The organism is Chitinophaga varians, from assembly GCF_014529945.1.
GTDB classification, from domain to species: domain Bacteria; phylum Bacteroidota; class Bacteroidia; order Chitinophagales; family Chitinophagaceae; genus Chitinophaga; species Chitinophaga varians.
This window is the reverse complement of sequence record NZ_JACVFB010000001.1, coordinates 1557133-1614803: the sequence shown is the minus strand read 5'-3', so window position 1 is coordinate 1614803 and position 57671 is coordinate 1557133. Positions and strand designations below refer to the sequence as shown.

52 protein-coding genes (1 of these 52 running past the window's edge) are annotated in these 57671 nt (G+C 50.7%); 24 read left to right on the top strand and 28 right to left on the bottom strand.

Annotation, left to right across the window (positions count from 1 at the left end; genetic code table 11):
- Together ICL55_RS06100 and ICL55_RS06095 are read left to right on the top strand one after the other, a co-directional pair.
- Positions 1-121, top strand: partial view of a LysR family transcriptional regulator gene (locus ICL55_RS06100; RefSeq protein WP_188095144.1) — the 3' end only. The gene continues 779 nt to the left of window position 1, outside the view; 121 of the gene's 900 nt are visible here — the last part of the coding sequence; its start codon lies beyond the left edge, outside the window; it ends in the stop codon at positions 119-121.
- 61 nt (positions 122-182) lie between these two features.
- A complete protein-coding gene (locus tag ICL55_RS06095) occupies positions 183-1340 on the top strand; it encodes a threonine synthase (RefSeq protein ID WP_188095143.1) in 1158 nt (385 codons plus the stop codon).
- A gap of 31 nt (positions 1341-1371) precedes the next feature.
- Here ICL55_RS06095 and ICL55_RS06090 read toward each other — a convergent pair whose 3' ends face one another.
- A complete protein-coding gene (locus ICL55_RS06090; RefSeq protein ID WP_188095142.1) occupies positions 1372-1899 on the bottom strand; it encodes a hypothetical protein in 528 nt (175 codons plus the stop codon).
- Positions 1900-2149: 250 nt separating this feature from the next.
- Here ICL55_RS06090 and ICL55_RS06085 point away from each other — a divergent pair, with 250 nt between their 5' ends.
- Together ICL55_RS06085 and ICL55_RS06080 are read left to right on the top strand one after the other, a co-directional pair.
- Positions 2150-2671, top strand: coding sequence for a VOC family protein (locus ICL55_RS06085; protein ID WP_188095141.1), 522 nt, complete (start codon positions 2150-2152; stop codon positions 2669-2671).
- A gap of 176 nt (positions 2672-2847) precedes the next feature.
- The gene (locus tag ICL55_RS06080; RefSeq protein ID WP_188095140.1) at positions 2848-3669 is read left to right on the top strand and encodes a tetratricopeptide repeat protein; all 822 of its coding nucleotides are present in this window, start codon (positions 2848-2850) and stop codon (positions 3667-3669) included.
- Between the two features lie 3 nt (positions 3670-3672).
- Here the strand turns inward: ICL55_RS06080 and ICL55_RS06075 are convergent, their stop codons facing one another.
- Entirely contained in the window at positions 3673-4365 is a 693-nt protein-coding gene (locus tag ICL55_RS06075) for a GNAT family N-acetyltransferase (RefSeq protein WP_188095139.1), read from the bottom strand.
- A 126-nt stretch (positions 4366-4491) separates the two neighbouring features.
- A complete protein-coding gene (locus tag ICL55_RS06070; protein WP_246496153.1) occupies positions 4492-7623 on the bottom strand; it encodes a TonB-dependent receptor in 3132 nt (1043 codons plus the stop codon).
- Positions 7624-8205: 582 nt separating this feature from the next.
- On the opposite strand from ICL55_RS06070, the gene ICL55_RS06065 reads away from it, so the two are divergent.
- From ICL55_RS06065 to ICL55_RS06055, 3 genes are all read left to right on the top strand, one after another.
- Entirely contained in the window at positions 8206-9963 is a 1758-nt protein-coding gene (locus tag ICL55_RS06065; protein ID WP_188095137.1) for a hybrid sensor histidine kinase/response regulator, read from the top strand.
- 165 nt (positions 9964-10128) lie between these two features.
- Positions 10129-11457 carry a PQQ-dependent sugar dehydrogenase gene (locus tag ICL55_RS06060; RefSeq protein WP_246496152.1) on the top strand — a complete coding sequence of 443 codons (1329 nt, stop codon included), beginning with the start codon at positions 10129-10131 and terminating at the stop codon, positions 11455-11457.
- 162 nt (positions 11458-11619) lie between these two features.
- Positions 11620-12687: a transglutaminase domain-containing protein gene (locus ICL55_RS06055; protein WP_188095136.1), complete on the top strand. Its 1068-nt coding sequence runs from the start codon at positions 11620-11622 to the stop codon at positions 12685-12687.
- Here the strand turns inward: ICL55_RS06055 and ICL55_RS06050 are convergent.
- The 3 genes from ICL55_RS06050 to ICL55_RS06040 all read right to left on the bottom strand — a co-directional run bounded on the left by ICL55_RS06050 (position 12673) and on the right by ICL55_RS06040 (position 15218).
- Positions 12673-13653: a hypothetical protein gene (locus tag ICL55_RS06050; protein WP_188095135.1), complete on the bottom strand. Its 981-nt coding sequence runs from the start codon at positions 13651-13653 to the stop codon at positions 12673-12675. The genes ICL55_RS06055 and ICL55_RS06050 overlap by 15 nt on opposite strands.
- Positions 13654-13707: 54 nt before the next feature.
- Positions 13708-14283, bottom strand: a complete 576-nt coding sequence (locus ICL55_RS06045; RefSeq protein ID WP_188095134.1) for a DUF417 family protein — start codon at positions 14281-14283, stop codon at positions 13708-13710.
- Positions 14284-14357: 74 nt separating this feature from the next.
- A complete protein-coding gene (locus ICL55_RS06040; protein ID WP_188095133.1) occupies positions 14358-15218 on the bottom strand; it encodes a helix-turn-helix domain-containing protein in 861 nt (286 codons plus the stop codon).
- Positions 15219-15382: 164 nt separating this feature from the next.
- Between ICL55_RS06040 and ICL55_RS06035 the strand changes: the two genes are divergently transcribed.
- Complete coding sequence (locus tag ICL55_RS06035; RefSeq protein WP_188095132.1) at positions 15383-15832, top strand: carboxymuconolactone decarboxylase family protein; 450 nt, start codon at positions 15383-15385, stop codon at positions 15830-15832.
- 61 nt (positions 15833-15893) lie between these two features.
- Here the strand turns inward: ICL55_RS06035 and ICL55_RS06030 are convergent, their stop codons facing one another.
- The 3 genes from ICL55_RS06030 to ICL55_RS06020 form a co-directional block, all read right to left on the bottom strand.
- Positions 15894-16259, bottom strand: coding sequence for a hypothetical protein (locus ICL55_RS06030; RefSeq protein ID WP_188095131.1), 366 nt, complete (start codon positions 16257-16259; stop codon positions 15894-15896).
- A 1-nt stretch (position 16260) separates the two neighbouring features.
- The gene (locus tag ICL55_RS06025) at positions 16261-16461 is read right to left on the bottom strand and encodes a hypothetical protein (protein ID WP_188095130.1); all 201 of its coding nucleotides are present in this window, start codon (positions 16459-16461) and stop codon (positions 16261-16263) included.
- A gap of 73 nt (positions 16462-16534) precedes the next feature.
- Entirely contained in the window at positions 16535-16912 is a 378-nt protein-coding gene (locus ICL55_RS06020) for a hypothetical protein (protein WP_188095129.1), read from the bottom strand.
- Between the two features lie 167 nt (positions 16913-17079).
- Here ICL55_RS06020 and ICL55_RS06015 point away from each other — a divergent pair, with 167 nt between their 5' ends.
- On the top strand, positions 17080-18822 hold the full coding sequence (locus ICL55_RS06015; RefSeq protein ID WP_188095128.1) for a hypothetical protein: 1743 nt from the start codon (positions 17080-17082) through the stop codon (positions 18820-18822).
- Between the two features lies 1 nt (position 18823).
- Here ICL55_RS06015 and ICL55_RS06010 read toward each other — a convergent pair whose 3' ends face one another.
- Together ICL55_RS06010 and ICL55_RS06005 are read right to left on the bottom strand one after the other, a co-directional pair.
- The gene (locus tag ICL55_RS06010; protein ID WP_188095127.1) at positions 18824-19354 is read right to left on the bottom strand and encodes a hypothetical protein; all 531 of its coding nucleotides are present in this window, start codon (positions 19352-19354) and stop codon (positions 18824-18826) included.
- 23 nt (positions 19355-19377) lie between these two features.
- Positions 19378-19899 (bottom strand): hypothetical protein, encoded by a 522-nt coding sequence (locus ICL55_RS06005; protein ID WP_188095126.1) that lies wholly within the window; start codon positions 19897-19899, stop codon positions 19378-19380.
- Between the two features lie 52 nt (positions 19900-19951).
- Between ICL55_RS06005 and ICL55_RS06000 the strand changes: the two genes are divergently transcribed.
- The gene (locus tag ICL55_RS06000; RefSeq protein WP_188095125.1) at positions 19952-20662 is read left to right on the top strand and encodes a GNAT family N-acetyltransferase; all 711 of its coding nucleotides are present in this window, start codon (positions 19952-19954) and stop codon (positions 20660-20662) included.
- A 44-nt stretch (positions 20663-20706) separates the two neighbouring features.
- A complete protein-coding gene (locus tag ICL55_RS05995) occupies positions 20707-21555 on the top strand; it encodes a metallophosphoesterase family protein (RefSeq protein ID WP_188095124.1) in 849 nt (282 codons plus the stop codon).
- Here ICL55_RS05995 and ICL55_RS05990 read toward each other — a convergent pair whose 3' ends face one another.
- From ICL55_RS05990 to bla, 7 genes are all read right to left on the bottom strand, one after another.
- Positions 21556-22242 carry an outer membrane beta-barrel protein gene (locus ICL55_RS05990; RefSeq protein WP_188095123.1) on the bottom strand — a complete coding sequence of 229 codons (687 nt, stop codon included), beginning with the start codon at positions 22240-22242 and terminating at the stop codon, positions 21556-21558.
- 163 nt (positions 22243-22405) lie between these two features.
- On the bottom strand, positions 22406-22972 hold the full coding sequence (locus ICL55_RS05985; protein ID WP_188095122.1) for a dihydrofolate reductase family protein: 567 nt from the start codon (positions 22970-22972) through the stop codon (positions 22406-22408).
- Positions 22969-23475, bottom strand: a complete 507-nt coding sequence (locus ICL55_RS05980; protein ID WP_188095121.1) for an SRPBCC family protein — start codon at positions 23473-23475, stop codon at positions 22969-22971. The genes ICL55_RS05985 and ICL55_RS05980 overlap by 4 nt, the downstream gene beginning before the upstream one ends.
- Positions 23472-23807 carry an ArsR/SmtB family transcription factor gene (locus ICL55_RS05975; RefSeq protein ID WP_188095120.1) on the bottom strand — a complete coding sequence of 112 codons (336 nt, stop codon included), beginning with the start codon at positions 23805-23807 and terminating at the stop codon, positions 23472-23474. Before ICL55_RS05975 ends, ICL55_RS05980 begins: the two co-directional genes overlap by 4 nt.
- Before the next feature lie 137 nt (positions 23808-23944).
- Entirely contained in the window at positions 23945-24853 is a 909-nt protein-coding gene (locus ICL55_RS05970) for an EthD domain-containing protein (protein ID WP_188095119.1), read from the bottom strand.
- A gap of 68 nt (positions 24854-24921) precedes the next feature.
- A complete protein-coding gene (locus ICL55_RS05965) occupies positions 24922-25818 on the bottom strand; it encodes a helix-turn-helix domain-containing protein (RefSeq protein WP_188095118.1) in 897 nt (298 codons plus the stop codon).
- Positions 25815-26570: a subclass B1 metallo-beta-lactamase gene (gene bla, locus ICL55_RS05960; protein ID WP_188095117.1), complete on the bottom strand. Its 756-nt coding sequence runs from the start codon at positions 26568-26570 to the stop codon at positions 25815-25817. The genes ICL55_RS05965 and bla overlap by 4 nt, the downstream gene beginning before the upstream one ends.
- A 171-nt stretch (positions 26571-26741) precedes the next feature.
- Between bla and ICL55_RS05955 the strand changes: the two genes are divergently transcribed.
- On the top strand, positions 26742-27437 hold the full coding sequence (locus ICL55_RS05955) for an ankyrin repeat domain-containing protein (RefSeq protein WP_223151326.1): 696 nt from the start codon (positions 26742-26744) through the stop codon (positions 27435-27437).
- Between the two features lie 284 nt (positions 27438-27721).
- Here ICL55_RS05955 and ICL55_RS05950 read toward each other — a convergent pair whose 3' ends face one another.
- Together ICL55_RS05950 and ICL55_RS05945 are read right to left on the bottom strand one after the other, a co-directional pair.
- Complete coding sequence (locus tag ICL55_RS05950) at positions 27722-28234, bottom strand: class I SAM-dependent methyltransferase (protein WP_188095116.1); 513 nt, start codon at positions 28232-28234, stop codon at positions 27722-27724.
- Positions 28235-28245: 11 nt separating this feature from the next.
- Complete coding sequence (locus ICL55_RS05945) at positions 28246-29034, bottom strand: AraC family transcriptional regulator (RefSeq protein ID WP_188095115.1); 789 nt, start codon at positions 29032-29034, stop codon at positions 28246-28248.
- Between the two features lie 93 nt (positions 29035-29127).
- On the opposite strand from ICL55_RS05945, the gene ICL55_RS05940 reads away from it, so the two are divergent.
- From ICL55_RS05940 to ICL55_RS05930, 3 genes are read left to right on the top strand one after another with little or no spacing between them, the layout of a single operon-like run.
- Complete coding sequence (locus tag ICL55_RS05940) at positions 29128-30429, top strand: TolC family protein (RefSeq protein WP_223151324.1); 1302 nt, start codon at positions 29128-29130, stop codon at positions 30427-30429.
- A complete protein-coding gene (locus ICL55_RS05935; protein WP_188095113.1) occupies positions 30426-31475 on the top strand; it encodes an HlyD family secretion protein in 1050 nt (349 codons plus the stop codon). Before ICL55_RS05940 ends, ICL55_RS05935 begins: the two co-directional genes overlap by 4 nt.
- A 6-nt stretch (positions 31476-31481) precedes the next feature.
- A complete protein-coding gene (locus ICL55_RS05930; protein ID WP_188095112.1) occupies positions 31482-33071 on the top strand; it encodes an MFS transporter in 1590 nt (529 codons plus the stop codon).
- A 55-nt stretch (positions 33072-33126) separates the two neighbouring features.
- On the opposite strand, the gene ICL55_RS05925 is transcribed toward ICL55_RS05930, so the two are convergent.
- Positions 33127-34218, bottom strand: a complete 1092-nt coding sequence (locus ICL55_RS05925) for a sensor histidine kinase (RefSeq protein ID WP_188095111.1) — start codon at positions 34216-34218, stop codon at positions 33127-33129.
- Positions 34219-34339: 121 nt separating this feature from the next.
- Between ICL55_RS05925 and ICL55_RS05920 the strand changes: the two genes are divergently transcribed.
- The 6 genes from ICL55_RS05920 to ICL55_RS05895 are packed head-to-tail and all read left to right on the top strand — an operon-like array spanning position 34340 to position 44055.
- On the top strand, positions 34340-34717 hold the full coding sequence (locus ICL55_RS05920; protein WP_188095110.1) for a response regulator: 378 nt from the start codon (positions 34340-34342) through the stop codon (positions 34715-34717).
- 46 nt (positions 34718-34763) lie between these two features.
- Positions 34764-35909 carry a HEAT repeat domain-containing protein gene (locus tag ICL55_RS05915; protein ID WP_188095109.1) on the top strand — a complete coding sequence of 382 codons (1146 nt, stop codon included), beginning with the start codon at positions 34764-34766 and terminating at the stop codon, positions 35907-35909.
- A 6-nt stretch (positions 35910-35915) separates the two neighbouring features.
- A complete protein-coding gene (locus ICL55_RS05910; RefSeq protein WP_188095108.1) occupies positions 35916-37370 on the top strand; it encodes a glycosyltransferase family 2 protein in 1455 nt (484 codons plus the stop codon).
- 23 nt (positions 37371-37393) lie between these two features.
- The gene (locus ICL55_RS05905; RefSeq protein ID WP_188095107.1) at positions 37394-38890 is read left to right on the top strand and encodes a glycosyltransferase; all 1497 of its coding nucleotides are present in this window, start codon (positions 37394-37396) and stop codon (positions 38888-38890) included.
- An 18-nt stretch (positions 38891-38908) separates the two neighbouring features.
- Positions 38909-41782, top strand: coding sequence for a tetratricopeptide repeat protein (locus ICL55_RS05900; protein ID WP_188095106.1), 2874 nt, complete (start codon positions 38909-38911; stop codon positions 41780-41782).
- A gap of 20 nt (positions 41783-41802) precedes the next feature.
- Positions 41803-44055, top strand: coding sequence for a DUF4838 domain-containing protein (locus ICL55_RS05895; protein ID WP_188095105.1), 2253 nt, complete (start codon positions 41803-41805; stop codon positions 44053-44055).
- A gap of 2 nt (positions 44056-44057) precedes the next feature.
- Here ICL55_RS05895 and ICL55_RS05890 read toward each other — a convergent pair whose 3' ends face one another.
- The 3 genes from ICL55_RS05890 to ICL55_RS05880 all read right to left on the bottom strand — a co-directional run bounded on the left by ICL55_RS05890 (position 44058) and on the right by ICL55_RS05880 (position 49971).
- A complete protein-coding gene (locus ICL55_RS05890) occupies positions 44058-47927 on the bottom strand; it encodes a PAS domain-containing hybrid sensor histidine kinase/response regulator (RefSeq protein WP_188095104.1) in 3870 nt (1289 codons plus the stop codon).
- Between the two features lie 65 nt (positions 47928-47992).
- Positions 47993-49003, bottom strand: coding sequence for an NADPH-dependent aldehyde reductase Ahr (gene ahr / locus ICL55_RS05885; protein WP_188095103.1), 1011 nt, complete (start codon positions 49001-49003; stop codon positions 47993-47995).
- An 80-nt stretch (positions 49004-49083) separates the two neighbouring features.
- On the bottom strand, positions 49084-49971 hold the full coding sequence (locus ICL55_RS05880; RefSeq protein WP_188095102.1) for a helix-turn-helix domain-containing protein: 888 nt from the start codon (positions 49969-49971) through the stop codon (positions 49084-49086).
- Between the two features lie 62 nt (positions 49972-50033).
- On the opposite strand from ICL55_RS05880, the gene ICL55_RS05875 reads away from it, so the two are divergent.
- Positions 50034-51269 (top strand): amidohydrolase family protein, encoded by a 1236-nt coding sequence (locus ICL55_RS05875; RefSeq protein ID WP_188095101.1) that lies wholly within the window; start codon positions 50034-50036, stop codon positions 51267-51269.
- 46 nt (positions 51270-51315) lie between these two features.
- Here the strand turns inward: ICL55_RS05875 and ICL55_RS05870 are convergent, their stop codons facing one another.
- Positions 51316-52233, bottom strand: a complete 918-nt coding sequence (locus ICL55_RS05870) for an alpha/beta hydrolase (RefSeq protein WP_188095100.1) — start codon at positions 52231-52233, stop codon at positions 51316-51318.
- Between the two features lie 53 nt (positions 52234-52286).
- Entirely contained in the window at positions 52287-53198 is a 912-nt protein-coding gene (locus tag ICL55_RS05865) for an AraC family transcriptional regulator (protein WP_188095099.1), read from the bottom strand.
- Positions 53199-53318: 120 nt separating this feature from the next.
- Here ICL55_RS05865 and ICL55_RS05860 point away from each other — a divergent pair, with 120 nt between their 5' ends.
- Together ICL55_RS05860 and ICL55_RS05855 are read left to right on the top strand one after the other, a co-directional pair.
- Positions 53319-55028, top strand: a complete 1710-nt coding sequence (locus ICL55_RS05860) for an amidohydrolase family protein (RefSeq protein WP_188095098.1) — start codon at positions 53319-53321, stop codon at positions 55026-55028.
- 189 nt (positions 55029-55217) lie between these two features.
- Positions 55218-56228: a WG repeat-containing protein gene (locus tag ICL55_RS05855; RefSeq protein ID WP_188095097.1), complete on the top strand. Its 1011-nt coding sequence runs from the start codon at positions 55218-55220 to the stop codon at positions 56226-56228.
- Between the two features lies 1 nt (position 56229).
- Here ICL55_RS05855 and ICL55_RS05850 read toward each other — a convergent pair whose 3' ends face one another.
- Positions 56230-57129 carry a DUF6892 domain-containing protein gene (locus tag ICL55_RS05850; RefSeq protein WP_188095096.1) on the bottom strand — a complete coding sequence of 300 codons (900 nt, stop codon included), beginning with the start codon at positions 57127-57129 and terminating at the stop codon, positions 56230-56232.
- 64 nt (positions 57130-57193) lie between these two features.
- Positions 57194-57640 carry an SRPBCC family protein gene (locus ICL55_RS05845; protein ID WP_188095095.1) on the bottom strand — a complete coding sequence of 149 codons (447 nt, stop codon included), beginning with the start codon at positions 57638-57640 and terminating at the stop codon, positions 57194-57196.
- Between the last annotated feature and the right edge of the window lie 31 nt (positions 57641-57671).

The window sequence follows — 57671 nt, the reverse complement described above, 5'->3', positions numbered from 1 at the left end:
CGAGATTTCTTTCGAGGGGCTACAGATAGAGCGAAGTTTTTATTTCATCCAGCGGAAAGGAGAAACCAGTGAGCTGAATAAAAAACTGATTCGCTACGCCAGAAGCATATATAACCAATAGTTATAGGTTATAACAAAATCGACCAGCTGTTTGTTATAGGTCATGCCTACATTTACAAGGAATGACACTTACCCGAAAAAACATATCGCACCTCACTGCCTTGCAGTGCCCCCGTTGCGGAAAACAATATGACGCAACTGTATTGCAGTCATACGCCACGTGCTGCCACCAGCCCCTGACAGCCGTCTACTCCTGCGACCTGCCCGCACCTGATTTTTTAAAAGGAAGAGACCATAGTATCTGGCGGTACCGGGAGATGCTGCCGGTAGCTGATCCCCGTCATATTGTTAGTCTGGGTGAAGGCGGTACCCCGCTCACCACCCTGCATACCCTGAGTGCACGCACAGGCGTACATGTATTGTTAAAAGACGAAAGTGTGAACCCTACCGGTTCCTTCAAAGCCCGCGGCATCAGCGTAGCGGTATCCAAAGCGCAGGAACTGGGCGTAACACATTGCATCATCCCTTCTGCCGGTAACGCAGGTGGCGCCTTAAGTGCATATTGCGCCAAAGCGGGCATGAAAGCCACCGTCATTATGCCCCGGCATACGCCGGCCACCCTGCAGGAAGAATGCCGCTTATATGGCGCGGAACTAATACTCACCGACGGGCTGATAGACAGCTGCGGCCGCATGGCACGGCAGCTGGTACAGGAAACCGGCGGCTTTGATATGTCTACCTTAAAAGAACCATACCGCCTGGAAGGCAAAAAAACGATGGGATATGAAATCGCCGAGCAGCTGCACTGGCAGTTGCCCGATGTGATCATCTATCCCACCGGCGGCGGCACCGGCCTGATAGGCATGTGGAAAGCCTTTCACGAAATGCGGCAGCTGGGCTGGATCACCGGCAAGCTGCCCAGAATGATCATTATTCAATCTCAAAATTGTGCTCCCATGGTACAGTACATCGACAACGGAAACTTACCGGATGACTTCAGCGGTTATCCATCCATCGCTTATGGACTGGCTGTTCCACAGCCTTTCGCCAAAGACATGATGCAGGAAGTAATACGGCAAAGCGACGGCAAAGCACTGACCGTCACCGAAGAAGAAATGGAAGCCGGCATCTCCGAGATAGCCGAAGCAGAAGGTATCCTGCTTTCCCCGGAAGGCAGCGCCACCTATATGGGCCTGAAAAAACTGATTGAAAAGGATTGGGTACAGGAAGATGAACAGGTTTTGCTGTTCAACACCGGCTCCTGGTACAAATATCGTTGATCATGAAAGCCCCAGGGCTTTCGTGATCAACTCAGGCCTTACCTTCTTCCCATCCCTGTAGTAACTCCCGCAGGAACTTTCTGGATTTGGACACTTCGGTCTGAAAGGCCAGCTTCACCATCAGGTACCCGAATATCAGCATACCAAACGGTATCAGCAACAGCGGCTCAAATTTGCTGCCTGAACGGAAACCATCGATCATCGCGATCAGACAGCCTACAAATCCGATGATGACCCCTCCCATCCAAAAGGTCATAAATACCGCCACCACGATCGACAATGTCATCTTGATCCTTACCGCGGTATGTACTATTTCATGGCTGACATCGCCGGTAATCACCGGCAGAAAAGAGTTCCTATAGTCTATGATACGACTGATCTCAAAACCGTTATTTTTCACGACTCCTTCATAAGGCTTGCCACCGGCTGGCTTAGACCACCCGAATTTAAGTTGGAATCCTTTGCTTTTGGGTACCACATTGGCATCCAGTAACTTCTTTATTTCTTCCGGGGAAAGTTTGGTTAACAACGTGTAACGTTCTATCGGTAATAATTTCATGGAAGATGATTGTACTTAACTAATACGCTTAATAAATTTTCGGGCTAACATCTCTTCATCACTAAACCAGGCATACAATAGTTAGCGGTTCGTTGGCAGCCAGTTCATCCATCGAAAATAAAACATTCCTTCCGATGTCGCAAATACCCCTCACAAAGTCGCCTCATCCCCCCTGCGGCACCAATGGGTCATTTTATCTTTGTTCTGACATCAAACAACTCCTTTTCACTAGCTGTTAAAATAAAAAACTATGGCAAAGCGAATCACTTCACAAAGGATTTCACCGCATTTGTGGTTTGAGAACCAAGCCGAAGAAGCGGCTAAGTTCTATACCTCCATCTTTCAACATTCTTCCATCGGCAACATCTCCCATTACACCGAGGCCGGGCACGATATACACGGAATGCCAGCCGGTTCCGTGCTTACCGTGGAGTTCACGCTCGACGGACAAACCTTTATTGCGCTCAACGGCGGGCCGTATTTCAAATTCAACGAGGCTATTTCTTTCATGGTGAATTGCGAAACACAGGAAGAAATCGACTACTACTGGGAAAAGCTGCGTGCCGGCGGCGACCCCAAAGCCGACCAGTGTGGCTGGCTGAAAGACAAATTCGGTCTCTCCTGGCAGGTAGCCCCGGTGCAGCTCTCCGAAATGCTGATGGATAAAGACAAAGAGCGCCTCAGCAGGGTCATGAACGCCGTCTTTCAGATGAAAAAGCTGGACCTGAAAGCCATAGAGGCCGCTTACGGCGCAGCCGTTGGCGTTAAGTAACGTACACGGATATATGTAAAGCAGCAAGTCCTTCCGATAAGTATCTACCGGAAGGACTTTATCTATACCGGGGTAACGGTAATATGCGGTTTATGCCGGTGGTATTTCGTTTACTGCTGGCCGTTACCTGCGGAAAATTATTTAACTTCCGTTGTCCATCATCGGAAAATAACCTCATGAAATACGTACTCTGTTCCCTTTTATGCCTATTGTGGTCCCTGTCCGAAAGCAGGGCCCAGTCTGCCGCTTTCACCAAACACGAGCAGGATTCCATCCGCAGGTACTACGTCAACGCCGCCTCCCGGTATCACTATTTTGCGCCGGAATGGGGCCGATGCCTCGACAGCGGACTGGTATTATTGCCCCGCGATGCACGGTTGTGGCAACTGAAAGCCATGCCACTCTTTAAACAGCGGAAGTATGAAGCCGGCATGGTGTACCTCGACAAAGCCGTGGCGGATGATCCGGCCGAATACCTCGACTACCGCGCGTTTATTAAGTGTATCTTTCAGAAATCCTATGTGGCGGCCATCGTCGATTTCAAAGAAGCACAACGCTCCAGCGGCCATAGCGGCGTGATGGACCATCCCTATAGTTTTTATCTCGGTCTTTGTCACCTCCAGCTGAATCAATACGACAGTGCGAGGATGTACTTTCAGCAGTGTGTAGACCGCTGGCGGCAATCCGGCACGGAAGCGCCGTTACACAGCCTGTATCCTTTCTATCTGGGCATTGTGGATTATGAAGAGGGCAGATATGCCGAAGCACTCGAGCATTTCAATCACGCCCTGCTGCTTTACCAGCAGTTTTCCGATGCGGGTTATTATAAAGCCCTCTGCCTGTCGCGGTTGCAACGCAAAGAGGAAGCGCAGGCAGCGATGCAGCAGGCGGCTGAAGACCACCGGCAGGGCTATACGTTCACCGAAGACAATAAAATATACGAACCTTATCCTTATCAGGTAAGTGACTGGATGTATCCCCAAGGGCTCCAAAAGTAGTGTTTAGGATTTAGCGATTTTTCTGAACATGATTTCCCGGCGGGTAACAAAGCCCATATGCTCATAAAGCCGGATAGCCCTCTCGTTGGCGATCGATACGTGCAGCATGGATGTGATGCCCTCTTCCGCATGTTGCCGGCACAGCCGGGTTATTAGCTGTTGCGCATATCCCCTGCCGGTATAGGCCGGATCGGTCACAATGGCGCTCAGTTCCGTGAAACCTGTCATCCGCATGCGTTCACCGCCCATGGCCACGAGACGGCCTTCCTCCCGGATACCATAATACGTGCCCAGCGACGGTGTGTCCAGGTTGTAGTAACCCGGCTGCACCCGATTCACCAGATCATACATATCAGCTCTGTCAGCGACCGTCAGCAGGGAAATTTCCACGGGTGTTTTAACCGGCAGCTCCATCATTTCCCGTAATACCATCTGCGCGCAGGGCAGCTCAAACGTCACCTCCCAGTTGGCGGGCAACGGCGGTAACTCCCCTACCAGATAGAATGATTCACCTTCGTTTATCCATGACTGTAAGGCCTCCAGAGGGTTGGCTGCTGTGTGATCGCAGGCGATAAAGGAAAGAAATTCCTTACGGTACCTTTTTGCGTGGGACGCACCTTGTGCCTTGGCCGCGTGCACCGTTGTCAGCGCGCTCCAGACAGGATTATCCAGTAATTGGTCATCTGTTGTTTCCAATATTAACAGTATTGATTCCCTACGAATTTAATCATTTAATTATTTAGCCATTTTCTTATTTATAGGTTCTTGCTAAAATGCAATCCATAAATAAGAAAATGGCTAAATAACTAAATAATCAAATGTCTAGAAGCCGTATCTGATGCCCAGCTGTATCTGCCAGGGGTTGCCGGCCGGAACAATAGTACCGGCATTGACATTCACGTCGTATTTGTACGTAGCGGTAGCCGGATCGAACCCGCCCAGGTTGTACAGGTTCTGTTTACCCAGCAGTTTGCTGGCGCCCCATTCCTTGTTGAACATGTTGGCTACGTTAAAGAAGTCGCCGGACAATTCCACATATTGTGACTTCCCGAAGGTAAACTTCTTGGCTATACGAACATCCCACACACCATAGAAACCGTTTACGCCACCATTTCTTTCTGCCACGTTGCCACTGCTTTTGCGCAGGTAGTCTTTGATGCTGTTGTCAATGTTCGGGTTATCAAGAATACTTTTCAGGCCGTTCCGCATTGCCGCAGGCACGCTGGGATCGTTGATATCAAACACGTAGGCCAGGTCGTTGCTGTTCACAAAATCACCGTTCACATTACCTTTCACGGCCAGGGAATAACGGGTACCGCCTATACCGGAATAGCGGACCCCTACATTGATTCCCCAGAAGCTGGGTGCGGTGCCGTAAAACACCACCTTGTGGCGGAACTGGTTATCGGAATAAGACATCACGCTGAGGTTACGCGGATCATCTTTCACCATCAGGCTCAGGGTAGCTGTATTGGCCACATCGCCGTTATAGGAGGTATTATCTTTGGAATCGTTCCAGGTATAGCTGAAAGAGATTTCACCATCTCTGAAATAACGGTAGGTACCATCTACCACAAAGGCGAACTGGTTGACTTTTCCTTCGCTGTTCAATTCCAGCACACGGCCCACCTTGGTGCTTTTACGGCCATTCTGCCAGTCGGCATAACCATTTCCGGGAGTGATGCTGTTAGCAGGCACGTATACGCCGCGGTTACCTTCATTGGCCAGTCGGAAATAAGGCTGGTCCACCATGTTACGGTCTACATACATATAGTTGTGACGGGCCAGGGTAGCAAAGAAGGTCAATCCCATCTTGAAGCGGTCTGTAAAGAAGTGGTTATAGGACAGGTTGGTTTTGTATACCACGGGAATGCGGGCATCTTTACCGTTCATATTGATGGTACCGATGCGGGGCAGTCCGAGTTTATCGAACAGCTCTTTACCGGGCGCAGTGGATGGGTTCTTGCGGTATTCCACGAAGTTAGGTGCCGGCACCTGGGCGCCCTGCACATCTACGGTGAGCACCTTGGTACCATCAAACAGCATGTTGTTGATCATCGCATAGTTGTTGATGTCGGAACCGAAGATAGCGGCGCCGAAACGCAGGTAGTCGCGATGGCGTTCGTTGATGTCCCAGTTGAACTGCAGGCGCGGCTGCAGCTGGAAGGTGCGCAGCGAGTTATCGGTGCGCAGCCCCAGCTCCTGATAAACGGTTTCGTTGAAGTTGGGTTTGTTGAGATAGGTGGTATAGTCCGCACGCAGACCTGCGATCATCTCAAAACCTTTGAACAGTTCTGTCTGCATCTGTGCATACAGGGCGGCGCTCACAATATTCTGATTTACGCTGGGATCGTCTGCCAGGGCTACTTCGCGGGCATACCGGTAAGGCGTCATATTGTTAAACGCATCCATCCCGGTAAAATAGAAACGGCCGTTCATTTCACTGCCATAGAGCGAGTTCATATGGCTGTACATGACGTCTGTACCGAAAGTGAAACTGGCTTTGTTGGTATTATAATACAGGTTGTTGACCAGCTGGAATACATTGTTGTAGAAGTGTTCCGGAGAATACCGTTGTCCACCGAGCTGGATATCCGTGAATACGTCTTTGCCGTTCACGTTGGATTTCACCCTTTCCACGATGCCGCGGGGGATGTTCTGCGCTGGCAGCTGGGCGCCGGGAGAACTTTCTTCAAAAGTATAGAGGTGTTGTACTTTCAGCTCGTTGGTCATTTTAGGGCTGATGGTAGTACGCAGGGTGGCCAACAAACTATTGTTGACAGCCTTGGCGTTGGCATATACTTCATACAGGTTGAGCAGCGTATTGTCATCGCGGCCCAGTGGTGCGCGGTCGTTGACATAGTTGTCGCGGATGGTCAGCAGGTTGCGTTCATTCAGCTGCCAGTCGATACGGGCGAAGGCGGCGTCGGTACCTCTTTTTTTGTTGAACGAGCCGAACTGTGGTGTTTCTGCGACACCGTATTTACCACGGGCGATCTGGAGGAAGTTGTCCAGCGTGGATTGCGTAACGTTCAGTCTCTTTTCATCTTCCGGTGTTCTGATATCCGCCAGTTGCAGTGGACGGGCATCCTGCTGGTGGTCCCATGCGATGAAGAAGTGTGCCTTATCACGAATGATGGGGCCGCCGAGCGAGAAGCCATACTGATAGGTAGAGAAATCATTCTGGCGTTTATTGCCACGCATATCGTAGGGGCTGGACAGCTTATCGTGCCGCATAAAGGTGAATGCGCTACCCGAGAAAGTGTTGGTACCGGATTTAGTCACCGTGCTGATGGTACCGCCGCCACTGCGGCCGTAGGTCACATCATATTGGTTGGTCACTACTTTAAACTCACGGATGGCTTCCATGGAGATGGCGTAAGGGCCGCCAATCCTGGTGTTGGTGCCGCTGCTGGAAGTCGGGTTCTTGGCAGAAGTACCATCAATGGTAATATTCGTTGACGACCCTAACTGGCCGGCAAGGTTATTACCGCTGCTGAGCGGCGACAGGTCGATCAGCGAGGTGAAGTTACGGCCGTTTACCGGTAGCCGCGCGATATCTCTTGCAGAGACCGTGGTAGCGGCGCCGAAGTTCTCCGTTTTGTTCTTCAGGCCGGAGCCTACCACCTTTATTTCCTGCATGCTGACGGCGGCAGATTGCAGCGGAATATTCACGCGCACGACATCGCCCTGGTTGAGCGAGTAGCCGGTGCGTTTCTGTTCCTGAAAGCCAAGCGAAGTCACGTTGACCGTATAAGGGCCCCCCAGCGGCATTTCGCGGAAGATAAACTCACCTTTCGCGTTGGTAATGGTGCGGCTGGTAAAACCGGTCGATTCATTGCGGACTATGACCGAAGCGCCGGGCACCGGTTGTTTACTTTCGTCCGTAATCATCCCCAGTATGGACGCCTGTGTGGTTTGTGCCACCGATGGCTGCAGAAAAAGGCATGTCATTAATGACAAAAGAAAGAGAAAGTGACAGATAGGTTTCATATGGTTTTGAACTTTTCAAGTGGGCGAAAATATAGCTGGTATTACGAAAATCATATTGACAGGACGATTCATAACGTAAAATTCACATTAACCCACTGCGGTCGCTTTTCACTTTTGGTTGAATACGGTTAGAAAAATAATAAATAAAAACTAAAAAAAGAAAACAAATAAAACAATTTGAAACAAAAATAAATTTAACCATTTAATCATTTAACCATTTTATCATTTAATCATTTTATCATTTTATCATTTAACCATTTTATCATTTAACCATTTAATCATTTAACCATTTTATCATTTAACCATTTGGTCATTTGGTCATTTAAAATTTTAAAATGATTAAATGACTAAATAATTTACTGCCTGCTGTTTTATCTCCCTCCTGCTTACCTATTTTTAGGGTGGTTTTTGCTACATTTACTTTACAACAGATCATTGAACCAAAGCCCGACAGAACATGCTTATGAAGCGCTGTAAGCGCCATACAACGAACGTGAAAACACCCCTCAAATGACTATTGAAAATCTTATTTAATGCTGTCACATGTACACATCAACCCAACCCCGCCTCCTCAGGTCTTTAAGAGCGCCGCTGTTTGCCGGAACCGCAGGCCTCACCAGTCCGGAAGAAAGAAGACCCGTGATACTCGCCAATGCGCTGGCCCTGATCGTTACCCTGATGGTGCTCGTTATTGGCGCTTATTTTTATGTATTGCACCCCACCCCCTTTATACTGGCCCCCGTAGTGATGGAAGCAGGCGGATTTATATCGGTGATCCTGCTTAATCATTACCGGCAGTACTTCAGGGCCAGTCTGGTCATGTTGCTGATACACGGCATCTTCGCGGTGTACTGGAGCTGTTTGCTGGAAGATGCTATTCCTACCGACCTGGTCATCGCTTTCCTCGCCGTGATCGTCTTCCACCTCTGTAATACTTTTTTTCTGAACAGGGAACGGAAAGTGCTGCTGTCCACGCTGGCCATCACCCTCTCACTGATGGCGCTGGTACACATCAATCACCGGCATCCGGTGATTGTGCCGCTGGAGCTGACGGAGAATGCGGTTTACATGATGCATGTGCTCACCTCTGCCGGCTTCGTGACCATGATGGTGCTGGTGATGTCGTTTTACATCGGTAAGATCCATGCGTTGCTGCATTCAGAGAGGAAGCTAAAAGAGGCCTCTATGGCCAAAAGCACATTCCTCCGGGAAACCTACCACGAACTACGGACACCCCTCAACGCTATTTATGGCATCGCGCAGCTGCTGCAGCTGCGTAAAAGCGATGAAACCACCGAACAGCGCAAAGAGATAGACGATCTTTATTCCGCCTGCTATATTGCCCGTAATATCATTAACAACGTACTGGACATGTCGCGTATTGATGCCGGCCGGTTTAATACCGTTACCCGTGAATCGCTGGACCTCCGGGAGTGTGTGTCGCATTGCGCCGCTATCAGCCGGTACATTGCGCATTCAAGAGGCATCACTGTCCGGGAGAGTTTTGATAAACAATTACCGGCTATCATCTACAGTGATAAAATCATTCTCACCAAAATCATCAATAACCTGTTGTCCAATGCCGTGAAATTCGCCACCGGCAACAGTACCGTGTCTGTCACCGGTGAACGCTACGGACAACAGATCCTTTTCCGCGTGATCAACGAGGGCATTATTCATCCGGAGAAAGCCCGGCACATCTTTGAAGCGTTTGTATCTGAACGTAACCAGATCACGGAAGCTACCGGCCTGGGACTATCCATCACCAAACACCTGGTGACCTTATTGGGTGGCAGGATTTATATGGAGCCTGATGAGATGAGCACGCACACTATCATCGCTTTTACACTGCCCCTGGAGGCAGCCAGAGAGAACAGCACCACCTCCATCCGGCAGCATTACCGCCGGGATGTGTTTCCCGGCGCCACCGCGCTGGTCATTGAAGACGATCTGGTAAGCAGTGCGTTGCTTACCAAAATACTGGCCCACATGGGTATTATCCCCACGCTGTGCCATGACGGTACCGCGGCCCTGCACCGGATACGGTTGGAGAAACCCGATATTGTTATCACCGACCTGCACATGTCGGGCATGAGTGGTAAAGAACTGCTCCGGCAGTTGCGCCGTGACAGCTATCTCAAAGATATCCCTGTGCTCATTGTTTCAGGAGATGCTTTCGTTTCCGTCAGAGAAGAGCTGTTGCAGGCAGGCGCCAGTGCTTATATTTCCAAGCCGGTGCACTTCAATGAACTCTATCAGGCACTATCCGCGCAGCTGCCCCGTTTCCAGACACCTGTCTGATATTTATTTAATCATTTAGTCATTTAGTCATTTGGTTATTTATTAATCGGAGGCTCCTCCGTGCGTCATATTTTTTTCAGCATCTTCCATTAATTTCGTACTTTTTATGGCCTTCAACGGTCACGGACCTCCGAAAGTCAATTATTTTGCACTAAACACAATACTATGAAAACAGGATTATGGCCTATCCGGTCAGACAAGCGGGTTTTCAGGACAGTGGCCCTGAGCCTTTTATTGCCGTCTGCCATGCTGGTGCTGCACAGCTGCAACAACAATCCCGGTAAGGAGACCCCCAAAGAGCCGGCCACCGACAATGGTAACGTTGGGCTGGAACTACCGCAGGGATTTGGCGCGCTTCGTTTTGCCGATAGCACCGGTAATGCCCGTCACCTCACTGTCAATAAAAACGGGGTGGTGTATGTTAAGCTGGAAAACCCGGTCAATGGCAACGCCATTGTGGTGCTGAAAGATAAAAACGGCGATGGCCGTGCAGATGAACGTTCCGCCTTTGCTCCTTACGGCGGTACCGGTATCGCCATTAAAGACGGCTATCTGTATGCCTCCTCCAACACCAGCGTGTTCCGCTACAAACTGAACGATCAGCAGGAAGTAGCAGATCCGCAACACCCGGATACGATTGTCAGCGGCCTGATAGACCGTGGGCAGCATAATTCAAAATCCATTGCGCTGGACAATAACGGCAACCTCTATGTGAATATCGGGGCGCCCTCCAACATATGCCAGGAAAAAGACCGCACCAAAGGCTCTCCCGGCATGCAGCCATGCCCGCTGCTGGATTCCGCCGGCGGCATCTGGGTGTTCAAAGCCAATGAACGCAATCAGGGATATCATAACGGCAAACGGTATGCTACCGGTCTTCGTAACGTGGTGGGCCTCGACTGGAACAACCAGGCCAATGCGCTGTTTGTGATGCAGCACGGCCGCGACAATCTGCATGACTTCTTCCCTGAACTGTACGACGCTAAACAATCTGCCGAGCTGCCTGCTGAAACCATGTACAAGCTGCATGACGGCTCCAACTGTGGCTGGCCATATATTTACTATGATCAGATACAGCAGAAAAAAATCGTTTGCCCCGAATACGGCGGCGATGGCAAAAAAGCGGTCACGGATAAATATGATGACCCGGTAGCTACTTTCCCAGGTCACCTTGCGCCCAATGCATTGTTGTTCTATACCGGCAACATGTTCCCTGAGCGCTACAGAAATGGTGCGTTCATTGCGTTCCACGGCTCCTGGAACAGGGCCCCTGAACCACAACAGGGTTTCTTTGTGGCTTTTGTACCATTTAAAGACGGAGCTCCTTCCGGTAAATGGGAAGTATTCGCCAAAGGGTTTGCGGGCAAAGAAAATATTGCAGCTCCCGGTGATGCCCTCCATCGCCCCTGTGGCCTCGCACAGGGCCCTGATGGCTCCCTGTACGTGTCTGACGATAAGATGGGCACCATTTACCGCATTGTCTACAAACCATAACATTCTCTGTACACATCATAAAAAAAGCAGCTCCAACGAGCTGCTTTTTTTATCTTCTTAATTTTATCTACAGGAAATATAATTCCCTGCGCTTCCCCGTAAACCTGTACCTTGCAACTGCGATAACGAAGCCTATTCGTTTAGGCACTAAACGTTATACCTATGTACTGTCGGTCCCTGCTGATTTTGTTGCTGCTTCCCTGCCTGGCATTGGCGCAGGGCACTATCCCTGTAAAAGACTTTTCCGCTACAGACAGCCTGGCCAGGACAGTCAGATATCACGGCGACCTGCATCAGCTCACAACGGAACTTACGGCTCCTTACGCAGACCAGCTGTCAAAAACCAGGGCCCTTTTTATATGGGTAACGCATAACATTGCTTATGACTACAAAGACTACAACCGGAAAAAAGGCGTATATGTAAATGCCTTTCGACGCAAACCGGAAGGAGATTATCTATTGAAGATCCTTAGAAAGAAAAAAGCTATCTGTGACGGCTATGCGCGATTATTCCGCAGCATGTGCACCATAGCAGGCATTCGCTGCGAAGTTATTACCGGCTACACGAAGAACAAGCCCTATCAGGCCGGTAGCTTAGGTGCCGCAGATCATGCCTGGAATGCCGTATATCTGGACTCTGCCTGGTTTGCGATGGACCCTACCTGGGCGGCCGGAGGTTGTGCGGAAGATGACGAAACCGGTAAACTGATTTCTTTCCGGCGCAAATTTAACAACTACTACTGGCAGGCTTCCGACAGGGAGTTTCACCGAAACCATTATCCGGAAGACAACAGATGGGTTTTTGAAAACAACTATACCAGAGAAAAATTCAAGACGGCTCCTTATATTTCGGGCGACGTCATAGAAGACCTGCAACTGGTAGCCCCGGCGCCTGATGTTATCAAAGCCCGCAAGGGTGACACCCTGCATTTCCGGTTCCGCTGCCGGCAGCCGTTGTCTTTCCTTCAGGTAAACACCAATATCTCCCGGAATCTGTCTGTATATAAGCTGCAGAAGATTTCGCGGCGGCAACGCGAATGGGTAATGGACACCTTCGCGCTTCGCAGGCAACAGTATATTCCTTTTCGCAAAGAATACAGCCACTACGAATTTGATTATGTAGTAACGGATGAATATGTAAGTTACCTGGAGGTGCTGTTCGACTATCGGCGGGCTTTCCGGTACAAGGTACTCGTAGACAGATCACCACGGATGTCAGCGGGTCAATAACCCTACTTTCCGGTCTTTGGTGATCACGGCAACAGCTTTCAGTGCACGGTTGTACGAAATCTGCGGCGCCTCTATATGATGAATAATGGAGGACACCTGCGGATTGACGAGAAACTCGTCCAGCTGGTCTGTGACCTCGCCGGTGCGATAATTAATAATACGCGGGCAACCTGCGAGGTCCCAGGTATAGGTATCATCTATAGGGAAGATATTACCAAAGATTCCTTTGACGGTTACCGGTGCGGAGAGTTCATTTGTTTCCAGGTCCCAGACTACCAGCTGTCCCGGCTGCAGCGCTTCAGCGTTTTCCGCTTCCTCGTCCATCAGTTCTCCGTCGCCGATAGCGCCAATCAGTACCTCATGGTTGCTGATAAAACCCGCCACTCCTACTTCTGCGTTAACATCCGGATTTTTCATCGCGTTATCCAGCAACAGCGGGTTTTGGATGCACGCTTCGATATTAAAAGCGGCGACCATATCCCAGGGATGCCATACCCAGCCTTTGCTGATCAGCCACTTATTATCTGCACTTACTTCCAGCCGGGAATAAAAATAGTCCTGTGGCTCGCGGCCTTCCACGCGGGAGATCACTTCCCCGGTTTCCACATCTTCAAAATCCAGCTGGCAGTATGCTTGCGGACAATGCGCGAGATAGGTCCTGCCATTAGGCGCCACAAAAAATACTGCCGGATATTCGTATACCTCTGCCTGATAGTATGACCGGTTGATTTCCCGAAGCATTTTACCATTTTTCAACAGCAGCCCTTTGGTGCCCTGTTTGGTAAAAATCAGTGCATATTGCCCGTCTGCGGAAGTGATGGCCGTATCGAAGTTATAAGCGTAAGTTATTTGTTGTGCAGGCCATTCGCCCTCACCATGGATTTTTATGCCTAAGGCCCAGTCAACGAGATCTTTCCCGCGCCAGGATATCGTTTTCACATATTCATCAAATATTTGGAGTTGCATAGGCATTTAATTTTTGCAGCTGGTAAAGATATTAAAAAAACGGTCAGGGCTACACTACTTTATGCCTTTGCGCCGCAGATAAATACCCGCCGATTCACTCATTGTGATCAATGCGCCGCCCATGATGAGAACATCTTTGATCACGAGCCGGCCGCGACCGGAGAGATAGGGAAATCCCCATTGATGGTCCGTCAGATGCGGCACCCAGGATTCCGGTGTGGTGACCAGGAACGAAAGTGTACCGATGGTCATGATAAATACCAGTGCGCTGCCTATCACACTGGCGAGTGGCGCAATGCGGTATATGGCCACCAGTACAGCCAGGGTGATCAGGAAAACTCCCAGTCCACGGGAGAAGCCGTATGTATGGTTGTTTTCATGCCAGGTGTGATTGGCGGCTATCAACTCCCCTTCTTTGTTCATATGTGTTTTGTATTCCTCAGGGGTATTGTAAAAGAAAGACATAAAGGGACTGTTGGCCACGAAAGGAACGATGCCGTCTGCTTCGTAGGTAAAGAATTTCAGGGCGCCTATCCAGACAAAAACGATGACGATTCCCCAGCGTACTACTTTTTTTCCCAGCTGGTCGAGATTGGCGATTGCATGCAGGACTTTGTTCATGGCTTTCATTTGTTCGTTTTTTAAAAATGAATAACGATACAAATGTAGAATGAGCATTGGCGCCGGGCCATGGAGGGAAAAGGCTATTGCATGGATAAATCTGCCACGATGGAGATACCTGTCCGCTGCCGGAATGTTTGCGGCGATACGCCGGTATTTTTCTTAAAGAAGCGGCTAAAATAAAACTCATCATCAAACCGCAGCGCGTAGGCGATCTCCTTGATGCTTTTGCGGGTAAGGTGCAGTTGTTTCTTGGCTTCCAGTACCAGGCGTTCCTGGATCAGGCGGGAAGGCGATTTACCAAAATAGCGGGTACACTTTTTAGTGAAGTGATTGGGAGAAATGGCCAGCAGTTCGGCATAGTCCGCTGGTTTGTGCAAGGTGAGGTAATGCTGGTCCAGCAGCACACGGAAACGTTCCATCTGATCATCCGGCTGCGGGCTCTCCTGCGTAACCACCTGCGTCTTTTGCCTGATGGCGCTGGACTTGGCCAGCAGCAGCTGCAGATAAGCTTTGAGCACCATATCCGATGGAGCCTGTTGCTTAAACTCCGCCTCCAGTTGCGTGATCAACTGGAAAAAACCAAGGGATTCTTCTTTGGAGAGCGGTATATATGGTTGCTGATAGATATTGTTAAAGAGGGAGCCGTTACAGGCCACCTCCGCCCGGTGATGTTCAATACAATAAAAATCGCCGTGAAAGCGCAGCCGGAAATAAGGCAGGTCCTCCTCCGCTTCGAGGCGCAGCAACTGAAAGGGCGTAGCAAACAACAACACCGGCCCGTTAAAAGCTGTCGTGGAAAAGTCAGCATGAAATACTCCTTTTCCTGCGGGAACAAATAAAACGACATATTCCGCAAACTGCGACGGCTGAGATAAAGCGGCCGATGCTTCCTGGTCCAATCCAAAGAGCAACTCCTGTGTATCTGTATGTACTGCTTTCATTTACTGATTTTATTGACCTGACAAATGCTCAAATCGATCTAACAAATTTATAAACAATCATTTTCAAATAAAATTAAAAAATATTTAAAAATGATGTCCAAAATCGAAATATCAGGTTGTCATCTTATCAAAACAAATATTCATCAAAATTAAAACGATAAAAAATGGAAGCAAGAATTTCTTTCGGAGAGGTTAACAAAGGATTTTCAGACGGGCTGTTTAAAACTGGCGCTTATCTCCGTCAGGGGCTGGACCAGAAGCTGCATGAACTGATCAACACGCGTATGTCTCAGATCAACGGCTGCGCTTATTGTCTGGACATGCATTTCAAAGATGCCGTTCACAATGGGGAAGATGTACAACGGCTGTATTCCTTGCCGGCATGGCGCGAAACGCCTTATTACAGCGAAGCAGAAAGAGCCGCTTTAGCTTTTGCAGAAGCACTGAATGTGAACCATATGGAAGATGAAATTTATGATGAACTGGCAAAACATTTCAGCAAAGAACAGATTGCCGATATCGCGCTGTCAGTAGCGATGATTGGTACCTGGAATAAACTGAACATCGCTTTCCGGACAGTACCCGGTGGTTACACCGTAGGGATGCACGGTTAAGTCACTGATCCCGCTGTTCCTTGTTCCAACGGGCGGAACAAGGAACAGCGTTGATTACCTGCTATCGCGCCTGTGTCATCACCGGCCAGTGTTGCCAGCCGTAATACCCCGCAGCACCGGCAAAATAAGCCGCTACATCCAGCCAGTCGCCGGTATACCGGGGTGAATAATGCGGCATCACCCATTCAAAAACCACAGACACGTAACAGGCAATAAACAACACATATCCAAGCGGCAGCAGATAGTCGCTGCGCCGTACAATCCAGCGCTGTACCACTACCAGGCATACCTGCGCTATTAATGGCACCACGATCAGGTCGGTCAGGTGCCCGTTCAGCCAGGGCAGCGGGTGTCCGCTCCATCGGCCCAGATGCACGATCAGCCATAACAGGCCACTTATACCGGATATGTAAAACAGCCGTTTCATGTTACAGGGCAAAGGACACCGCAATGGCCAGCAAGGCAGATACTACGCCTGCTACTCCCAGAAAGGCCACAAACCCGATCTGTTTCATCACTTTCTTCAGCCCGGAGTCCTCTGGTTTGATGGGCAACACGCTGTCTCTCAGCCGTTGAATAAAGGATTTCTTGTCGTCTTCCTCTTCGTTCATGGTGGTATATTCGGTCATAACTTTAAATTTAGGCCAAATGTACTATTTTTTCAAATAACAACCATGATATTTCCTGTAAAAGGAGGAAGAATCAGCTTTGTAACGGTGAGATATCGTAGCCCAGTTCCTCCAGATAAACAAGTCCATCCTGCTTGTCAATTTTTTCGATGCCGGTCCAGCCACGACTAAAGCCGCATTCAATCAGCTCCCTAATGAAACGGGGATAATTCAGGTTCACCTCACAAAATGCCTGCGTATTTTTATTAAACAATTTCGTTCCGGTAAACAAAGGGTTACCCAATATCAGATCTTCCGCCACCAAACATTCTACGACCAGCGGCGTAAGCCGGTAGCCTTCCAGGAATACTTTCAGGATGACCCAGCCTTGCAATGGCGATACATACCGCTTTTGAATACGATACAGATAAATCCGGTCGTTGATGACCATTCTCCTCAGCTTGTTTTTCATGCTATTATTTTTCAGGGATAATTCGTACAGGCATACCGGGATTTTTCCCGTCTTTCAAAAATGTTGTCTGTTTTTCATTGCCATCCCCTAAAAATACCTTTATTTTAAGTTTTTCGTCCCTCTAACTGTCTCAGCAAAATATCTATCTGTGAACTACAACCCAAAATATGAAGGGACTACTCATTATTGCCATTACATTAACCATTACATCGGGGCGCTTATTTGCCTACAACTACGGAGAACACAAACTGATCGGCGACGCGGCATTTCTGCGTTTTTTAAAGTCATTACCGGACAACAACAAAGCACAGTTGTTGAGCTACCTGGATATCCGGTCAGACGACCAGGGCCGTTATTATTTCGGCACCTTTTCCGGTCCTGACCAAAGCCGTATCTCCTATGGTGTTCTGAACGGCCTCAGCGGCGACCACGAGCGCAATCCGCTGTTGCTGGAAGAACAGCTGCATTATCAGCACTCCGTTATGGAAAGGATCATCAAGTTACACGATCATTACATCGAAATGGGCTACACCGCTGCGCCCGACGGCAAACTGTCCAAGCTGGACTTCAGCTATGCTCTGAAAGCCGCCGTGAACCTCTCCCATTTTTATGAATACCGCAAGGGCTTCCCTGAACAGCTACGGCATTTCAACAAAGCCTCTGTTCGCCTCTGTCAGAAACCGGCATTGGTAGACAGTATCTTTAAAAAACTGGGACGCACCAACGCCATCAATATGTACGTTACCCTGCATGTGTTGGCGATAGATCTGGCAGAGCAAAGCGGGCTGCTGTCGCGGCAAAATGAAGAGACCTCCCAACAGCTGTTGTTTTATGCCATGCTCTTCAACGCCTTCGCTGATCACTTTCTGGAAGATGCCTTCTCCGCAGGACACCTTGTGGTGAACCGCACCATCTTTGAATCCATCACCAACAACAAATCGCTGCACGACTTTTACTCCGCCAACGGCTGTACTGTCGTGAACCGTAAAGGTGAAATATGGCATGCCTACGGTGATGGCCAGTTCAACAACCCGCATCACAGCTGGCAGAAAGAGTCCACGCTGAAGGCTATACGCTATGAGACCTTTACGCCGGAGGCAGAACGGATCATCCATGCGGTCACCTTGTCACTGCAAGACCTGAGCGATGCTTTCCAACGCGGCGCAGCCGGGACCGGCTTCACCGCCTTTATGGATAAAATTCCCGACAGGCGGTCCGATCAGCCGCTCTACCTCATCTTTCACATCCCCAGTCTGGCATGGGTACCCATTCCCTACCGCTCCGATATGGACGCGTTGTTTGACAACCGGGGCACTATCACCAGCGCCATGCGGCAGGCAAATGCACCGCTGCGTTACCGCGACTTTGTACGTGCCCGCGTAGGCAACTCCGTGTCCATAGGCCTCATCAGCGGCACCGCTTTCGCGGACCACTACCTGCTGGGCCCCGAGATACGCATCAATGCGGGCAACTTCCTCAAACACTTTGACTATAATAGTGATGGTGGTAAAAAAGGGCTGATGGACTACTGGCTCGGCTATACGATTTCCGGCAGCTTTGCCAATCTGAAAGACAATGGCGCGGAAAAACCCACTACCGCCGCACAGCAGGTCAGGGTGGGCATCAAGGGCAACTTCGACTACTGGGTGAGTAACAAACGGTTCATTGGGCTGTATACTTACGCTGAAACCGGTGCGCAGTTTACCCGGAGCCGCACCACCTTTATATTTGTGCCCTCCCTGGGGATACAGTTATCTTCCTTATTAAACATCAACGTAGAAAACATGAACAGCTGGGCACGTATCCCGCTTCAATTTATACTGCCGCTGAAACTGCGATATGGCGCTGTCTATTCCGGACATGAAGTGCCCCGGTACTTCACCGCCGCAGACATCGACATTCTGTTATAAACTACTGCGCCGCCCTGCGGGCCAGCAAACGCTTGCAGGTGGCGGCTTCCTGAGGCCATACCTTCCCGGGGTCCAACGTATCATCCTCAAAACGGTTATGGCCCAACGTTGCACTGTCTACCATTTTTTTGTCTGAAAAATAATACCTTCCCTCAAAATTCCGTTCCAGGGAGTCCGTTCTAAGGACTCCCTTTTTTTCATCGTAGTAAAAAATATCAGCCTGCACGTATACAAATATCAGCTCGTTATTGTGGAAGTAGGACTCCACTATTTCCACGCCGCTGGAATAACCGATCCAACGAACCGCCTTAACCAGTAACTTGTTTTTGTAATACCCTGTGAGACTGCCGCCACCGTCGGTCATCTGTTCCATCCATTCCTCGTTTGTCAACGTAACCGGCTTCAGGGCGCTATCACGGTTGATCTGCTGCACCAGCTGCCTGATGGCTGTCTTCTCCTTCAGCCGGTTCTGTGCCGCTGTAGCGATAACAGTCAGTAAAATGGCTGCCAGCAGTCCTATTGCTTTATTCATCAATTGATTATTTTATTTTTTAGCTACTCTTTTCCGCGGGCCAGCAAACGCTTGCAGACGGCGGCTTCCCGTGGCCACACCTCCTCAGCACTAATTGAATCATCCTCAAAACGATTATGTCCCAACGTCGTCGCATCCATCATTTTCTTACCGGAAAAATAATAGCTTCCGTCAAAGTTCCTCTCCAGAGAATCAGTACGCTGGGCTTTTTTCTTTTCATCATAATAGAACATATCATATCGCTCATGTACGTATATAAGTTCGTTGCCACTGAAATAGAACGTTACCACTTCTATACCGCCGGAATCCCTTACCCGGCGGACCACTTTCACCAGCAGGCTATCTTTATAAAAACCGGTCAATCTACCACCCTTTATACCTTTCTGCCACGCCTGGTTATTCAGCGTCACCTTCCTCAGCGATGGATCGCTATTAATTTTATCCACCATCCGGACCACCTGCGTTTTGTTTTGCGGCCTGCGCTGTGCCACGACCGAAGTTACCATGAATAGGACCATGATCAGGAGGGCTGTTGCTTTGTACATAGGTTAACGTAATTTTCCGGAAGATAATTATTAATTGGGATAACTTGCAGCGATGACAGCTATGAATGACCTGACGACAGCCACGTTGATGCAGCTACATGCCGACGTCCTTTTCACATATGACGCTCAAGGCCGGATGCAACAGGCTAATGAGCCGTGGCCTGATAGAGGGCCTGCTCCCCTGTTTTTCCTGGGCCTCCCTGTAACGGGTACGCCTGTATGCAGATACCGGCACGACGTGTCCAACACCCTGGTACAGGCTTTAGAGGCGCTGGCCGCTACAGAACCTCCCACCGGCATGCCTGCGCATCCGCCGCAGCAGGTGGCGCAATACCAGCATTTATTACAAAGCGGCAAATGCGAGGCCGGACCTTCGTTTCTGGTGCCAGAGACCTTTACTGTTGCAGCACCCGGCATACACCTCACCCCGGAGCATACCGCTTTGTTAGGCCCCGATTTTGCCTGGCTGGGACCGGACCTCGATTATGTGCAGCCCTGCGCCGCCGTAGTAATAGAAGGACAGGTTGTTTCCGTTTGCCGAAGTGTACGCATCACCGCCGCTGCACATGAAGCCGGTATTGAAACATTAGCCCCTTTCAGAGGAAAAGGATATGCCGCCGCGGCACTCGCCGGTTGGGCAGCGATGGTGCGTAAATCCGGTGTATTGCCACTCTACAGCACCTCCTGGAACAATCATGCCTCCCGCAGCGTAGCCCGTAAAGCAGGCCTGCTTTGTTACGGCAGCACCCTCTCCATTGGCTAAGCTGTATTTTTCGTACTTTCGCAGCTTATTTGTTTGTTTTCACGATGAGACTAGCTGTATTCGCCGATGTACACGGCAAACTGTTGTTACCCTTTAAACTGGCAGATCTTTACCAGCAACAAACCGGCAAAAAGATTGATTTCATTCTGCAATGCGGCGACATGGGCGCCTATCCGGATATCCACCATCTCGACAAGGCCACATTGAAACATGCGCGGCATAACCGCGACGAGCTGGGATTTCATGATGACTTCATACAGGAGCGCCAGGCCATCCGGCAATTGCTGGACCGGCTCGACATCCATATGATCTGTGTACGTGGCAATCATGAAGACCATGATTTTCTCGACAAACTGGAACAGACCCACGCGACGCTGTCCCGCTTTCCGATAGATGTATATCAACGTGTATTCGTTTGCCGCTCCGGTGTAAAACAGGAGCTGCGTAAAGGGCAGGAAGTGTTATACCTTGCGGGCATCGGTCGTATCGGGGACGCCAAAGGCAGAACAGACCAACGTTTCATTCAGGAATATGAACAACGGGAGGTCAAAAGGCTGCTCAAAAGCAGCGGTCACCTTGATATCCTGCTGACCCATGATAAAGACGACAGCAGCCAGCGGGGTTACGGCATGGGGGCTATCCGTGATGTGCTCGACCATGTGCCTGTCCTCTTTCACTTTTACGGGCATACCGGAGAACCCTTCCGGCAGGAAGCTGACGTCAACGGCATTACGCAGTCCGTGAAGGTCAGTGAGCTGGAGTTTGGCCCCAGCGGGATTCTACCGGAAGGATGTATGTTGATCTTAGAACACGATGCAGCCGGATTTGGCGCGCTGGAAGTTGTCAGTCAGCGGCTTACCAACCAATTGACCCAATACAACTGGAAAGACTGATCAGAGATGGAAGCGCAGCCCTACTGACAAGCTGAGATGCGCCAGGTTTTCCTTTTGATCATCTTTCAGTTCTCTTCTCACCGTCATGTTAGGTTGCTCAATGGTGATGCGGCCCAATGTTCCGGCCAGATAAGAAAACTGGGCGCCGGCGTATAGCTTACGGGCAATCCGGATATCGTAGCCCACATCCAGGCCTGTACCCAAAGCTCCTCCTCTGATCGTCACCGGATACGCAGATACGCCGCCGTTGTCACGGTAACGCATATAGCCCAGTGCAGCGCCGATCAGAAAAGCCTGGCTGTAGTCTTTTTTCGTATAGACGCGACCGCAGAAGGTAGCACCGTAAAAACTAATGCCGATATTGTCTGACACATTAGTGCGCGTGCGGCCATCCGCGGGGTCATCAACATAGATCACACCATTTCCCGACGCCTGGAACCGCAGGTATTTGACACCTACGCCCCATTCATCATTGAAGTAGTATTGCACATCCGCACCTACATTAAAACCGGATTTCAGTTTCTTCATATAGTCGCGGGTATCACCGGAAAAAGAGGAAGGCACTTTGCCGATGCGGTAGCTGTAGCCGCCATGCGCTGCAATCCGGAAGCGGGGAGCGTCTTGCGCCTGCGTTTTTATACCTAACGCCAGAGCGCTCATCGTCAGTAACAGGGATAATTTTTTCATCAGTAACAGTATATAGCTGGTTTAAATTGACAGGTTGCAGGTACGCGATATAGGATGAATATTACGGTTGACACACCACAATATTAAACATAATGCCCTGCATTTTATTTTTTTTAACTATCAAGATAAAGCCCTATAACTATTACAACTATACGTTGTATTTTCAGCGGGGGGCATAGTGCATCAGTACAATCCCACAATCATAGCGGACACTGTCTTTTAGTGTCAGTTGCCGGAAATCGGCCAAGCCGCTGAAGACGGGGTCACCATGTCCCAACGCGACCGGGTTCACAAAAAAATAATATTCATCTATCAGGTTCTCTTTCAATAAATCAGACACAAAGGAAGTGCCTCCATATACAATGAGGTCTTTGCCTGGCTGCTGTTTGAGGCGGTTTACCTCCGCTGCCAGCTCCCCGTTTGCTACGGTAGTATTTCTCCAGATGGAGCGTTCCAGGGTTTTGCTGAACACCACTTTTTGCATCGCCACAATGCGCTGCGCCACTTCGTACATCGGATCTTCCGGCCGGGTAAACACTTCTTCCCAATACGGGATATAGTCCACCGCCAGTTTCCGGCCTATCAGGATGGTATCGCTGCTGTCTGCCAGTTCCAATACCTGTGGCCGTATTTCTTCCCAGGCCCAGGTTACCCAATGCTGTTCGTCATGAGGCCCGGCGGCCACAAAACCATCCATCGAGATCTGCATTTGTAATTTCAGTTTTCTCATATGCTGTTTATTTTACGGAGATAATGTGCCAACTGACCGAAAGTACCACCGAAGCCGTCCTGCATGTTGCTGTTGATTGCCTGAAAAGATGCCGTTTCTTCCGGACTGGCAGCCAGCGGCTGTCCCGTGATGGATAGCACCGTCTCCTCACCATCTTCGCGCAGCGTGATCCGGTAAAGGACCTCCAGCGGAAAGGGCATGTCAAACGGGGCTTTCACCACCTGTGCCTGTTCATCTGCAAAAGCATTGGTAAACTCCAGTAGGTGTGGCGGCTGAATATCACGGAACAAAAAACGGCCGTAATTTACCTGTCCACCACCTTCCATTCGGAAGTGGAAAACACCGCCCGGCCTAAAGTCCAGGCTGATCACACTATTGCGGGTTTCCACCGGGCCCCACCACTGATGTAATGCCTCGGCATTGGAAAAAGCGTTAAATACCAGCTCTATCGGTGCTTTGAACCGGTATTCCATCTTAAAATTAGCGGGTGTGTTATGACTCATTTGTCTGATTTTTTTCCGGTTTGAACTTGTTGTAAATAACTGTCCAGCGACTTGAACTGGGTAGCCCAGAACTGCCGGCAATGGTCCACCCAGGTGGTCACCTCCTGCAACTGTTCCAGCCGGGCTTCACAATACCGCTCCCTCCCCTGCTTTTTAATCAGGATCAAACCACACTCCGTGAGAATTTTGACATGCAGTGAAACCGCCTGACGGCTGACGTTAAAGCACTCTGCAATCGCATTCACGTTGAGTGGCTGACGGGCCACCATTTCAATGATCTGCCGCCGCGTAGGGTCAGCTATCGCCTGAAAAACATCTCTTCTGAGTTCCAATATGCAAGTATTTGATTGCAAATATATACGCAAGCATTTACTTGCACAAATATTTCTTTTTTAAATACACAGAAGCCCCGGACAAATGCCCGGGGCTATAAGCGAAGCATCAGATGCCGAAAATCGGCCAGGGACGTTTATTTGCCCGTCAACAAAAAATTGCGCACGGTTTCTCCTGTCTGATTAATGGCACCTACCGCAGCAATCAAAGCCGCATTGGTGGCGCCTCTCAAACCGGCGTTGGTGATCTGGCCGTCGTAGGCCATCGTATACCTGCCTGCACTTTCAAAAACATGCACAGCACTAAAACAAGCACCCATACGGCGTTGCAGCGCAGCAAAAGCAGTTGTCTGATACATTCTTTTTATGGTCTCCAAACTATCGGTGGCAATTTCCAGGACGTAGCGGTGTTGTTTTTCAGGCGCAAGGTAATGCTCCACATCCGGTGCTGGCGGATTGGGCACGCTGTTATCATGTGGCGCAAGGATATGATACCGTACCCTGCTGATATCATCATGGTGCACAAACAGCGGGAGGAATTCCTGCTGAAAAAAGATATCCGCATCTTCCTGCGTTACCATCGGATTCAGGGAAATGAAATAATACAGAAAGGTCCTCCCGTCTGACCCGTTGGTAAGGAGGCGCTGCCGGCGGTCCTTCAGTGTACGGGAGCTGTTATCGCAGTAATAAGCGACCGTTGTATCGAACACATTTTTTTCATCGTCAAACAAGATACTGGTAGTGGGCAACCATTGCTCCAGGTCGGCGTTGGAGAAAAAGCCGATCTCCGCATAGCCGTCCCAGTTATTCTCTGCCGCTACCTCGCGGGAGATACCGTCGATAGCCGGAAACAGGTCGGGATTGGCTTTTTGCATATGATGCTGTATATACACGCCGAGGTGGGGCAATCGCGCGCATACAGGTCCGTGGATGTCTTTCCAGTAATCATGAAAGCGTTGCCGGTCCAGCCCTTTTCTTTTGATAACGGGGGTAATAGACAACGTCGTGATGTGGTTGTCTGTCAACGAGGCAATATTGTTTTGCATGGTCATTAGTTTTAATTCCCTGCAAAACTATCACTGCGAGCAAAGCAGCATTTGTACAGATCATTGTATTATTTGTACCGGAATTGCGCGCGGTAAGCGGAGGGCGACTGCTGCATGGCTTTCCGGAACCAGTTGGAGAAGTGGGCCACATCATAGAAACCCAGGCGTAGGGCAATTTCCCCGATGGCCGCGTCGGTGCCCAGTAGCAGAAAAACCGCTTCAGCAGCCACTTTCTCACGTATCATGGCTGTAGCGCTTTTACCGGTCACCTCCCTGCACAGGATACTCAGGTAGTTTTCGTCGATATGCAACCATGCGGCATAGGCCTTTACAGACAGCAGGTCAAACTGGTCCGTTGGCTTAGGCGCTGCCAGTTTTTGTTTAATAAGCCATTGAAAATCGCGGACAATATTTTCCCTTCGGGAGAGATTTATCACTCCCTGTGGGCACAGTTCCAAAATGCCCGCCATCAGCAGACGCAGGCAATGCCGTGCCAGCTCCGGCTGGTGCCGGTGCTGGTACAGTTGCTGAAAGGCAGGCAGCAGGTTGTCTGCCGTATCCATTGTTTGATAGAAGAAGTTAGTCTCCGGTAATATTTTTTCGAGACGATATAACGGTAACAGGCCTACGTCGTAAAAGTCCGCCGCAAACAACGTATAGAAACCGGTCTGCTGTTCGTCCGTCAGCGCCCATTGCATCACGGCGTCCGGCCTGGACACCACGATCATAGGCGGTTGTATGGGGAACGTATGACCATCGATGGTAAACGTGCCGGTGCCGCCGGTGATCAGCGATACTTTATAAAACCCGCGGCGATGTAGCGGTGTTTGCTGGACACATCGGGTTTCATGGTCATCCCTTCTGAATACAGCCAGCTGGCGCACTCCGGTGGTAGCCGGCAGGAAGTCGTTCTCCGGATTTAGTTCCCGGATATAGTCCTGCAGCGCATAGTTTCCGGTCCTCACTGCGGATGTTTCTCCTCGTAGGCTTTGATCAGTTCCAATGTCCGATCACAGGCATTGTGGCGGTTGTCGAGCGGACCATGACCGGGCACGGTGGCCACCGGATGCGGATAGCGGGCTTTCAGTCGCAGCATGGACGCCTTCCATTCATGTGGTTTGGCATCTGACAGGTTGCCCAGGTCCTGTGAGTCGGTGCTTTTAACAAAACAACCGCCGTACAGCACTTTATCTTCCGGCACCCATATCACAATATTATCCGGGCTATGCCCTGCACCAGGGTAAAATACTTCCACGCGGCGGTCACCGAAACGGAAGGTGGTGTCTTGCGGGATAATATATTGCGCCTCGTCGTTGTGTTCTTTTTTACACAGCGCCAGTGTCTGCGCGGTGGAATAGGTTTTGATGCCTTTCGCTGCCAGCGCGTTCAGGCCGGCCGTACGATCGTCGTGAAAATGGGTGGCAATGCAGGCGATCACCTTTTTACCATGCCGCTGCCGGATGCTGTTCAGTAAAGGCGTGAGCTGAGTGGTATCCCAGGGCACGTCTATCATCACGGCCCCTTCGCGGGTAACCACATACATGCTGTTGGATGGAAAGCGGCTACCGTCGTCGAGCGTGCCCATTGTCGTATAGACGTAACAGTTACCCGCCAGGTGGCGGACCTTCAGTGGTTCTTCCCTGGACTGTGCTTTCATCAGAGACGGCAGCAAAGCGGCTATCAGGGCAATGCCCGGTATATATTTCAATCGTTTCATCGTTGACAGGATTTGATGGGTTGTGTTGGCTGTTTGCAATGTTAGGCAAGTTTGCGCACATCGCAAAAATGGTTTTTACCGGCATGTAACGAAAAGTACCATCATAGTGATAATTATTACCATTTTAGAGAGAAAGACCAGCGTAATTTTGAATCAGCAAACGATCCCTGCATGCGAAGCTGTCACTTTATTTTATTACTGATATTATCAATGACGATTGCCATGAACGGATGTGCACAGGACAAACAGACACCTGCCCCTTCCGGCGGTAACGGCAGCAGTCTTTTACTGAAAGCCGCGGCGGCCAACGACACAGCAGTCATCAAACAACTGCTGGCGGGCAAAACGAATATCGAAGCGCGCGACAACAAACAGCGTACCGCCCTGATGCTGGCTGTCTATCAGCATCACACCGCAGCAGCAGCCTTGCTGACAGCGGCCGGCGCCGATGTGAACGCGCAGGATGATATGCTCAACAGCCCGTTCCTCTATGCCGGTGCGGAAGGTTACCTCGACATTTTACAGTTATGCCTGAAAGCGGGCGCTAATTACAAAGTATATAACCGCTACGGCGGCACAGCATTAATACCAGCGTGCGAACGCGGGCACGTGGAAGTGGTGCGTACCTTATTACAGGACAAAACCTTTCCTGTTGACCATGTGAACCGCCTCGGGTGGACTGGCCTGCTGGAAGCGATTATTCTCAGCGACGGTGGCCCGGCACAGGTGCAGATCGTGCAAATGCTGGTGGACGCAGGATGCAACGTGAACCTGGCAGACAAAGACGGGGTTACGCCGCTGGCACATGCGCGGCAGCGTGGGTTTAAAGCAATTGCCGGTGTTCTGGAAAGAGCTGGTGCGAAATAATCATATGCCACACCTGGAAAAACCGAAGAACAAACAAAAGACGAATCAGCATGGATAGATAAGGGGTTAACCGATGACTTGTTACAACAAAAGAAAGCATAGCGCCTGCGCTATGCTTTTCTTTTTACCATACTGTGTGATTTGCGCCTACAAACCGTCTTTATTGGGGTTAACCATTTTTACCTGTAAGCTACATCAAACCACTACAAAAGTAGCAGTACCGGACTGGTCCAACAATCGCCGGCAGCCGGTAATATTTTATCATGGTAAACTGGTAGCTGCCCTTACTTTTCGGCCTTCACAGCATACATACGGCCGGCACGATATACCGACGGCCTTTCTCCCAGGAAGGTAACATGCGTAAAACCCTCGTCTGCCAACAGCTGCTGCAGCACATTTCGTCTTACCGGATACGGCACCCACGCATTGGCCGCATCGGTATCATATTCCACGATCACCCACTGGCCACCGGGGGCCAACTGTTTGGCCAGCCGATGCAGCAATGCCGGTTTATCTTTTACATAGTGCAACGAATTCGCCATTAGTATGCCCTGTAGGCCTACCACCAGCAACGCCTCCCGCACAAAATCAAGTTGCAGCGGAACAATTTGTTGCTGCGCCGGATTAGACCTGGTTGTCAGTCGTACCGGCTCCTGATCAATCGCATAAATAGTACTGCCGGCAGGCAGCAGGTTGGCCAGCGCATAGGTAAACAAACCGCTGCCACAGCCCAGATCGGCCCATACGCCGGCGGCATAATCTGCCCTGATCAGTTGTATTGCATCCTGTAATTCCATCGAACATTATTTTATTTCAGCAGCCGGAAATCGCTCGGCCGCATATTGATCATTTGCTGAAAAGTATTGCTGAAGGCCGTTATTCCCGAATAGCCCACTTCATAGGCCACCTCACTTACATTCATCTCCGTTTGTAATAACAGCTCCATTGCCCGGATCATCTTCAGCATTTTTACATATTGAAGAAAGGAAGTGTTCAGCGTCTGTTTAAAGAGCCGCGTCAGGTTCCGTACGCTGTAACCGAAGAGGGCAGCCACTTCCGGCAGCATCAACGGTTCGCTGACATTATCGTGCAGATACCGCAGGACATCCTGCATACGGCTGTCTTCCGTTGTGGGCAACAGGATAGAAAACGGCTGGCCACTGGTATGCGGTAGTATATGCTTCAACGTTGTCAGTAGTTCATATTGCCAGTTACCCGGCAACATGTCTCCTTTCCAGGCCGCCGACAGTTGCAGGATTTCATTCACCACACCGGTTACCGGATAGATGCTCAGCCGACTATAAAAAGGATGGCGGGCATCTTCTTCATCCATAAAATAAATATTATGGATCACCAGGGAGGAGCTGTTGAACTTGATGTTATGGTCTACCCGTGGCGGAATCCACACAAAATGCTGAGCAGGGATATAATATTGTTTATCGTGTGTGTTAAGGTAGGCAATGCCTCCTTCCACCAGCAGTATCTGGCTTTTATCATGACAGTGCATCGGGAAGCGGTTTTCCAGCGGTTCATTCAGTACATAGATAGACGCCGGATTACTGTCGATTTCATTCCTGAATTTCTTGAACACGTCCATATGTGGCCAAAATTAGTAAATATTTGGCCTATTATATCAAATAAGACTTCCCCCGAGTCATCAATTTTGCATCAACCATTTTTTCTGTAGATGATGAAATACTATATTTTACGTTTATCCCTGCTACTGGCAACGGCTTGTCCATGGCCAGTCTGTGGCCAGTCACCAGCCGGCGCCATTACACTGGCCACTGTGTGGGAACGGGCCGAAGCCGGTAACCGGCAGATCCATCTGCAACAGCAGGAACTGGCCGGCAGCACTGAAAAAGTGCTGGCCGCCCGCGATGCGAGACTGCCTTTCCTTAACGTAGATGGCGCGTATTCGCGATTGAGCAACATGCCCCTGTATACCGATGGCATCCTGCACGCTCCTACACAGTTTCCCGTTTCACATGAGCATTATACGGCTGGCGGCAATCTGTACATCAACCTGTACAACGGCGGGAAGGACATCCGGGAAATAGCCATGGCCAAAGCAGAAGCGTCTATTTCCGCTACGAAGCTGCAACACACCGTAGCAGAGATCCGTTACCAGGCAGCCGTGTATTTCCTGGACCTGTACCGCTATCAGCAGTTCAGGGTGCTGCTGGAACAGGATATCCGTTCCTGTGAGTTGCAGCTCTCGGAAATAAAACAACTGTATAAAAACGGGCTGGTATTAAAAAGCGACGTGTTGCGGGAGGAAGTGAAGATATCCAACCAACAGTTATCGCTGACTGAGATCAATAACAACATCGTCCTTAGTACGCAACGGCTCAACTACCTGATGGGCCGGCCGGACACGGGGACCATCTATCCTGTCGTGGAACTGCCGGATGTGGCGGGGCCTGCGCCCGACACCAGCAGTCAGGAAGCCCTTGAATACAAACTGGCGCTGAAGCATACCAGTCTCGGTGCTTTACGGCTGGACCAGGTAAAGGCTACCCCGTTGCCTAAACTGGGTTTCTTCGCCGACTACCGTTATACCTATCCGCAAACAGCCTACTATCCCTATTCCCGCGTACCGTGGTCCGGGGGACAGGCAGGCGTCAGCGTTAGTGTTCCGGTATCTTCCTTTTATCAAAACAGGCATAAAACGCGGGAGGCGCGCATTGCGTGGCAACAGCAGCGGACCATCGCTGCCAGTGTGCAGGACAACCTGCGACAGGACATACACGCCGCTTTTCTGCATTATCAGGAAGCCGTACAACAGACCGTCGTAGCCCGCAGCAACATGCTACAAGCCACTGAGAGCCTGCGCATCCTGCGCAGCTCCTACTTCAATCAGCAGTCCCTTTTAAGTGACCTGCTCGATGCGGAGACCCAGCTGCTGCAATCCAAATTCAACCTCACCACCGCGATGGTGAAAGTGCAGGTACAACATTATCAATTACTCAGATTAACAGGAAAAATATGAACAAACAACTGACCTCCACCGACCGTTTTATCATCTACGCCACGCGGGCATTCGCATTACTCGTTGCCGGTGGCCTTTGCTGCTGGGGCGTTTGGTACTGCCTTCACCTGCTACGGTATGAAGAAACCAACGATGCGCAGGTGGAAGCTTACATCAACCCCGTAAGTGCCCGTGTATCCGGCTATATTCATGAGATACGTTTTGAGGAAAACCAGACGGTAAAAGCCGGCGATACGCTGGTGGTGATCGACAACCGTGACTATGTGGCCCAGGCCTCCGAAGCCGCTGCCGCACTGGAAAACGCAAGGGCGCAGACAACGCTGCTGGAGGGCAGGATCAGCACCCTGAAAAACGAAGCCGCTGTTTCCGCCGCCCGTATCGACGCAGCCAAAGCCCGTATGGACCATCAGCAGCAGGAATACAAGCGGTTCTCCAATCTGTTGGCCGAAGAATCCACCACCCAGCAACGTTTCGATAACGTAAAAGCCGCGCTGGACATCGCCACTTCCGAATACCAGGCAGCGCTGCGTGACCATGGGTCGGCAGAGGCCCGTATCACAGAGGCCTCCCATCAGTCGGCCGCCATCACCGCGGAAATCAAACGCCGCCAGGCCGTGGCAGAGCAGCATCAACTCAGTGTAGGCTATACCGTTATCCGCGCGCCCTACAACGGACGGGTAGGCCGCAAGAACATACAGGAAGGACAGCTTATTCAGGCCGGGCAACCACTCACTTTTATTTCCAACGATGACACGCCCAAGTGGGTAGTGGCCAACTTTAAAGAGACGCAGGTACGACAGTTCCGTGCGGCGCAGCCGGTAACCATCACGGTAGATGCTTTCCCCGGAGAGACTTTCCACGGCGAGATCACCTCCTTCTCTCCTGCCACCGGTTCCCGTTATTCGTTGTTACCGCCGGACAATGCCACCGGCAATTTTGTGAAGATCATCCAGCGGATACCCGTGCGCATCCGGATACTGGAGGACCCTGCTGTAATGGCCCGCCTGGTGGCCGGCATGAATGCCAATGTATCTGTTCCTAAATAACTGTTTATGTCATCTGTAAGCTTACCACTTTTTAAACCATGGGCACCGGAATGGCTGATCCGTGCCACTATTTTTCTGATGCTGTTACCTGCACTGGGCGTCTTCGCACTGTATTTCAGCAACGGCGCTGAAACTACCGGTTATTACGGTATGGAGCCGGCAGACCTGCAATATTCCGTGGTGATCATGTACGCCGCGCTGGTTGCCTTTCTGCCGATAGACGACCGGCTGGTAAAATATGCGAAGCCGCGGCCATACTTCCTGATAGCAGTAACCCTCAATACGCTGACCTGCCTTATCTGCGCCGGCACCCGCAACCTGGCCGTGTTTATGGCCTGCCGTTTTGTACAGGGTGCGGTATGTGCTTTGTTCTGCAGTATCTGTCTGCATATGATCTTCTCCCGGTTGCGTTCAGACAGGATGCGGGTCATCGGCTACTCCGTATTTTACGGGACTTTGCAGGTATCTATCCCTGCCTGTGCGTTCTTTTGCAGCTGGATACTGCATTATTTTGAGTTCAACCACCTCTTCTATTTCCTCATACTGGCAGAGATACCAGGGGTGATACTCCTGCTGACCATTACCAACAACGTACGTTTCAGGAAGAAGTTTCCCTTGTACCAACTGGATTGGGCCAGTTATATTTTGTATGCTACCATGCTGTGCATCGCGGGATACATCTTCGTATACGGGCAGCAGTTAAACTGGTTTTCCAGCCCACGCCTCCGTTGGTTACTGCTAATTGGCACTACCAGCGGTCTGGTGCTCGGCCTGCGGCAATACGCCTTAAAACGCCCTTTACTGGAGCTGCGGCTGTTCCGGTTTACCGGCTTCAGAAATGGATTACTGCTGCTCATCGCCTATTATACCTTCAAAGGCACCACCGGCCATGTTTACGCTTATTTACAGGGCGTATTACAGATAGACCCGATAAACCTCACGCCGGTTTGGTCGTCTAATATCCTCGGTATTATTATGGGGATGTTGGTCGCGTCCCGGCTCGTACTCAACCAAACGGATACACGCTGGATACTGGGCAGTGGTTTTCTGGCTTTGTTGTTATTCCATGTCTGGATGTATTTTCTCTTTTCCCGGGAGGCCAATACCCGTCATTTTTTGTTGCCGATGTGGGTACAGGGCTATGGCACCGGTGCTTTGTTTGTGCCTATTGTGATGTACGTCGTTTCTTCCGTTCCGGCGAAAATGGCCGGCACCGTTTCTTTCCTTGGCATCGCGGCCCGCTATACCGGTTTTTGCGGCAGCATCGCCTTCGCGAATTATTTTCAGTTATACGCCAGGAGCATTCATTACAATAAATTCAGGGAGCAGTTCACCGGTATCAATCCCATGCGGGACGACGTGCTGGAACAGTTCCGGCAGCATTTTCTGGCAGGCGGTAAAGACATGGCCACCGCGCGGCAGCTGGCGGAAGGCGCCGCCCAGCGTATGATGCAGGAACAAACAGCCTTGCGGGCATCGATGGATTATTATGCGTGGATGATTATCGGTTTAAGTGTATTGGTCACCGTTATAGTAGCAGGTCCGTGGGTAAAGCAGCAGGTATTGCGGCCACGGCGGGCATTTACGCCTTACTGACCTGTATGGGAAGCACCGTACCCCGGGCCCCCCCCGGGGTACTTATTGAATACGTTTATTTTCTCCATTGGAAATAAAAACAGCTCCCTTCTCCTTTCACTGATTCTACCCATACCTTGCCGCCTTGTGTTTCCACCAGCAGCTTCAGGATATTCAGTCCAATGCCGGTTCCTTTGCCATTATCCCCGTCATTGTCCACTTTCTCAAACAGGCGGAAGATGCGTTCATTATCGTTTTCAGCGATGCCTGGCCCGTTATCTTTCACATAAAATTCGTAATACTCTCCCTTGTCTTCGCCACCGATGGCTATTTTCACCTGCGGCTTGTCCACATATTTGATCGCATTGCTGATGAGGTTTTGGAATACCTGTTGCAGTTTCTGGCGACTGGTGTACAAAGCGGGAAAGTTCTCCGCGATGTGAACATGCACGTTGGCCGGTGGGAATAACAGTCGTATCAGTTGGTCCAGTAACTCATTCACTTCCACCATTTCTTCCGGCTGATTGTCCTGATGCTCGCGGCTGTAATCCAGGATGGCCGAGATCATATCGGCAAGTTTGTGGGACGCTCCCACGGCCATGTCCACAAAAGACAGCAGTTCCTCAGACTGTCGGAGTTCTTCTTCCTCCCGCAAAATCAGCAACAGGCTGGTAATCCCGGAGAGCGGCGATTTGAGGTCGTGTGCCACTACGTGCATAAAACGCTCCAGTTGCCCGTTGATCTGTTCTTTCGCTTTCAGCGCCATTTTCAGCTCACGCTGATAATAATATAATCTTTCAAAAACATCCACCTTGGCACGGGTCAGGTGTTTATGCAATGGTTTGGGGAGGTAGTCTACCGCTCCTTTCTCAAAACCTTTGAGCATATCTTCCTCGTCTTTGTTAGTGGCTGTCACAAAAATCACGGAGATGTCTTTGGTCTGCGGATGGGCTTTCAGCTGGCGGGCCACCTCATAGCCGTCTATGTCCGGCATCTGCACATCGAGCAGTACCAATCCAATATCCTCCTGCTCTCTGGCTATATCCAGCGCTTCGCGGCCGGAGGTGGCCAGCACAAACGTCCGACCTTCGGCCTCGAGCATACGCTGCAATACTAAAAGGTTGGCTTTGTGGTCATCTACCAATAATATCTTAAACTTCGTGGTCATAACTATATACTTCCATCGCAAATATAGGGCATAAAAAAGCAGACATTTACATATAATTCCTATCTTTATTAAAGAGTTCAACAGTGACCATAACAGCCATGAGTAACCGCTAATCTCGTATATGTATAAAATACTTGTTATCGAAGACGACGAAGTAATGCCGAAAATTTTTCAACGGATACTTCATAAGGAGAACTATCAACTGGACCACGTCGTGAATGGGAAAGAAGCCATTCAGAAGCTGGAGGAGACCAACTATGGCTACGATCTGATCATTACCGACATCATGATGCCGTATGCCAACGGCTTTGAAATTCTCAGCCGGGTGAAAAGCCGTAAAGAAGGCAAGCCTATTGCTGTTATTATCGTTTCCAATGCGGGCAACGAAGATATGATCCTGGAAGGGTTTAAGCTGGGAGCGGACGATTTCCTGAAAAAGCCTGTCATTCCCGGCGAACTGCTCATCCGGGTGAAACGATTACTGATGCAGTATCAGTAATTATGTCCTTTACCAGGCATTATTTTATAGACCATTTCCTGCGACCATGAAAACCATATCGGCTTTTTTTTCGGCTACGGTGGACCAGTTCCGTTATGCGCCGCTTGTGATACAGATCGCCGTCGTCTTTACCGCCATCGCGGTGTCGATGACGACCATCGCCTATATTTCCATCCTGCTGAATCGCTACCGCAGCCACCGGCGGGAGAAAAAGCTGGCCGCCCTCCATCCCATGATCGATGAGCTGCTCACCGAACATATCCTGATGAACGACGAGCTGTATTCCGATGAAGCGGTAGAAACAGCGGTACCGGCGGAAGTATTTGACAAACCCATCTTTGAAAAAAAATGGGCCCGGCAGGTACTGATCCAGCGGCTGATGCAGTACCGCGACAACGTACAGGGCGCCATGGGCAATCAGCTGCGTAATCTCTACCTGCAACTCGGGCTGGACAAAGACTCCCTGAAGAAGCTGAAGTCCAGCCGCTGGAACCATAAAATCCAGGCCCTCGGCGAACTGACCAATATGGACATCCCCATCGCCGATGTGGTCATCCTGCCATTAACGAATAGCCGTAACCGTGAGTTGCGCGCCACCGCCCGGCACGCCTATATTAAACTGAGCAAAAACGAGCCGTTCAAATTTTTTGATGTGGCCACCGAACCACTGCTGCTCTGGGACCAGGTGGAACTGTTCCGTATCATTTCCACTACCGACCGGATCTCCATCCCCAACTTCGCCCAATGGATCACCTACTCCTCCAATAAAAGCATTGTCGCTTTCTGCCTGAAACTGGTAGAACACTATCAGCAGCTGAGCGCCGTGCCTGCCGTGGTAAAGCTCCTGGACACCCGCGACCATTACCTGCGGGCCAATGCCATCAACTGCCTCGGCAAGCTGAGGATCGAGAGTGTGGAAGACAAACTGATCAGCATGTACGATAGCCAGCCCCATCATTGCCGCACAGAAATACTGAAAGCATTGGGACGTATCAGCAGCGGCAAATATGTGGAGTTCCTGCGCCAGGAATTCCTGCACTCCTCCGATTTCGAAATCCGTAAACACGCTGCTAAATCGCTGATCAATAACCAATGGGCGGCCAGCAGCCTTATTCAGGAACTGGTAGATACCGCCACCAGGGAGAACAAACTCATTCTGAAACATTGTATGAACCCCTTAATCAAATTTTAGTCGCTGATGGACCGTACATTCTGGGAAATACTCAGGAATATATTTGAGACCGGCACTTTTATTTACGGTGCGGTGCTATTAGGTACCTACGCCCTGCTGGCGCTGTTTTCCATCATCGCGGTGCGAGCCTATGCTAAAAAGGGAGAATCCCGGCAGGTGGACATACTGCTCAAATCCCCGCTGGCGCCGGGCATCACCGTGCTGGCCCCCGCTTTCAACGAGGGGTTGACGATTATATATAACGTCCGCTCGCTGATGACGTTGATCTATCCCCGTTATGAGATCATTGTTATCAACGACGGCAGCACCGATAACAGCCTGGAACAACTGATAGAAGCCTTTGAGCTGGTGCCGGTAGACTTCGCCTATAATGTGAAGATCCCTACGCAGCCGGTACGGAAAGTCTATAAATCCACCAATCCCGCTTATGCCCTGCTGACCATCATCGATAAGGTAAACGGCAAAAGCAAGGCAGATGCCGTTAATGCCGGTATCAACGCAGCTTCCTACGACTATTTTGTGTGTACCGATGTAGACTGCATCCTGCACGAACAAACGCTGATGGAGCTGATCAAACCCGTTATGCAGGAACCGCATAAGCGGGTGATCGCTACCGGCGCTACGCTGCGTATCGCCAACTCCTGCGAGTTTGACCAGGGGGTGATGACCAGAATGCGGCCGCCGCGGCAGCTGCTGCCCCGCTTCCAGGAAGTGGAATATATCCGCGCCTTTGTGCTGGGCAAAATGGGCTGGAGCCTGGTCAACTGCGTTCCTAACGTGTCGGGCGGCCTCGGGCTGTTCGACAAGGAAGTGGCCATCCGCAGTGGCGGATATGATTTCAGTTCATTTGGGGAAGACATGGAACTGATGACCCGCATGTGCCGCTATGCCTGTGACAACAAGATCGATTACGCCATCCGATATATTCCCCGCACGCTCTGCTGGACGGAAGCTCCGGAGACCGTCCGCATCTTCGGCCGCCAGCGTACCCGCTGGGCCAGAGGGCTCGCCCAGCTGATGCATGCGCACTTCGGTATGTTCCTCCATCCGCGTTATGGCCGTATGGGCATGATCATCTTCCCGTATAACTTCTTTTTTGAATTGCTGGCACCTGTTGTGGAAGCTGTCGGTATTATATTTTATCTCACCGGCGCCATACTGGGCCTTATCAACTGGCCCACAGCGCTGTTGCTGCTGTTATTTATATATACCTACTCCGTGATGATCACCACGCTTGCCATCCTGTGGGACCAGCTTACCTTCCGGTATTACAAAAGCTGGCGGGAAGTGATCTATCTGTGCGCTACGCCGCTGATGGAGATGTTCATCTACCATCCGCTGATCGTATTTTTTTCGCTGCGGGGGTATTTCTACTTCCTTACCGGGAGAAAGAGCAGCTGGGGCAACATGCAGCGCCGTGGGTTCAAACAACAGGCGTCCGGTACGGCGGCTGCCCATTAATCAGATTTTAAATTGTCGATATAGTGGAATGGTTCAAAGATTTCTATGAAGGCTTCGTTTTTGTATTCGGCTGTGTGATGCTGCTGATGTATGCCTTGCTCGCCCTGCTGTCGCTGCGGGGCATCCGGCGTTTCCAACGTACGCATAGCTATGTCGACTATACGAAAATGCTGGACTCTCCCCTGGCGCCGGGCATCTCTGTTATTGCGCCGGCCTTCAACGAGGGCGTGACCATCATCGCCAACGTCCGTTCGCTGCTGACGCTGGTGTATCCCAAATACGAAGTGATCATCATCAACGATGGCAGCACCGATGACACGCTTGCAAAACTGATCAGCGAATTTGAACTACAGGAAGTGGATTTCGCCTATCATGAGCGGATCAAATCCCAGCCGGTCAAACGTGTGTTCAAGTCCGTCAATAATGTTTATGACAAACTGCTGGTCATCGATAAAGTAAATGGTAAAAGCAAGGCGGATGCTTCCAACGCCGGTATCAACGCCGCCGCCTATGACTATTTTCTTTGTACCGATGTAGACAGTATTCTGGAGAAAGATACCCTGCTACGTTTGATCAAACCCTTTATGGATGAAGAACACCAGCGGATCAAAGCCATAGGGGAACCGTGTCCCGAATGCGGGTATATACATTTTGAGGAAGACAGCGTGCGGGTGATTGCTTCCGGCGCCACTTTGCGACTGGCCAATTCCTGTGAGGTAGACGAAGGCGTGATCACCCGGGTGAGGCCACCGCGGCAGTGGCTGCCCCGCTTTCAGGAAATGGAGTATATCCGCGCCTATGTGCTGGGGAAAATGGGCTGGAGCCTGATCAACTGCGTCCCTAATGTGTCCGGCGGCCTCGGGCTGTTCGATAAGGAAATTGCCATCAAAGCCGGGGGATATGACAGCCAGTCCTTCGCCGAAGACATGGACATTGTCACCCGCATGTGCACTTACATGATCGATAACAAGCTGAAATACGCCATCCGGTATATCCCCACGTCCCAATGCTGGACGGAAGGTCCTCCCACGCTGAAAGTTTTCAGCCGCCAGCGTACCCGCTGGGGGCGCGGTCTGGCAGAGATCATCACCATGCACCGAAAGGTGCTCTTTCATCCACGGTACAAACAACTGGGGATGATCGTGCTCCCCTACAATCTCTTCTTTGAGTTTTTAGCGCCCATCATCGAGTTCACCGGCATCCTGTTTTACATCTACCTGATCATTACCGGTCAGATCAACTGGCACTATGCCCTGATATTGCTGTCCTTTGTGTACCTGTATTCCGTGATGATCACCACCCTGGCCATCTGGTGGGACCACATGACCTATCATTATTATAAAACCTGGCGGGAAGTAATAGGGTTAGCCATGATGGCTTTTCTCGAGCCATTGTTTTATCATCCGCTGATTGTCTTTTTTGCCCTGAGGGGATATTATTATTTCCTGACGGGTAAAAAACATTCCTGGGGCAATATGCAGCGCCAGGGCTTTGGCAAAAAGAAAACCGCAAACGCTTAGTACAAATTTTTCTTATAGATGAGGACATCCGTGTTGAAATATGTTTTCCTGATAACCGCTACCGTAGCCGTTGTGCCGGGCATGGCACAAAACAAAAACAAAGGCAGGGCGGCCGAGACGCTTTACGACGATGCTGTAAAAGCCATGCGGGCCAAACAGTACCCCGAGGCCATCCGTCTTTCGCGGCAGGCGCTGGACCTACAGCCCGACTTTGTGGACCAGCAACTACTGCTGGGCAGGCTGTATCAGCTCACCGGTCAGCAGGACAGCGCCCGGAAATATATCCGGCAGGTACTGACCACCGCTCCCCGCTACCGCGATGCCTACCTCTATGCCATTAATATTGAACTGGCCCAAAAACAATACGAGGAAGCTGAATGTTATGCAGATATGGCGCTGGGTTACTTCAACGGCGACCGGGAATTTATGCTGAAGAAACTAGGTGTCATGGATGAAGCCCGCAAGTTTTATCAGGGCAGCAATTACGCCCATACCCTCATGGACAGGTATGGTGCCGACACTGTTGTGCAAAGGACCGTCACCGGCCACTTCCTGCTGGCTGGCAGCTACTTCCGTAAAAACAATTATCACCACCTTGCGCGTGACAATTACGAAAAGGCGCTGATGACCGACCCTTCCAATCAGGAAGCCAGGCAGGCACTTACGGGCATGGATATACGTGATAATAACTACAGTGCCGCGCTCGAACGCATAGAAGCCGAACTGGCCACCCGGCCCAACGCTTACGACCTGCTGATGAGCAAGCTGGAGATGTTGCAGGAGATGCACCGCTATCCCGAAGCCATCAGTCACCTTGAAAATATTATTAAACGTTTTCCGGGAGATACCAAAGCCCGCAGCCAGCAGGTGCCTTTACGCATGGAAGCTGCCGCTTATTACACCAATACCGATCCATATGCACTATATGCCGGCATACTCGAAAAAAATCCCGGTAACCAGGAAGCCCAGCAGAAGCTGATCGGGCTCAGCGTGTCCCACGGCGCTTACCGCGAAGCGCTCAACTGGATCAACATGGGCCTGAAGAGCCATCCCGACGACACCCGGCTGCTCGGCCTGAAAACCGATATGCTGGAAAGCGACCGTAAATACGCCGAAGCCGCTGTACTGGCCGAAAGACTGCTACAACGCCAACCCGGCAATACCACCGAACGGGAACGCCTCAGTCGACTCTACACCGCCAGCGGCCGCGAGTATCTGGTGCAGCAACAATACCCCGAAGCTATTACCGCATTTGAAAATGCCCTTCGCATCGCGCCGGCAGACAGCACCGCACCGGACCTGCTGACCAATACCTACCTGCTCCAGAAAAAGCCTGCACAGGCCGTGACCGTACTCGATCAGGCATTACTGCAACATCCCGGCAACGCACGCTTCCTGCTGAAGAAGGCCAACATACTGGCCGACATGGGCCAATACGATCAGGCCACGGCCATTATGGAAACACTGCTGCAACAGTACCCTGTCAACGCACAGTACTCCTCGTTATTACAGGACATCCACCTGAGCGCGGGCAGAATACTGATGCAAAACGAAGAATATGAACAAGCCAAAAGGCAGTTCCAGGCGGTACTGGCCTTACAGCCCGGACAGCCGGAAGCCCTCCAATACCTGATCAACGCAGAAAGCGCCATGCAACAGCCGGACAGCGCGCTCACCTGGCTGGACCAGGCACTGCAACGTGATCCACACAACAGGGAGCTGTTATTTAAGAAAGCCGGCATCCTCACCACACAACATCAATACGGGGCTGCCGGCGCTATCCTCGACAGCCTGCGGCAGCAGTATCCTTTTACAGCTAAATACCGCAACGCCTATACAGACAATCTGCTGGCCGCCGGCACCACTGCCCAGCGCAATCAGCAACCCGACAGTGCGCTGCAAACTTTCCGTCAGGTGCTGGCCATCAACCGGAAAGACTCGGCAGCGTTGTTATATACCATCAACCTGTACAATGGGAAAGGCGCCTATGACAGCGCCCTGGCCTATGCTGATCAGGGGCTCCGGTATTATCCGGACAACGCGGCTTTCCTGGAAAAACGTGTGGTCACCCTCGAAAATAAAAAAGACTATGGCGCCGCCTCACTGGCTGCCGACTCGCTATTGCGTTACAGTAACACCACCGCACATACCGACTATGCTGATTACCTCCGCAGCAAAACGCTCAAAAATCAGTTTGGGTTGTTCTTCCTGCGCTCCAGCTACGACTATGGCACCAGCCGCTGGTATAACATCGCCACCGCAGAATACCGCCATTTTATGAAGCGCGGCAGTTACGCCGCCAGGCTTAACTATGGCGGACGCGCAGAAGGCACCGGCGTAATGGGAGAAGCTGAATTGTACTACACACATAACCGTCGCAACTATTCGTATGCCCTTGCCAGTTATGCCAATTCAGATGTGTTCCCTACCGCCCGGCTGGCCTATTCCCTCTTCCATACCTTTGGTAAAAGCATAGAAGCAGAGCTGGGCGCCAGGTATCTGAAGGCAGACACTTCCAACGTGTATTCCGGCGTGGTATCAATCGCTAACCGGTTTAACGACTTTTATGTGAACCTGCGAGCTTATTTCATCAGCGACCAGCCCCATTTTTATACCTCTTTCAACCTCACCACCCGGTACTATATGAACCGTGACCAGGACTATCTGTTGCTGGTGGCAGGTCTGGGTACCTCGCCTGATGACCGCAGCCGTCTGGTACAGTTCCCGCAACTGGCAGGACTGCTGACCCGCAGCGTGGGGGCCGGTTACCAGAAAACCATCAGATACCGCACCACACTGGGGCTTTATGGTACCTGGATCAACCAGAAGATCAGTCCCACCATTTTTCAAAACCAGTACGATATCTTTGTAACGGTACAACGAAAATTCTAACCAATTTTATGCGCAGGAAGATGACATACCTACTTTACATCATGAGTTTGTTCGGTTACGGCTGCCAGTCCCTTACCGGTGGTGATATCACATTGGTATCGGGCGGTAAGAGCAACTATGTGATCGTATTGCCCGCTGATGCCGGCAAGAACGACCAGCATGCCGCTGATGTGTTGAAAGAATATGTAAAGCGGATGTCCGGCGCCAGCCTGAGCATTGTCAAAGAGAATACCTTAAAAGATAAAAACCAGCCGGCTATTTTTATTGGCCATACCGATCATGCCGCCAATATCAATACCGGGAAAATAAAACCGGAAGGTTTTATGCTGGCCACCGATGCGCGTGACGTCTATATCATCGGCGGCAGCGGCAAAGGCGTGGTATACGGCGCCTACACCCTGCTGGAACAGTATCTCGGTTGCCGCAAGTACAGCCAGGCGCCGGCCACAGTGCCCGTTGTTAAAGACGTACGCGTGCCGGCACAACTGCACGACTTACAGGAACCGGCTTTCAGCTACCGCGAAACCTATTATCCCGCTGCGTTCGACAATGAATACCTCGAATGGCATAAACTACATCGCTTTGAAGACCTCTGGGGGTTATGGGGCCACTCTTTCTTTAAGCTGGTGCCACCCCGCGCCTGGTTTGCGAACCATCCGGAATATTTCGCCATGGTGAAAGGTATCCGGCAGCCTACGCAGCTGTGCCTTAGCAATGAAAATGTATTCCGGCTGGTGGTGGACTCCCTGCGCCAGGCCATCAAAGACAATCCGGACGCTATGTACTGGTCGATCTCACAGGAAGATGGCGGCGGCTACTGTACCTGCGACCTTTGCCGTAAGGTGGACGCCGAAGAAGGTGGTCCGTCCGGCTCACTGGTACGTTTCGTTAACAAAGTGGCGGCGCAGTTTCCGGAGCAACAGTTCACCACCCTGTCGTACCTGTATTCCTCCAAACCACCGCAACGCACCAAACCGGCCGCTAATGTGATCATTATGCTCAGCTCCATCGACGCGCTGCGGCAGGAGCCGCTGAGCAGCATTCCGTCAGCTGCCACTTTCCGTAACAACCTGGAGGCATGGGGTGCCGTGACGTCCCGACTTTTTGTATGGGATTATACGACCCAGTTCACCAACTACCTGGCGCCGTTCCCCGACTATGCCAATCTGCAGCCGAATCTGCAATACTTTTCTGACCATAAGGTCAGCGGCGTGTTCTCACAAGGCAGTGGCGATACCCATAGCGACATGGCAGCGTTCAACGCCTATGTGCAGGCCAAATACCTCTGGAATCCGAAAACCGATGCCGATAAATTACAGGATGACTTTTTACAGGGATACTACGGTAAAGCCGGCAAAAACATGCGGCAGTATATAGACGCGCTGGTGAACACACTCAAACAAACCCACGCTCCGCTTGATATCTACGGCAACCCTGTCAATCATCACCGTGACTATCTGTCGCCTTTGGCGATTGATACCTACAGCAAGCTGCTCGACAAAGCTGAAGCTGCCGTTGAAGGACAAACTGAGTTGTTAAAACGCGTATATGCGGCACGGTTACCGCTGGAATATGCCGTACTGCAGCAGTCCCGTTTCTTCGGCACAGAGCCGCACGGCTACCTCGATGCTAACGGAAAAGAATATACGGTCAATCCGCGCTGGCCGGAAAGAGTGCGGAAATTTACCGCGCGCTGTAAAGAAACCGGTGTCATTACACTGGCCGAGGGCGGTGTTAGCCCCGACGGCTATCAACAGGAATGGGATAGCCTGTTTGCCCGCAAATGGACCAACAGCCTCGCTTTCAGGACCAAAGTATCACTGGTGAACCCGCCCCCGCCGGAGTTTCCGGGCAAAGGCGCACAGACGCTTACCGACGGGCTCGAAGGTGGCAAAGACTTCAGCCTCAACTGGCTGTACCTGTACGGCAAAGATCTCGTAGCGGTGATAGATCTGGGTACCGCCAAACCGGTCAATACCGTGTTCATGCACTTCTTACAGGATGCCCGTCATTATATTTTTAATCCCACCCGCGTTGTTATTGCCGTGTCAGATGACAACGCCCATTTTACGGATGTGGGAGAACAAACCATTACGCCGCTACAGGGAGAAGACTACGATATAAAAAACACGCCGGTATCTTTCAAACTAACGGGAAAGCCTGTACGTTACATCCGGATCACCGGTGTTTGCCCCACGGAAATCCCCATATGGCGGGAAGCGCCCGAAAGCAAACGGCCGGCTATCTGTTGTGATGAAGTTTATGTGCAATAATATCAGGGCAACTGGTCCAGCGCCAGCTGAACCGCAACAATCGCGTTGTCCAGTTCGGTGGCCAGTACCTGTAACCGTTCTGCTGTGGGCCCGTTACTTTCTGTATCCCGCATAGCTTTTTCCAATGCGCTCAAACCTGCGTAGGTTGTCACGCTCCGCATACTATGGCATATCTCCCCCATCCTTTTGGGATGCTGGGTCATGTCCTTTTCCGCCAGTTCCTTCCTGACCGATTTACAATCCTCCAGCAGCAGCAAGAGCGTTTCCCGGAGCAGCGGGTCCTGCTGGTTGTCACTGGCGAGGTAACCCATCAACACGGAGAGGTCCAACGGCTTTACACCTGTAGGTGGTAAAGCGTCTGGTTCTTCATTGCCCACCCATTTATTCACCAGTTCCAGGATTTCGTCCTCCACAAAAGGCTTCGACAGGAAATCGTCCATGCCGGCGTCCTGGCATCGCTCACGTTCTCCTTTGGTATTACCGGCGGTCAGTGCGATCACGGGAGTATGCTTTTCCGGAAACAGTTCCCGGATACGACGGGTGGCATCATACCCGTTCATTTCCGGCATTTGGATATCCATAAAAATGAGGTCCGGTTGTTCGCCCACATACAACGACACCGCCTCCTGCCCTGTCTTAGCTTCTATAATGGTAGATGTAGGAATAGAGCGGGAAATAATGGTTTTAATCAACAGCATATTGACATTGTTATCTTCTGCCAACAGTACTTTTAAAGCCGTGCGCTCCGGCTTCCGCTTTTGCGGTGTGGCCGGTCCGGCGCCGTTATGCTCCGCATGCTTCTGCGACAGATGTGCCAGCGCATTATACAGGTCCTGCATTTTTACCGGTTTTACCAGTCGTTGTTCCACTTTCAGCTCTTCACAAACCCGCTGTACGGTTTCATCATCTGAAGAGCTGTACAACAACACCACCGGTGTCCAGGTGCCCAGCTGGTCGGCCATCTTCCGCATTTTACGGAGCGTTTCCAGTCCATCCATTACCGGCATATGATAGTCCATCAATACCGCGTCGTAGGTACGCCCTTCCATCAGCAGCTGCAACGCTTCAAAGCCGCTTTTAGCCATGTCTGTCTCGATGCCTTTCAGCAGCAGCATCTGTTGCAGGATGGTGCGGTTATGTTCATTATCATCTGTCACCAGTACTTTTTTCACGGCCTCAATATGTTGCCATGTTACCGGCGGGCCGTCGGCTGTTTCCACCATTACTTCAAAAAAGAAGGTGCTTCCCTCTCCCGGCGTGCTTTGCAGTTGCAGCCGGCTGTTCATCAGCGCCAGCAGCTTATTGGAGATAGTAAGGCCTAAGCCCGTGCCACCATATCTTTTGGTGATGGAGATATCTTCCTGAGAGAAAGCTTCAAATATTTTTTCCTGTCTCTCCTGCCGGATACCAATACCGGTGTCAGATACCTCAAAGCGGACAACACGCTGGTATTGCGCGTTAGCGGGAGAAACGGGGTATATTTTCAGGCCTACTTCTCCTTTTTCGGTGAACTTGACCGCATTGGAGAGCAGGTTGACCAATATCTGTTTTAGTCGCAGCTGATCGGTCCAGATAAAGCGGGGCAGTTCGGCAGATACATCGTAGATCATTTCCAGTCCTTTGCTCTGTGCCTGAAACTTCACCATATCGCTCACCTGGCTGCTCACTTCGAAGATGTCCAGTTTTTGAATGTCCAGTTCCAGTTTGCCTGCTTCGATCTTCGAAAAGTCAAGGATATCATTGATGATATTCAGCAGGGTGCCCGCGCTCTGGTTCACAATAGACAGGTACTGGTGTTGCACGTCGTTGAGACGTGTTTTCAGTACGAGGTCTGTAAAGCCGATGATACCATTCAGCGGTGTTCTGATTTCGTGGCTCATATTGGCCAGGAACTCTGACTTGGCCACACTGGCCTGTTCCGCCAATAGTTTGGCCTGCCGCAGTTCTTCCTGATGTAACGCATTAGCAGTTACATCTTCCGTGAGGATGGTGATACCGCCGATGCCGCCATCATGGTGGAACCAGGGCCTTACCTCCCAACGCAGGTGCTGATCGTGCTTCCATCCCGGTGGGCGCCAGATGAATTCTCCATTCTTCTCTGTTTTGCCGGCAACGGTATCACGGTAGACTTGTTTGAAGCCTTCCGGAATATCGGGCAACAGTTCATAGACCGTTTTGCCGTAAAGAGCCTGACCTTTCAGGCCATTGTCTTCCTCCCAGGCATTGCTACAGGCGATAATACGCAGCCGTTTATCCAGCATCACCACCGCCGCGGGGGTATGCTCCACAAAAGCAGAGAGCTTTGATTTTTCATCGAGCAGCAGTTGCTCTGCTTTCTTCTGGTCAGTAATATCCGTAGCGATATGCAGGTATCCTGTCAGTTCATTGTCCATATTATGGATGGCCGATATCACGAGGGATACGTTTACGGCAGAACCGTCTTTTCGTATATACGTCCACTCCTGTTGTGCGGCCTGTCGCTGACGGGCTGCCGCCATGGCGAATATTTCCATGGGCGCAACGCCTCTGGCCCCGGCCCTTTCAAACAGTTCGGCCGGTTCATGGAAAGTGGCCGGCGTTTGTTTACCGACGATCTCCCGGGAGGTATAGCCCAACAGTTTTTCAGCGCCTGTATTAAACAGGGTGATCGTACCATCCAGTCCGGTAGCGATGATACTAACGTCTGTGGCTGATTGAAGAACATCCTCCAACAGTTTACGTGCCCGTTGTATTTCTTCTTCCAGCCGCTTTTGCCGGTCTATGTCCTGGAAAGTGCCATACAACCGGACACATTTACCATCTCGGACTTCCGTACTACCGATGGAGCGTATCCAGATATTTCTGCCTTTGGCCGTAACGATCTCCAGTTCTATGTCCCAGGGCTCATGAAATTGTATCCCTCTGTTAACCGCCTCCTCCATCGCTGTGCGGTTAGCCCCCTTGTAGAAGTTCAATGCACTTTCCAGCGAAGGCTCAAAATCATCGTCTACCTCATGAATGTGGCGGGTCACATCGGACCAATAGGGTATTTCTCTTAATACATCAAACTGCCAGAACCCAATCCGGGCCACGCTGTTAGTCTGTTCCAACATTTGCGTGGTCAGTTTCAGGTCTTTCTCCAGTGCGTGCCTCAACGTTATGTCCAGCGCGTTGGCGATCACGTAAGGATGCCCGTCTATAGAGTATTCGAGTACGTTGTTGTACAGCCAGATCCGTATGTTGCCATCGCGGTGGCGTGTATGCATGATACCGCTTACCTGCTTTTCTTTTTTGACAGCATCAAGATATTCATATACACCTTCTGAAAACGCCGCGGGCACGATATCCCAGAGTGTTTTGCCGATGATTTCTTCCGGTTGATAGCCCAGGCTTTCCGCGCTGGCGCGGTTTACAGCAAGCAGTTTCCCTTCGAGGTCATGCATGCACATCATACCCCGGGAGTTATTAAAAAACACCCTGAACTGGTGTTCACTTTCCTGTAACTGGCGTTCATGCAGGATTTCCTGTGTGATGTCCCTGCCTACGGCGAAGATATTGCCGTTCTCCATTTCGGGAGAAGCCATCCATTGCAACCAAACGTATTCACCGTCTGTCTTACGCATGCGGTTCACGAAGTTGACCGTATCAATCCCTTCGTTTAGTCCTTTCAGTTGTTCCCCGGAGCTGTCGGCATCTTCCGGATGGATGATATCAAACACCGGACGGCCCAGTATCTCTTCAGGTTTCCAGCCAAGCACCTTTGAGAAAGCGGGGTTCACCATCTCAAAGGTGCCACTGCTGCCTACCAGACAGAACAAATCATTGGACAATAGAAAAAACTTGCGGAAATGTTCCATTTCCTCCTTGCGCGCAGAAGCCGACTGGTTTAACATAGTATGTGGTTAATGTCGTCAATTTACGAAAACTAAACACATTCCCCACCGACTTTTTCTGTTAATCAGCTGTTCTTCAATACTATCCGATAGCGTGCCTTTCCTTGTTCCAGGTGATGGATGGCCTCGTTCACCTGTTCCATCGGAAACTCTTCTACTATCGGGTAAATGTTGTGGCGCACGCAGAAATCGAGCATAGCGCGGATCACTGCCGGGCCGCCACCAGGGCTTCCCGCCACAGCTTTCTGTCCGGCGATCATATCAAAAACCGGAACGGCGATAGGCTCCTGTACAATGCCCACCACGTGCAGCTTTCCTTTGGGCGCGAGGCAATTCAGAAATATGTTCCAATCCAGCGGCACATTCACCGTGCTCAGTATAAAATCCAGCTGGCCCCGTACGGCTTTCAGGGCATTGGCATCGGTGGAATCGATCACGCGGGAAGCGCCCATGTTCCGTATTTCTTCATATTTAGCGGGATTGGAACTGAAGGCCACCACCTCGCACCCCCAGTGCTTCAGGAAACGTAATGCCAGGTGCCCGAGGCCGCCAATACCGATCACGCCTACCCTGTCGGTAGGTTTCACCCCTTCCAGCAACAGCGGGTTGAAGACGGTCAGTCCTGCACACAGCAGCGGTCCTGCTTTGGCCATATCGATGTTTTTAGGCAACGGAATAACCCATGACCAGTGGCCCCGCACGATATCAGCAAAACCGCCATGGCGGTCTATGACCACCTGCTCTGCATCTGCGCACAATTGCTGATTGCCTTCCAGGCAATGCCGGCAATGCATACACGATTCCGAGAACCAGCTGAGGCCCACCTTATCACCTACCCGTATACCTTTCGCGTGATTGCCTACGCGAATGACCTCTCCTACAATTTCATGGCCGGGCACCAGCGGATAGCGCGAAACGCCCCAGTCATTGTTGATCATGCTCAGATCAGAGTGACAAAGTCCACAATATGCCACCCTGATATCTACCTGCTCCGGCCCTATCTCCGGTAATTCATACACAAATTTTTCCAGCCTTCCGTGAGGCTCATTGGCTGCATAGCCCGTAACTTTTGTCATACAACAGTATTTTTCAGGCCGTAAAATTACCGGGCCTGCTGGCATGAAAGGTCAGGACATCAAAGGAAAAAGTATAAAAATCAAAGGATATGTGCCCGTATATGTTTCGGGGCGTGGCCGGTTTGTTTTTTGAAGAAGCTGGAGAAATAGTTAGGGGATTCAAATCCAAGACTATGTGCGATGATGGCCACCGGCCAGTCGGTATGGCGCAGCAGGGCTTTCGCTTCCTGCAATATCCGTCCGGCAATATGCACCGAAGTGGACTTACCGGTTACCTCCCGCACGGCATGATTCAGGTGGTTGACATGCACCGCCAGTGCTTTGGCATAATCGCCGGCAGCACGCAGTTCCAGTTGACGCCCGGGAGCGTCTATCGGGAATTCGCGCTCCATGCGTTCAAAAAAGCTGGCGGTGATACGCTCCGCCGCATTCTGATGACGGACGCTAATGGTATGTGGCGTTATTTTCAACGCTTCGTGTATCAGCAGCTGCAGGTAGTTGCGCAGCACGTCGTATTTATAGAGATAATCGGACTGCATTTCCGTCAGCATTTGCTGAAAGATACCGCTGATACGCTGTTCCTGTATAGCATCCAGAAAAAACACCGGATTGCTGCCGGGTTTGAAGAGCGGCGCCTGTTGCATGCTTTCATTCCGTTCGCCGTTTTGTAAAAACGATTGCTGAAACATACAGAAAAAGCCGGGCTGCTCAGCGGATACCGGTTCCCAGCCGAAGGGCGTATGTGGATTAAAGAATGCCAGCGCCGGGCGGTCGATCAGTATTTCCTCCTCATGCCCGCTCAGGCGGCTTTGTCCTTGTAGCAGCGATACCTTGTAATAGTCGCGCCGGTTGTAGATATGTGGTACCGTACAGTGGTCGCCGTTTTCAAACACATTAAACAAACGGCTGCCCTCTCCGATGATGCCTCTGTCGTCATAAAATGTTGCGATCGTTTCCTTTCTTCCCATGATTTCAAAATTAAGAAAATCAAAGAATAAAGCCGTACCTTAAATGATCACAACTTCCCCATATGAAAACGTATCTTTTGGCAATACTTTGTTGCTTTTTCCTGTCAGCCCATGCCCAGTCGGACCTGGCGCTGGTGGGCGCCCGCATCTATCCGGCACCGGGAACGCCGCCGATAGCCGACGGCGTGGTGCTTATCAACAACGGCAAGATCACCGCCGTAGGCAGCCGGCAGCAGGTGAAGGTCCCTCCACAGCTGCGGGTGATAGACTGCAAAGGACTGGTATTAATGGCCGGCTTCTGGAACTCGCATGTGCATTTCATGAGTCCTGTCTGGGAACATGCCGACAGTCTGCCTGCCGCACAGCTCACGGCGCAGCTAACAGATATGTTGACCAGTCACGGGTTTACCCATGCCTTTGACCTGGCGACGCTCAACTTCCGCAATCTGCGGGCATTGCGGGACCGGGTACGGTCCGGCGAAGTAGACGGCCCGGCTATCCTCAGCGCCGGCGAGCCGTTTGTGCCGCCTAATGGCAGCCCTTTTTATGTCCGTCCGATAAAGCTGCCCGAAATCAGCACCCCGGCCGCCGCGGTAGCTTATGTCAAAAAGCAGCTCGATGCCGGCACCGATGCCATCAAAATATGGTCCGCCTCCCCCGTAGGTAACGGTAAGGTGGTCTCGATGCCGATCGACATCGTAAAAGCCGCTACCACCACTGCACACCAGTACCATAAACTGGTATTCGCGCACCCTACCTCTGACACCGGCATGCGTATAGCCGTAGCCGGTGGTGTGGACATACTCGCCCACGTAGCGCCGGACGGTTATACGCCCTGGAAGCAGGCAGACGTGGATTTGCTGCGGCAGCACCATGTGGCGGTCATTCCTACGCTGAAGCTATTCAAATGGGAGCTGGAGAGAGAGAAAGTCGCTTCTCCCGAAGATCACCCACTGGTGAAAACAGCGATTGCACAGATAGGCATGTTTGCCAAAGGCGGCGGTGAAATTCTCTTTGGTACAGATGTGGGTTATATCTCAGATTTTAATACCGAAGATGAATTCCGTTTTCTCGCTACCGCAGGCCTCACTTTCGACCAGATACTGGCTTCGCTGACCACCGCACCGGCCAAACGCTTTGGCATGTCACAACAATGCGGGCGTGTAGCCAAAGGGCTGGACGCCGACCTGGTACTGCTGAAAGCCGATCCGCACGCCAACGCCAGCAACTTCGCGGCAGTGGCCTATACCATCAAAAAAGGAAAAGTGATCTATGATGCCGGGACATCTCACAAATAATTAAAAGGAAACGGCTGTCCCTTAAAAGGGACAGCCATTTCCAGGTTCAAAAACCGTTTTCTGTCAACCAACTTTTGAACATCCTAAACCAATTGTCTTTGCTCTGCAAATCGGTAAGGGCAAAGCCATGGCCGCCCGACTGCAGTATATGCATCTCCGATTTAACGTTGTTTTGCTGCAGGGCATTAAAAAAGGACAGCGTGTTTTTAACAGGGATCACGTCATCATCAGCAGCATGTACCATAAAGGTGGGTGGTGTAGTGGCGGTAACATGTTTATCTGTACTGTATAGTTGTAATAATTCCGGCGAGGGCTGTTTACCAATCAGTTTCTCCCGCGTTTTGGGAATGGCAGGATCGTAGATAATCACCGGATACAACAGCGCCATAAAATCAGGGCGCAGGTTTATCTTCTCCCCGTTATCAATCACCACCCGGCTGGTCTGTGTTCCTTCCATTGACACCAGGTGCCCACCCGCCGACAACCCCATCATACCTATCTTGTCGGGCTTAATGCCCCATTCTGCTGCTCTTTTACGCACCAGTTTGATGGCCGCCTGCGCATCCTGCAAAGGGCCTATCGACCTATCGATCATGATGGTATCATTGGGCAAACGGTATTTCACCACAAATGCGGCAATACCTTCCTGGCTCAACGCAGTGGCTATTTCCACGCATGCCGTCAGCGACAGCAGCCGGTAGCCTCCTCCCGGAAAAATAAGTATAGCCGTCCCCGTAGTTGTTTCTTTCTTAGGGAAAAAAGGGATGAGTGCCGGTTGTGTTACCCGGGTTACGCAATCATCAGCGTCTGTTTGTTCCTGGTAGTCGGCCGGGGCCTTGCGGGCGTTGGGCACGGCGCTTTCGTAGAGCGGTATGGTTGCCTGTTGGGCAGTAGCCTGTTGCAGACAAACCATCAACAACAGCAGGGGGATAAAATTTCCGGATTTAATGGGCCTGATCATCATAGCACATAAAAGTACAGCACCCACCATAGCGGCACTGTGCCAAAATGCTCAAATTACCGAACTGCCCTGAAACGGGTTGGCGGCATGCCGTAGACCGCCCTGAAAGCCCTGCTGAAAGCGCCCGCGTCTTCAAACCCACAGCTCCAGGCGATATCCTGCACCGGCTTGTCAGTATGCCGCAACAGCTCGGCTGATTGTTTCAGTCGTATATCAGTCAGGTACTGATAGGGCGTTGTATGAAAAACAGATTTGAACTGCCGCACCAGTTGAGGTACCGACAGACCGGCCTGTGCGCCGATCTTGCCCAAATCGATATTTTCTCCGTGAGATGCGTGCAGCACCTCCCTGGCAATACATAAGCGTTTATATACTTCTTTTCTGGTACTGGCTTTAACGGCCTTCACCTGACTTACGCTTTTCACATCTGACCGATGTACGCCGACCAGGCAGCGTAGCAGAAAAACGAGATATTCGTCGGTCATGGCTTCGTTGTATCCGGTTGTTTCCAACGCGCGTATAAGGCCGGAAAGCTGCATACCCATATCCGGCGTTATTTGCCGAAGCGTCTGAAAAAATTCAGGCATGCTGCCGCCTCCTACAGCAGGATCATCCAGTAGCATTTCTTCTCGGTGCAGTATGTCGGACAACACAACAGCTGCAAATTCATTTTTAAAAAAGATGGACAGGCACCGTACTTTCTCCTCACTGCTAATGCGGCAGGAGTAGCGCTGGTCGTTGTTTAAGAGTAGAAACTGTCCCGGACGAATGACCAGTTGCCGCCCATCGACGCCATACGTCTCCTCACCACTCAGTACCGTTTTAACCGAGAGGCAACCTACATGGTCTTCACAATGGCTGTCTTTGCTCTCCGCATGGAAGATGATATTATGCTTTCTGAATTTATTAAAATGCAGCGCTTCATCAAAGCCAGGTTGGGTATGATCGGGTAAACGGGTAAAATACATGGCGATTAATTAGAAAATCCCGGTGATGAAGTTAGCATTTTCAATTAAACTTTTACCGCATGGAAAAGTTGAGCATTTTGGCACATACTCAACAGTCGGCGGGTCTTACTTTCGTGCCCTATGAAACTGCTCAGCATACTGATTTCCATTACCTTTTTGCCATCCAACGTTGTTTTCGCTCAACAGGAAACCTGGATAACAAACGTGCGTCTTGTGGACCCCGCCAGGAAGACGGTGCAATACGGCATGACCGTAGTTTTCAGTGGCAATGTGATTACCGCCGTCCATAAAAGGAAAGCGCCGAAAAATGTTACAACTGTCGATGCCGGCGGAAAATACCTCATGCCCGGACTAACGGACGCGCACATACATTTTTTCCAAAGCGGTGGCTTGTATACCCGGCCGGATTTTATCGACCTGCGTAAGATCAGGCCTTATGAAGATGAAATAAAAGCCGTTCATAAAGGTCTTGAGCAGCAGTTGCGCCGCTATGTGCAAAACGGTATTACCACCGTGTATGACGTAGGTACCACCTACCACTTCCTTTCCCGGAAAAAGGAAATGGAGGGATGGGCCGTTGCCCCACAGGTGTATATGGCCGGCCCTATCATCACTACAGCCGCCAATCCGGTATACGACAGCCTGAAAAACGATGCGCCGTTTATGCGGGCCACCACCCCTGTAGAGGGCCGCAGGCTGGTGGAGGAACAACTGGCTTACCAACCAGACCTTATTAAACTGGTGTTCAGGCCCCAGGGCAAAGCGCCGGCAGCCTATATGCCCATCATCAAAGCGGTCATTGAGCAGGCCCATCTTCGCGGGTTAAGGGTGGCCGTACACGCCACAGCGCGGATCGCCGCCCAACTGGCAACAGCAGCAGGCGCTGATTTTTTGGTCCATAGCGTGGGAGACGAAGTATTAGATGATGCTTTTGTAGCGCTACTCAAAAAGAAGAAAGTGATCGTGTGCCCTACCCTGCTGATGGAGGATGGTTACCTGCACACCTTTGACCAGTCGCGGGTATTTACAACCAGAGAACTGACTTACGCGGAACCATTTGCACTTGGCAGCCTATACGACCTAAAACAACTGCCTGATACCGCTATCGCCGGCCAATACAAAATAAAGGCCGGTGAACATATGGCCCCAACGGCCGCCATCAATCGCACCAGTCAGTTGAACCTCAAAAAGCTCAGTGATGCCGGAGTGCCCATCGTAAGCGGCACGGATGCCGGCAATATCGGTACGCTGCATGCCGTCAGTCTGCTGCCAGAGTTGTTGCAAATGCAACAAAGCGGCATGAGCAACTGGCAGGTATTACAGGCGGCTACCGTCAATGCGGCTGGCATACTCAATCGTCCCGGTTATACCGGCAGTATCGCTGCAGGGCAACCGGCCGACATGCTGTTGTTAGATGGCGACCCCTCTGCCGATCTTAGTCAGCTGGCGCATATCCGTCTCGTTATCCGGAAGGGACAAGTGATAAGTCCTGACACGGTAATACATGACAGCCCTGAATCACTGGTGCAGCGACAGCTCAACGCCTATAACAGTCGTAATATGGACGCTTTTCTGGCCACCTATGCTGAAGATGCGGAGCTGCTCAATTTTCCTGACAAGCTACTCCGCAAGGGAAAAGAACAGATACGGAAGGCCTACTTCTTTTTTGACATCGCGCAGATACTGCACTGCCGCATTGTCAAACGCATCGTGGAGGGCAACAACGTCATCGATGAAGAACATATTGTGGACGACCACGGTACCCGCAGGGGCACCGCCATTTATCAGATAGAAAAAGAGAAAATCAAAAGCGTGTATTTTGTGAAATGACCATTCACTCATCTATGCTATGATATGTTTCGGCAGGAAGCCGGTGGCCCGTTTCATGGAAAAGGGGATCGTTATCTTCAGCTATATCATCGTCGAGGATTCAACCAATAAAAAATAGCCAAATAAAAAAATAATCGCAGAATGCACTTTTTTCTCTATTTTTTCAACTGAAAAACCAGAAAAAAGAAAATGAGAAAGCGTGTTGTGACCCTCGGCCTGCTATGTGCTACGGTAGCTGTTTGTGCCCAGAATAAACTGTATTACTTCCCGACAGCTGACAGTACTAAAGTCGGGGTAAAAAACGATCAGGGAAAGACGATCATTGCTGCGAAATTCTCCGGCGCTATCAACTATGATTTTGGGCAGCCTATTACCGGCCCCACAGTGGAGTTCTACGATGTATCTACCCCTGTAAAAACGCCCAAGCTATCGCCTGCTGTTCCCTGCGGCGAAGTATTTGACAGGAACGGAAAATTCCTTTATTATCCGCTGATGTACGACAATGGCCCTGACTACTGGGAAGAAGGGCTGCGCCGCTACGTGGAAAATGGCAAAGTAGGTTTTGCGGATAAAAGCGGGCACAAGATAATTCCGGCAAGGTGGGATTTCGTCAGTACCTTCAACTATGGCTATGCCATCGTGTATGAAGGCGGATGGCAAAAGAAATATGAACCAGGAGGAGAACACTGGTACATTTCGGCAGCATCCAACAAAGCTGTCAGCTATGTGATCAACAAAAAAGGAGAACGCGTAAACCCGGGTGCACAGCGGCATCCCAGGGATTATAAATACGAGGACCAATACTATCCCTACCCTTTTCACTACAATGCCATGGAGCAAAAAATCGTTGACAGCCTGCAACAGCTGGATGTGATCAACGATATTAATCTCGTGAACCATTATGAAGAGGGTCCCCGAAAAGACCACCTGTTACAGTTCGAAATAACGGAAAGGCCTACACCGGATTTCCCGTACTATACCGTGCAGGGCTATACGCAGCAAAGAAAGGAAGATGGGATGCAGTTCATCATCAGCAGCAACGGAAAAGACTATCAATATCAGCCCTGGTCGGCGGAAGAGCCGGTGCCCCTGCGGCAATGGATCATCACTGCACTAAAAGAATGCAAGGCTTTTCTGGAGGAACATGGGGATGCGCCTTTTCGGTTTGATGCGGACGCCCGGCTAAAACAATGGGAATAGCTCAGATCGATTCCACGGTAATACCTTTTTCTGCCAGCTGCGCCTGTATGTCCGCGAGGTTATCGGCATGAAAGAGATTCATCCGCTTCAGGTTGGGGAAATGTCTGACATCTTCAAAATCCCGGATATTGAAGGTGTCATCTTCCCCGTCCCAGAACCGCAACAGATGAAGGTATATATCATCTCCGCCATCCTGAGAGATCTCTGTAATCTCTGTAGCATATTTTTTATCAATCTCCAATGTTTCAAAGTAAGCAGTGACCTCCGGTATGAATTCGTATCCTTCTTCTTCCACATCTATTTCCCTGCCGGCATAATTCTTCACAAAATCATACAGGTCGAAAGCGGGCTTCAGCAGTTCTTTATTATACATCAATTCCTGTATCACCGCCAGCTTGAAGTTAAAATCCGTGAATTCGATTTTCTCGCCGGTGACAGGCTGGTATTTATATTTATCGGAGTATACTTTCGGTGTTGGTGGCTCATGCCGGCTGATAGCAACGCCTTTCAGCTGCTTGTCTTCCATATCTACCCATACATCTATATCGCCAATGGTCAGCGTGCCGCCTTCATCCCATTTATTGACCTTCCTGGCTGATTTTATATTTCTGTCGATGTAGGTCCGATAGTCTATTCCGTTGATGGTAAAGTGGCCCAGAAAAACCGAAGCCGGAGAAAAGTCCAGGAAACCGGATATATAGTCGAGCGTGAGACCTTCCACCTCACGGCCATTTTTAGCATAAGCCAGTACTCCCAGCGTATCCCAGGTATAGATATGATTGTATTTTTTTGACACATGCCGGGCCTCTCCCAACAGTGTTTTCAACTGTTCAATATCCAGTGGAAAGTGCATGTCCACACCGTTCAGGGCGAAGCGGTTATCAGTGATCGTTATCTCCATAATTGATATTTGTTCCTGTTAACAAACGGAAACGAATATCGTACTTTTTGTACATCTGCCAAGGCTATTCTTTCTTATGAGGCTGCCCTTTGCCGGTAGTGATCAGGCTGCGCAGGCTATTCAGGTACCGGCTCCAGGCATTGGAGCAGGCATCATAACATTCAATTTCCGGTAACAATCCATGATGAATAAACCGGAGCTCCGTCTGATCGTTTTTAGGGGTGATTTCAAAGCTGATGGTAGTGCCTGTCCATTCTTCCGGATCATGCCGGAGAAAGCTCAGCCGGCTATCAGTTATCAGCCACACCACTTTTTTGTCCGGCACTACTTCTGTCAACCGGTGTTTGCTGTAGTGGAGATCTTTGTAGCGGTAAACAAATTCATCCTGTGCGTGATGGGTATCACCTTCCAGTGTTTCTGACCACCAGCCCCGAACATTGTTGACCGCATTAAATACTTCATGAGGGGTCTGGTTTACCAGCATGGTCACCGTAAAATCAGCTTGGTTCATAGCATCGTGTATTTGGAGTTAAGGTAAAGAT

Excerpts from the sequence above, each read along its gene's own strand:
- ICL55_RS06095 (WP_188095143.1), top strand. The coding sequence starts at position 183 with ATGACACTTACCCGAAAAAACATATCGCACCTCACTGCCTTGCAGTGC.
- ICL55_RS06090 (WP_188095142.1), bottom strand. The coding sequence starts at position 1,899 with ATGAAATTATTACCGATAGAACGTTACACGTTGTTAACCAAACTTTCC.
- ICL55_RS06085 (WP_188095141.1), top strand. The coding sequence starts at position 2,150 with ATGGCAAAGCGAATCACTTCACAAAGGATTTCACCGCATTTGTGGTTT.
- ICL55_RS06080 (WP_188095140.1), top strand. The coding sequence starts at position 2,848 with ATGAAATACGTACTCTGTTCCCTTTTATGCCTATTGTGGTCCCTGTCC.
- ICL55_RS06070 (WP_246496153.1), bottom strand. The coding sequence starts at position 7,623 with ATGACATGCCTTTTTCTGCAGCCATCGGTGGCACAAACCACACAGGCG.
- ICL55_RS06065 (WP_188095137.1), top strand. The coding sequence starts at position 8,206 with ATGTACACATCAACCCAACCCCGCCTCCTCAGGTCTTTAAGAGCGCCG.
- ICL55_RS06060 (WP_246496152.1), top strand. The coding sequence starts at position 10,129 with ATGAAAACAGGATTATGGCCTATCCGGTCAGACAAGCGGGTTTTCAGG.
- ICL55_RS06055 (WP_188095136.1), top strand. The coding sequence starts at position 11,620 with ATGTACTGTCGGTCCCTGCTGATTTTGTTGCTGCTTCCCTGCCTGGCA.
- ICL55_RS06050 (WP_188095135.1), bottom strand. The coding sequence starts at position 13,653 with ATGCAACTCCAAATATTTGATGAATATGTGAAAACGATATCCTGGCGC.
- ICL55_RS06045 (WP_188095134.1), bottom strand. The coding sequence starts at position 14,283 with ATGAAAGCCATGAACAAAGTCCTGCATGCAATCGCCAATCTCGACCAG.
- ICL55_RS06040 (WP_188095133.1), bottom strand. The coding sequence starts at position 15,218 with ATGAAAGCAGTACATACAGATACACAGGAGTTGCTCTTTGGATTGGAC.
- ICL55_RS06035 (WP_188095132.1), top strand. The coding sequence starts at position 15,383 with ATGGAAGCAAGAATTTCTTTCGGAGAGGTTAACAAAGGATTTTCAGAC.
- ICL55_RS06030 (WP_188095131.1), bottom strand. The coding sequence starts at position 16,259 with ATGAAACGGCTGTTTTACATATCCGGTATAAGTGGCCTGTTATGGCTG.
- ICL55_RS06025 (WP_188095130.1), bottom strand. The coding sequence starts at position 16,461 with ATGACCGAATATACCACCATGAACGAAGAGGAAGACGACAAGAAATCC.
- ICL55_RS06020 (WP_188095129.1), bottom strand. The coding sequence starts at position 16,912 with ATGAAAAACAAGCTGAGGAGAATGGTCATCAACGACCGGATTTATCTG.
- ICL55_RS06015 (WP_188095128.1), top strand. The coding sequence starts at position 17,080 with ATGAAGGGACTACTCATTATTGCCATTACATTAACCATTACATCGGGG.
- ICL55_RS06010 (WP_188095127.1), bottom strand. The coding sequence starts at position 19,354 with ATGAATAAAGCAATAGGACTGCTGGCAGCCATTTTACTGACTGTTATC.
- ICL55_RS06005 (WP_188095126.1), bottom strand. The coding sequence starts at position 19,899 with ATGTACAAAGCAACAGCCCTCCTGATCATGGTCCTATTCATGGTAACT.
- ICL55_RS06000 (WP_188095125.1), top strand. The coding sequence starts at position 19,952 with ATGACAGCTATGAATGACCTGACGACAGCCACGTTGATGCAGCTACAT.
- ICL55_RS05995 (WP_188095124.1), top strand. The coding sequence starts at position 20,707 with ATGAGACTAGCTGTATTCGCCGATGTACACGGCAAACTGTTGTTACCC.
- ICL55_RS05990 (WP_188095123.1), bottom strand. The coding sequence starts at position 22,242 with ATGAAAAAATTATCCCTGTTACTGACGATGAGCGCTCTGGCGTTAGGT.
- ICL55_RS05985 (WP_188095122.1), bottom strand. The coding sequence starts at position 22,972 with ATGAGAAAACTGAAATTACAAATGCAGATCTCGATGGATGGTTTTGTG.
- ICL55_RS05980 (WP_188095121.1), bottom strand. The coding sequence starts at position 23,475 with ATGAGTCATAACACACCCGCTAATTTTAAGATGGAATACCGGTTCAAA.
- ICL55_RS05970 (WP_188095119.1), bottom strand. The coding sequence starts at position 24,853 with ATGCAAAACAATATTGCCTCGTTGACAGACAACCACATCACGACGTTG.
- bla (WP_188095117.1), bottom strand. The coding sequence starts at position 26,570 with ATGAAACGATTGAAATATATACCGGGCATTGCCCTGATAGCCGCTTTG.
- ICL55_RS05955 (WP_223151326.1), top strand. The coding sequence starts at position 26,742 with ATGCGAAGCTGTCACTTTATTTTATTACTGATATTATCAATGACGATT.
- ICL55_RS05950 (WP_188095116.1), bottom strand. The coding sequence starts at position 28,234 with ATGGAATTACAGGATGCAATACAACTGATCAGGGCAGATTATGCCGCC.
- ICL55_RS05945 (WP_188095115.1), bottom strand. The coding sequence starts at position 29,034 with ATGGACGTGTTCAAGAAATTCAGGAATGAAATCGACAGTAATCCGGCG.
- ICL55_RS05940 (WP_223151324.1), top strand. The coding sequence starts at position 29,128 with ATGAAATACTATATTTTACGTTTATCCCTGCTACTGGCAACGGCTTGT.
- ICL55_RS05935 (WP_188095113.1), top strand. The coding sequence starts at position 30,426 with ATGAACAAACAACTGACCTCCACCGACCGTTTTATCATCTACGCCACG.
- ICL55_RS05930 (WP_188095112.1), top strand. The coding sequence starts at position 31,482 with ATGTCATCTGTAAGCTTACCACTTTTTAAACCATGGGCACCGGAATGG.
- ICL55_RS05925 (WP_188095111.1), bottom strand. The coding sequence starts at position 34,218 with ATGACCACGAAGTTTAAGATATTATTGGTAGATGACCACAAAGCCAAC.
- ICL55_RS05920 (WP_188095110.1), top strand. The coding sequence starts at position 34,340 with ATGTATAAAATACTTGTTATCGAAGACGACGAAGTAATGCCGAAAATT.
- ICL55_RS05915 (WP_188095109.1), top strand. The coding sequence starts at position 34,764 with ATGAAAACCATATCGGCTTTTTTTTCGGCTACGGTGGACCAGTTCCGT.
- ICL55_RS05910 (WP_188095108.1), top strand. The coding sequence starts at position 35,916 with ATGGACCGTACATTCTGGGAAATACTCAGGAATATATTTGAGACCGGC.
- ICL55_RS05900 (WP_188095106.1), top strand. The coding sequence starts at position 38,909 with ATGAGGACATCCGTGTTGAAATATGTTTTCCTGATAACCGCTACCGTA.
- ICL55_RS05895 (WP_188095105.1), top strand. The coding sequence starts at position 41,803 with ATGACATACCTACTTTACATCATGAGTTTGTTCGGTTACGGCTGCCAG.
- ICL55_RS05890 (WP_188095104.1), bottom strand. The coding sequence starts at position 47,927 with ATGTTAAACCAGTCGGCTTCTGCGCGCAAGGAGGAAATGGAACATTTC.
- ahr (WP_188095103.1), bottom strand. The coding sequence starts at position 49,003 with ATGACAAAAGTTACGGGCTATGCAGCCAATGAGCCTCACGGAAGGCTG.
- ICL55_RS05880 (WP_188095102.1), bottom strand. The coding sequence starts at position 49,971 with ATGGGAAGAAAGGAAACGATCGCAACATTTTATGACGACAGAGGCATC.
- ICL55_RS05875 (WP_188095101.1), top strand. The coding sequence starts at position 50,034 with ATGAAAACGTATCTTTTGGCAATACTTTGTTGCTTTTTCCTGTCAGCC.
- ICL55_RS05870 (WP_188095100.1), bottom strand. The coding sequence starts at position 52,233 with ATGATGATCAGGCCCATTAAATCCGGAAATTTTATCCCCCTGCTGTTG.
- ICL55_RS05865 (WP_188095099.1), bottom strand. The coding sequence starts at position 53,198 with ATGTATTTTACCCGTTTACCCGATCATACCCAACCTGGCTTTGATGAA.
- ICL55_RS05860 (WP_188095098.1), top strand. The coding sequence starts at position 53,319 with ATGAAACTGCTCAGCATACTGATTTCCATTACCTTTTTGCCATCCAAC.
- ICL55_RS05855 (WP_188095097.1), top strand. The coding sequence starts at position 55,218 with ATGAGAAAGCGTGTTGTGACCCTCGGCCTGCTATGTGCTACGGTAGCT.
- ICL55_RS05850 (WP_188095096.1), bottom strand. The coding sequence starts at position 57,129 with ATGGAGATAACGATCACTGATAACCGCTTCGCCCTGAACGGTGTGGAC.
- ICL55_RS05845 (WP_188095095.1), bottom strand. The coding sequence starts at position 57,640 with ATGAACCAAGCTGATTTTACGGTGACCATGCTGGTAAACCAGACCCCT.